60 protein-coding genes (1 of these 60 only partly in view) are annotated in these 55,462 nt (G+C 61.8%); 18 read left to right on the top strand and 42 right to left on the bottom strand.

Annotated elements, in window-relative coordinates; translation table 11 throughout:
- From EOA19_RS18990 to EOA19_RS18975, 4 genes are all read left to right on the top strand, one after another.
- Positions 1-404, top strand: partial view of a protein-L-isoaspartate(D-aspartate) O-methyltransferase gene (locus EOA19_RS18990; protein ID WP_128304465.1) — the final stretch only. The gene continues 1,588 nt to the left of window position 1, outside the view; only the last 404 of its 1,992 coding nucleotides appear in the window; the start codon falls outside the window, past its left edge; the stop codon is at positions 402-404.
- Between the two features lie 101 nt (positions 405-505).
- Complete coding sequence (locus tag EOA19_RS18985; RefSeq protein WP_013531530.1) at positions 506-712, top strand: hypothetical protein; 207 nt, start codon at positions 506-508, stop codon at positions 710-712.
- A 45-nt stretch (positions 713-757) separates the two neighbouring features.
- Entirely contained in the window at positions 758-1,228 is a 471-nt protein-coding gene (locus tag EOA19_RS18980; protein ID WP_128304464.1) for a YbhB/YbcL family Raf kinase inhibitor-like protein, read from the top strand.
- 84 nt (positions 1,229-1,312) lie between these two features.
- Positions 1,313-1,471: a hypothetical protein gene (locus tag EOA19_RS18975; RefSeq protein WP_128304463.1), complete on the top strand. Its 159-nt coding sequence runs from the start codon at positions 1,313-1,315 to the stop codon at positions 1,469-1,471.
- Positions 1,472-1,597: 126 nt separating this feature from the next.
- Here the strand turns inward: EOA19_RS18975 and EOA19_RS18970 are convergent, their stop codons facing one another.
- Positions 1,598-2,026 carry a hypothetical protein gene (locus EOA19_RS18970; RefSeq protein ID WP_128304515.1) on the bottom strand — a complete coding sequence of 143 codons (429 nt, stop codon included), beginning with the start codon at positions 2,024-2,026 and terminating at the stop codon, positions 1,598-1,600.
- 191 nt (positions 2,027-2,217) lie between these two features.
- Between EOA19_RS18970 and EOA19_RS18965 the strand changes: the two genes are divergently transcribed.
- A complete protein-coding gene (locus EOA19_RS18965; RefSeq protein WP_023812001.1) occupies positions 2,218-4,119 on the top strand; it encodes a DUF4396 domain-containing protein in 1,902 nt (633 codons plus the stop codon).
- A 55-nt stretch (positions 4,120-4,174) separates the two neighbouring features.
- Here EOA19_RS18965 and EOA19_RS18960 read toward each other — a convergent pair whose 3' ends face one another.
- Entirely contained in the window at positions 4,175-4,333 is a 159-nt protein-coding gene (locus EOA19_RS18960; protein WP_023812002.1) for a hypothetical protein, read from the bottom strand.
- Positions 4,334-4,483: 150 nt separating this feature from the next.
- Complete coding sequence (locus tag EOA19_RS18955; protein ID WP_023812003.1) at positions 4,484-4,711, bottom strand: hypothetical protein; 228 nt, start codon at positions 4,709-4,711, stop codon at positions 4,484-4,486.
- A 251-nt stretch (positions 4,712-4,962) separates the two neighbouring features.
- On the opposite strand from EOA19_RS18955, the gene EOA19_RS18950 reads away from it, so the two are divergent.
- Complete coding sequence (locus EOA19_RS18950; protein WP_023812004.1) at positions 4,963-5,358, top strand: hypothetical protein; 396 nt, start codon at positions 4,963-4,965, stop codon at positions 5,356-5,358.
- A 453-nt stretch (positions 5,359-5,811) separates the two neighbouring features.
- Complete coding sequence (locus tag EOA19_RS18940) at positions 5,812-5,997, top strand: hypothetical protein (RefSeq protein WP_023812005.1); 186 nt, start codon at positions 5,812-5,814, stop codon at positions 5,995-5,997.
- Between the two features lie 38 nt (positions 5,998-6,035).
- Here the strand turns inward: EOA19_RS18940 and EOA19_RS18935 are convergent, their stop codons facing one another.
- Positions 6,036-6,785: a metallophosphoesterase gene (locus tag EOA19_RS18935; RefSeq protein ID WP_023812006.1), complete on the bottom strand. Its 750-nt coding sequence runs from the start codon at positions 6,783-6,785 to the stop codon at positions 6,036-6,038.
- The gene (locus tag EOA19_RS18930; RefSeq protein WP_023812007.1) at positions 6,778-7,587 is read right to left on the bottom strand and encodes a nucleotidyltransferase family protein; all 810 of its coding nucleotides are present in this window, start codon (positions 7,585-7,587) and stop codon (positions 6,778-6,780) included. The genes EOA19_RS18935 and EOA19_RS18930 overlap by 8 nt, the downstream gene beginning before the upstream one ends.
- Positions 7,588-7,953: 366 nt before the next feature.
- On the opposite strand from EOA19_RS18930, the gene EOA19_RS18925 reads away from it, so the two are divergent.
- Positions 7,954-8,865: an agmatinase gene (locus tag EOA19_RS18925; protein ID WP_128304462.1), complete on the top strand. Its 912-nt coding sequence runs from the start codon at positions 7,954-7,956 to the stop codon at positions 8,863-8,865.
- A gap of 2 nt (positions 8,866-8,867) precedes the next feature.
- On the opposite strand, the gene EOA19_RS18920 is transcribed toward EOA19_RS18925, so the two are convergent.
- From EOA19_RS18920 to EOA19_RS18880, 9 genes are all read right to left on the bottom strand, one after another.
- Positions 8,868-9,524 carry a DUF1629 domain-containing protein gene (locus EOA19_RS18920; RefSeq protein WP_023812009.1) on the bottom strand — a complete coding sequence of 219 codons (657 nt, stop codon included), beginning with the start codon at positions 9,522-9,524 and terminating at the stop codon, positions 8,868-8,870.
- Between the two features lie 64 nt (positions 9,525-9,588).
- The gene (locus EOA19_RS18915; RefSeq protein ID WP_023812010.1) at positions 9,589-10,251 is read right to left on the bottom strand and encodes a glutathione S-transferase family protein; all 663 of its coding nucleotides are present in this window, start codon (positions 10,249-10,251) and stop codon (positions 9,589-9,591) included.
- Positions 10,252-10,291: 40 nt separating this feature from the next.
- Positions 10,292-11,164, bottom strand: coding sequence for an aldose 1-epimerase family protein (locus tag EOA19_RS18910; RefSeq protein WP_023812011.1), 873 nt, complete (start codon positions 11,162-11,164; stop codon positions 10,292-10,294).
- A gap of 175 nt (positions 11,165-11,339) precedes the next feature.
- Positions 11,340-12,056 carry a Bax inhibitor-1/YccA family protein gene (locus EOA19_RS18905; RefSeq protein ID WP_023812012.1) on the bottom strand — a complete coding sequence of 239 codons (717 nt, stop codon included), beginning with the start codon at positions 12,054-12,056 and terminating at the stop codon, positions 11,340-11,342.
- 23 nt (positions 12,057-12,079) lie between these two features.
- The gene (locus EOA19_RS18900) at positions 12,080-12,871 is read right to left on the bottom strand and encodes an anti-sigma factor (protein WP_128304461.1); all 792 of its coding nucleotides are present in this window, start codon (positions 12,869-12,871) and stop codon (positions 12,080-12,082) included.
- Entirely contained in the window at positions 12,868-13,383 is a 516-nt protein-coding gene (locus EOA19_RS18895) for a sigma-70 family RNA polymerase sigma factor (protein WP_245273246.1), read from the bottom strand. The genes EOA19_RS18900 and EOA19_RS18895 overlap by 4 nt, the downstream gene beginning before the upstream one ends.
- Positions 13,384-13,634: 251 nt before the next feature.
- Positions 13,635-14,168 (bottom strand): response regulator transcription factor, encoded by a 534-nt coding sequence (locus EOA19_RS18890; protein WP_023812014.1) that lies wholly within the window; start codon positions 14,166-14,168, stop codon positions 13,635-13,637.
- Positions 14,158-15,480: an ATP-binding protein gene (locus tag EOA19_RS18885; protein WP_081734886.1), complete on the bottom strand. Its 1,323-nt coding sequence runs from the start codon at positions 15,478-15,480 to the stop codon at positions 14,158-14,160. Before EOA19_RS18885 ends, EOA19_RS18890 begins: the two co-directional genes overlap by 11 nt.
- Positions 15,477-16,772 (bottom strand): MFS transporter, encoded by a 1,296-nt coding sequence (locus EOA19_RS18880; protein ID WP_164780145.1) that lies wholly within the window; start codon positions 16,770-16,772, stop codon positions 15,477-15,479. The genes EOA19_RS18885 and EOA19_RS18880 overlap by 4 nt, the downstream gene beginning before the upstream one ends.
- Positions 16,773-16,956: 184 nt before the next feature.
- Between EOA19_RS18880 and cyoA the strand changes: the two genes are divergently transcribed.
- From cyoA to mazG, 7 genes are all read left to right on the top strand, one after another.
- On the top strand, positions 16,957-18,126 hold the full coding sequence (gene cyoA / locus EOA19_RS18875) for a ubiquinol oxidase subunit II (RefSeq protein WP_128304460.1): 1,170 nt from the start codon (positions 16,957-16,959) through the stop codon (positions 18,124-18,126).
- A 15-nt stretch (positions 18,127-18,141) separates the two neighbouring features.
- Complete coding sequence (gene cyoB / locus EOA19_RS18870) at positions 18,142-20,154, top strand: cytochrome o ubiquinol oxidase subunit I (protein ID WP_128304459.1); 2,013 nt, start codon at positions 18,142-18,144, stop codon at positions 20,152-20,154.
- Between the two features lie 5 nt (positions 20,155-20,159).
- Positions 20,160-20,786: a cytochrome o ubiquinol oxidase subunit III gene (gene cyoC / locus EOA19_RS18865; protein ID WP_023812019.1), complete on the top strand. Its 627-nt coding sequence runs from the start codon at positions 20,160-20,162 to the stop codon at positions 20,784-20,786.
- On the top strand, positions 20,783-21,163 hold the full coding sequence (gene cyoD / locus EOA19_RS18860) for a cytochrome o ubiquinol oxidase subunit IV (protein ID WP_128304458.1): 381 nt from the start codon (positions 20,783-20,785) through the stop codon (positions 21,161-21,163). The genes cyoC and cyoD overlap by 4 nt, the downstream gene beginning before the upstream one ends.
- 96 nt (positions 21,164-21,259) lie before the next feature.
- A complete protein-coding gene (locus EOA19_RS18855; protein WP_031213493.1) occupies positions 21,260-21,967 on the top strand; it encodes an SURF1 family protein in 708 nt (235 codons plus the stop codon).
- 258 nt (positions 21,968-22,225) lie between these two features.
- On the top strand, positions 22,226-23,410 hold the full coding sequence (locus EOA19_RS18850; protein WP_023812022.1) for an amino acid aminotransferase: 1,185 nt from the start codon (positions 22,226-22,228) through the stop codon (positions 23,408-23,410).
- A 140-nt stretch (positions 23,411-23,550) separates the two neighbouring features.
- Entirely contained in the window at positions 23,551-24,375 is an 825-nt protein-coding gene (mazG, locus tag EOA19_RS18845; RefSeq protein ID WP_128304457.1) for a nucleoside triphosphate pyrophosphohydrolase, read from the top strand.
- A gap of 6 nt (positions 24,376-24,381) precedes the next feature.
- Here mazG and hflX read toward each other — a convergent pair whose 3' ends face one another.
- The 8 genes from hflX to dusB all read right to left on the bottom strand — a co-directional run bounded on the left by hflX (position 24,382) and on the right by dusB (position 34,518).
- Complete coding sequence (hflX, locus tag EOA19_RS18840) at positions 24,382-25,773, bottom strand: GTPase HflX (RefSeq protein WP_128304456.1); 1,392 nt, start codon at positions 25,771-25,773, stop codon at positions 24,382-24,384.
- The gene (gene hfq / locus EOA19_RS18835; RefSeq protein WP_006202172.1) at positions 25,774-26,019 is read right to left on the bottom strand and encodes an RNA chaperone Hfq; all 246 of its coding nucleotides are present in this window, start codon (positions 26,017-26,019) and stop codon (positions 25,774-25,776) included. It abuts the gene before it with no gap.
- Between the two features lie 145 nt (positions 26,020-26,164).
- Positions 26,165-27,028: a D-amino-acid transaminase gene (locus EOA19_RS18830; protein ID WP_128304455.1), complete on the bottom strand. Its 864-nt coding sequence runs from the start codon at positions 27,026-27,028 to the stop codon at positions 26,165-26,167.
- Between the two features lie 99 nt (positions 27,029-27,127).
- On the bottom strand, positions 27,128-28,489 hold the full coding sequence (locus tag EOA19_RS18825) for a sigma-54 dependent transcriptional regulator (RefSeq protein ID WP_023812026.1): 1,362 nt from the start codon (positions 28,487-28,489) through the stop codon (positions 27,128-27,130).
- Complete coding sequence (locus EOA19_RS18820; protein WP_023812027.1) at positions 28,479-30,764, bottom strand: PAS domain-containing sensor histidine kinase; 2,286 nt, start codon at positions 30,762-30,764, stop codon at positions 28,479-28,481. Before EOA19_RS18820 ends, EOA19_RS18825 begins: the two co-directional genes overlap by 11 nt.
- A 129-nt stretch (positions 30,765-30,893) precedes the next feature.
- Positions 30,894-32,354 carry a nitrogen regulation protein NR(I) gene (ntrC, locus tag EOA19_RS18815; RefSeq protein WP_128304454.1) on the bottom strand — a complete coding sequence of 487 codons (1,461 nt, stop codon included), beginning with the start codon at positions 32,352-32,354 and terminating at the stop codon, positions 30,894-30,896.
- The gene (locus EOA19_RS18810; RefSeq protein WP_023812029.1) at positions 32,351-33,493 is read right to left on the bottom strand and encodes a nitrogen regulation protein NR(II); all 1,143 of its coding nucleotides are present in this window, start codon (positions 33,491-33,493) and stop codon (positions 32,351-32,353) included. Before EOA19_RS18810 ends, ntrC begins: the two co-directional genes overlap by 4 nt.
- Positions 33,490-34,518 (bottom strand): tRNA dihydrouridine synthase DusB, encoded by a 1,029-nt coding sequence (dusB, locus tag EOA19_RS18805; RefSeq protein WP_128304514.1) that lies wholly within the window; start codon positions 34,516-34,518, stop codon positions 33,490-33,492. The genes EOA19_RS18810 and dusB overlap by 4 nt, the downstream gene beginning before the upstream one ends.
- 261 nt (positions 34,519-34,779) lie before the next feature.
- Here dusB and EOA19_RS18800 point away from each other — a divergent pair, with 261 nt between their 5' ends.
- Together EOA19_RS18800 and EOA19_RS18795 are read left to right on the top strand one after the other, a co-directional pair.
- Entirely contained in the window at positions 34,780-36,009 is a 1,230-nt protein-coding gene (locus EOA19_RS18800; RefSeq protein ID WP_128304453.1) for a bifunctional 2-C-methyl-D-erythritol 4-phosphate cytidylyltransferase/2-C-methyl-D-erythritol 2,4-cyclodiphosphate synthase, read from the top strand.
- Positions 36,006-36,488 (top strand): CinA family protein, encoded by a 483-nt coding sequence (locus EOA19_RS18795; protein ID WP_128304452.1) that lies wholly within the window; start codon positions 36,006-36,008, stop codon positions 36,486-36,488. The genes EOA19_RS18800 and EOA19_RS18795 overlap by 4 nt, the downstream gene beginning before the upstream one ends.
- 45 nt (positions 36,489-36,533) lie before the next feature.
- Here the strand turns inward: EOA19_RS18795 and plsY are convergent, their stop codons facing one another.
- From plsY to EOA19_RS36410, 18 genes are all read right to left on the bottom strand, one after another.
- A complete protein-coding gene (gene plsY, locus EOA19_RS18790) occupies positions 36,534-37,223 on the bottom strand; it encodes a glycerol-3-phosphate 1-O-acyltransferase PlsY (RefSeq protein ID WP_128304451.1) in 690 nt (229 codons plus the stop codon).
- A complete protein-coding gene (locus EOA19_RS18785) occupies positions 37,220-37,675 on the bottom strand; it encodes a type II toxin-antitoxin system RatA family toxin (protein ID WP_128304450.1) in 456 nt (151 codons plus the stop codon). The genes plsY and EOA19_RS18785 overlap by 4 nt, the downstream gene beginning before the upstream one ends.
- A 12-nt stretch (positions 37,676-37,687) precedes the next feature.
- A complete protein-coding gene (gene lipA / locus EOA19_RS18780) occupies positions 37,688-38,653 on the bottom strand; it encodes a lipoyl synthase (RefSeq protein ID WP_128304449.1) in 966 nt (321 codons plus the stop codon).
- A 137-nt stretch (positions 38,654-38,790) separates the two neighbouring features.
- Positions 38,791-39,048, bottom strand: a complete 258-nt coding sequence (locus tag EOA19_RS18775) for a GlsB/YeaQ/YmgE family stress response membrane protein (protein WP_023812036.1) — start codon at positions 39,046-39,048, stop codon at positions 38,791-38,793.
- 89 nt (positions 39,049-39,137) lie between these two features.
- On the bottom strand, positions 39,138-40,583 hold the full coding sequence (gene lpdA / locus EOA19_RS18770) for a dihydrolipoyl dehydrogenase (protein ID WP_128304448.1): 1,446 nt from the start codon (positions 40,581-40,583) through the stop codon (positions 39,138-39,140).
- A gap of 12 nt (positions 40,584-40,595) precedes the next feature.
- Entirely contained in the window at positions 40,596-41,231 is a 636-nt protein-coding gene (locus EOA19_RS18765) for an SGNH/GDSL hydrolase family protein (RefSeq protein WP_128304447.1), read from the bottom strand.
- Positions 41,228-41,644 (bottom strand): hypothetical protein, encoded by a 417-nt coding sequence (locus EOA19_RS18760; protein ID WP_023812040.1) that lies wholly within the window; start codon positions 41,642-41,644, stop codon positions 41,228-41,230. Before EOA19_RS18760 ends, EOA19_RS18765 begins: the two co-directional genes overlap by 4 nt.
- Before the next feature lie 13 nt (positions 41,645-41,657).
- On the bottom strand, positions 41,658-43,040 hold the full coding sequence (locus EOA19_RS18755; RefSeq protein WP_128304446.1) for a pyruvate dehydrogenase complex dihydrolipoamide acetyltransferase: 1,383 nt from the start codon (positions 43,038-43,040) through the stop codon (positions 41,658-41,660).
- An 18-nt stretch (positions 43,041-43,058) separates the two neighbouring features.
- A complete protein-coding gene (locus tag EOA19_RS18750; RefSeq protein WP_023812041.1) occupies positions 43,059-44,462 on the bottom strand; it encodes a pyruvate dehydrogenase complex E1 component subunit beta in 1,404 nt (467 codons plus the stop codon).
- Between the two features lie 15 nt (positions 44,463-44,477).
- A complete protein-coding gene (pdhA, locus tag EOA19_RS18745; protein ID WP_023812042.1) occupies positions 44,478-45,515 on the bottom strand; it encodes a pyruvate dehydrogenase (acetyl-transferring) E1 component subunit alpha in 1,038 nt (345 codons plus the stop codon).
- 194 nt (positions 45,516-45,709) lie between these two features.
- The gene (locus tag EOA19_RS18740) at positions 45,710-46,033 is read right to left on the bottom strand and encodes a septum formation initiator family protein (protein WP_023812043.1); all 324 of its coding nucleotides are present in this window, start codon (positions 46,031-46,033) and stop codon (positions 45,710-45,712) included.
- Positions 46,034-46,303: 270 nt separating this feature from the next.
- On the bottom strand, positions 46,304-47,578 hold the full coding sequence (gene eno, locus EOA19_RS18735; RefSeq protein WP_023812044.1) for a phosphopyruvate hydratase: 1,275 nt from the start codon (positions 47,576-47,578) through the stop codon (positions 46,304-46,306).
- A gap of 375 nt (positions 47,579-47,953) precedes the next feature.
- Positions 47,954-48,319: a PRC-barrel domain-containing protein gene (locus EOA19_RS18725; RefSeq protein ID WP_127294419.1), complete on the bottom strand. Its 366-nt coding sequence runs from the start codon at positions 48,317-48,319 to the stop codon at positions 47,954-47,956.
- 86 nt (positions 48,320-48,405) lie between these two features.
- Complete coding sequence (locus tag EOA19_RS18720; RefSeq protein ID WP_127294417.1) at positions 48,406-48,609, bottom strand: dodecin family protein; 204 nt, start codon at positions 48,607-48,609, stop codon at positions 48,406-48,408.
- 96 nt (positions 48,610-48,705) lie between these two features.
- Positions 48,706-49,566, bottom strand: a complete 861-nt coding sequence (kdsA, locus tag EOA19_RS18715) for a 3-deoxy-8-phosphooctulonate synthase (RefSeq protein WP_031213495.1) — start codon at positions 49,564-49,566, stop codon at positions 48,706-48,708.
- Positions 49,563-50,453 carry a VOC family protein gene (locus EOA19_RS18710; protein ID WP_128304445.1) on the bottom strand — a complete coding sequence of 297 codons (891 nt, stop codon included), beginning with the start codon at positions 50,451-50,453 and terminating at the stop codon, positions 49,563-49,565. The genes kdsA and EOA19_RS18710 overlap by 4 nt, the downstream gene beginning before the upstream one ends.
- A gap of 113 nt (positions 50,454-50,566) precedes the next feature.
- Positions 50,567-50,857: a Dabb family protein gene (locus EOA19_RS18705; RefSeq protein ID WP_023812050.1), complete on the bottom strand. Its 291-nt coding sequence runs from the start codon at positions 50,855-50,857 to the stop codon at positions 50,567-50,569.
- Positions 50,858-50,948: 91 nt separating this feature from the next.
- A complete protein-coding gene (locus EOA19_RS36410) occupies positions 50,949-51,083 on the bottom strand; it encodes a hypothetical protein (RefSeq protein WP_023812051.1) in 135 nt (44 codons plus the stop codon).
- 331 nt (positions 51,084-51,414) lie between these two features.
- Here EOA19_RS36410 and EOA19_RS18700 point away from each other — a divergent pair, with 331 nt between their 5' ends.
- On the top strand, positions 51,415-52,671 hold the full coding sequence (locus EOA19_RS18700; RefSeq protein ID WP_128304513.1) for a cyclopropane-fatty-acyl-phospholipid synthase family protein: 1,257 nt from the start codon (positions 51,415-51,417) through the stop codon (positions 52,669-52,671).
- Positions 52,672-52,756: 85 nt separating this feature from the next.
- Here the strand turns inward: EOA19_RS18700 and EOA19_RS18695 are convergent, their stop codons facing one another.
- Together EOA19_RS18695 and EOA19_RS35905 are read right to left on the bottom strand one after the other, a co-directional pair.
- Positions 52,757-54,733: a bifunctional 2',3'-cyclic-nucleotide 2'-phosphodiesterase/3'-nucleotidase gene (locus EOA19_RS18695; protein ID WP_128304444.1), complete on the bottom strand. Its 1,977-nt coding sequence runs from the start codon at positions 54,731-54,733 to the stop codon at positions 52,757-52,759.
- A 145-nt stretch (positions 54,734-54,878) separates the two neighbouring features.
- Positions 54,879-55,462: FAD-dependent oxidoreductase (locus tag EOA19_RS35905; protein ID WP_245486212.1), on the bottom strand; the 584-nt coding region annotated here is incomplete at its 5' end.

The raw sequence follows: 55,462 nt of genomic DNA, 5'->3' as shown, positions 1-55,462 counted from the left end.
GCCGGCAGCGTTTCGGGGATGAGGCAGCGCTGATCGGTGTGGGCACGCATTCCGGCACTGTAGCGGCCGCCAGCAACTGGGATGGCAAAATGGAGGTGAAGCAAATTCGCGCGTCGCACGCCGACAGTTACGAACGGCTTTGCCACGATTCCCTTGTGTCGCGGTTCCTGCTCGACCTCGGGCGCGACACAACGCTGCGTGAGCGGTTGCTGGAACGCAGGCTGGAGCGATTTATCGGCGTGATCTACCGGCCGGAAACCGAGCTGGGCAGCCACTATGCGGACGCTTCCCTGCCCCGGCAGTTCGACGCGTTCCTATGGTTCGACAAAACCGCGGCAGTGACGCCGCTTGGCCCGGAGCATGCAAGAACCGGCGTTCCCGACACCTATCCATTCGGGCTTTAGCCGGCGCGCTGCGAACCAATGAAGAAGCCGAGGCGTGGAACCGGAACGAATTATCCGCTCTGCGATTTCAAAACTGCAATCCCCGTCGAAGGAGTTTTCTCATGACCGGAACCAAACATCCGAAATGGAAAAAACCGAGCGATGCCGACTTGGCGAACAATCCTGGTATCGGGACTTCCAAGGGAACGATCAAGGAAGGCGAAGAGTTCGAGCTTGAAGGCGAGAACACGGTCGAAGGTGACGTCGAAAACGACACGACCGCCGCTGGCGGAATCGATCCAAGACAAAAGATGCGGACCAACAAATAGCTGCCCTGCGCGTCGCTGCGATCAACTTCGCCGGAGGAGTGAACCATGCCACTTGCCCTTAGCAGTGCCGCCTTTGCCGAAGGCGGACAAATTCCCGAAAGATACACACGAGACGGCAAAAACGTATCGCCGCCGCTGAAATGGTCTGGAGTGCCAGATGAAGCAAAGAGCCTTGTTCTCGTCGTTCAGGATCCTGACGCGCCGAGCGGAACGTTTGGTCATTGGGCGGTGTTCAACATCTCCCCGGACACAAGGGAACTTCCCGAGGCCGAAAGCGGCAAGCCGGGTCCGGGCGCCCTCAGGCAAGCAACGAATGATTTTGGCAACGCCTATTACGACGGCCCTGAGCCGCCGGTCGGACATGGCGTTCACCATTACCATTTCCGGCTGGCCGCGCTCGACATCCCGAGCCTTGCCATTCCAGCCAGCGTGGGCATCGAGCGCATCTGGCGGGAGGCGCAGAAACATTCGCTTGAGCAGGCTGAACTCATCGGAACCTACGAGCGCAATTCGTAAGTTAATGACCAGGGGCGACCGAGGTGGCCTGCTGCGCGGAACGGTTCTCCTCCTCGCCGGTTGTCTGGGAAAGGAGATGGCGCCATGTTTGGAGATATCATGTGGTTGGTCGTCGTTGCCGGCGGCCCATTGCTGCTGATCGTGCTGATGGCCTATGCCGTTATCGCACGCCGTCGGCGTGGACCCGCCGAACGAAGGGAGAGCGACCGAGCGACCGACCGGCTATACCAGGACAAGCGTTGATCCGCGTCGGCGAGACCTCCGATTGGCAAGACATCCAATCGGCAAGACATCCAATCGGCAAGACATCCAATCGGCAAGACAGGGGATCGTATGCCGCACCGAAGCGACGACGATCCCCAACTACGGTCAGCGCATTATCCTTTGCCGCAACCACGCAAAGAACCTGCCGCTGATGGCTGAGCGGACCCGCGTCGCAGCCCAGCGCGCTTTCATGGTTGAGCCGACGTGGCAATCGCAGACGATGTCGTGCAACTGCCAGTCGTTCAACTCGAAAAAGCGCTTTGCCTCACCATATGTGTCGTCTTTCAAACCCGATGCGCGCAGCACTGGATCTTCGAAGGCAACCGAAATTGCCGTACCCTCGCCCCGCATCATCGCACGTGCTTCAGGGTGCAAATGTTCAGTGCCTGCAAAGGCCCCAAGGCATCGCTCGGGACTACGCTCCAGCAGTTCAGCCCAGCGCTCTACGCGCTGATTTCGTGTCATTGCGGAATAGGCAGCCGACGATTCAATCTTGGCGACGGCATGCAGTTGGTCGAGTGTTTGATGTTTCATGGCCAGCTCCTGTTGAGGCAGCGAAGCGCCCACGCCTTCAAGGGAATTACCGCGCGTTAATGCTTCGACAAGAGCGCCAGGCTGGAGAATTCGACACAACCGGATTGGGCCGGCGGGATCATAAACACGCCGGCTGCGTTCATCGACGGGGCTGCTTGTGACAAGCCACTGATCCGCGACGGGATGCATCCATGTTCATCCAGCCAATCGACTATTTCCTTGCCGTCTGGTTCGCTCTTGCCGCCGCCTCGACGCTTTATGTCGGCTTCGATCAATACCGCAACAATCCCGAACCGGTGGTGATGAAATGGGGTTTCATCCTGGTGACCCTCTATATGGGTCCATTGGGGCTGCTGCTTTATGTGCTTGCAGACAAGGAGCCACGGCCGGGCGAGCATGAAGACTTTACCAGGCCGCTGTGGAAACAGGGGGTCGGTTCGACCATCCACTGCGTTGCCGGCGATGCGACCGGCATCATTCTCGCCGCAGTCATCACGGCAACGCTTGGCTTGCCGATGTGGCTCGACCTCATCGTCGAATATCTGGCGGGCTTTGCCTTCGGCCTGTTCATCTTCCAATCGCTGTTCATGAAATCGATGATGGGCGGCACCTACTGGGAGAACGTGCGCAAGAGCTTCCTGCCCGAGTTCATCTCGATGAATTTCATGATGGCCGGCATGGCACCCGTCATGAGCTTTCTGATGATGGGGCGCGACATGCGCGCCATGGAGCCGAACGAGCTTTTGTTCTGGGGCGTGATGTCGATCGGCGTCATCGCTGGCTTCACGCTCGCCTATCCGGCCAATGTCTGGCTGGTCGCGCGCGGGCTGAAGCACGGATTGATGACGCAGCGCCCGCAGGCGAACGAAACGAGCAGTGGAGAGCCGACCGCCCACCAACAGCATGCTATGCATCACCCCAACGCCGGCGACGGCCGACGAAGCCGCAACACCTCCCATAAGTCCAAACGCAGCGGCCACCAGATGGAGACGGACGCTACCACGCCGCAGATTGCGGCCCTCGGTATTGTGTCGGTGTTGGCGCTGGCGATCGGCATGGCCGCGCCGGCCAACTGGCTGAACCTGACGCTTTCGGCGCGTGACGTCGGCGGCGCGATCATGCCGCAAGGCATGATCATGGGTCGCGACACGCCGGCGGAGGCCATGCGTGACATGGCTGCAACCGATCCGCGTCGCGTTACCTCGTCCTATGCTCTTGCCGCCAAGGGCGACCAGGAACTGCCATTCCGCCTGGAGAACGGCGTCAAGGTGTTCGAGCTCAGACCATCGGTGGTCCGCTGGCAGATCCTGCCCAACGTCGCGGTCGACGCCTATGCCTACAATGGCCAGATTCCCGGTCCGCGCATCCACATTCGCCAAGGCGATAAGGTTCGCATCGACGTCACCAACGACCTGCCCGAAGAAACCACGGTGCATTGGCACGGCATGATTCTGCCGAACCAGATGGATGGGCCTGCCGAGATCACCCAGCCGCCGATCGAACCTGGACAATCCTATTCCTATGCATTCACCGCGACCCAGCACGGGACCTATTTCTATCATCCGCATGCCAAGCCGGACCGCACCCAGGCGCTGGGGCTTTATGGGGCGCTGATCATCGATCCCGCCAATCCTGCCGACGAGGTTCCGGCTGACCACGACTATGTCATCGAACTTCAGGAATGGCTGGTGCGTGATGGGCTGACCTACCCCTCAATGCCAATGGAAGGCGGCATGCCGAACTTCTTCACCATCAACGGTAAGGCCTATCCCGCAACCGACACCATTCCTATGAAGGTGGGCGAGACGCTGAAGGTGCGTTTCATCGGCACCAACAACGGCTTCGTCCATCCAATGCATATCCATGGCGGACCCTTCGAGGTCGTCGCCCGTGACGGTGAGACGCTTTCTCCCTCGGCACGCTTCCTGGCCGATACCATCAATGTCGGACCGGGACAGCGCTATGACGTCGTGTGGAAGGCGCTGCGTCCCGGCAAGTGGCTCATTCACTGCCACATCCCGCATCACACGACGAACAACAATGTCGAGGAGAAGGGCGGCGGCGGGTTGATGGTCGTCATCGACGTCGGCTAGATCTGCCAACCCCTGTGGATTTACCGATGTTATTCGGAGGCCGCGTTGTTGCGCGCTACTTCTTGATAATGGTTCCGTTGCGCAAGTCGAATGCTTCGGTACCGCGAGCCTGACGGTAGAAATCGTCCTGCAATTCGCCCCACTCGCCGAGAAAGGCGCCGCAATTGCTGCAATGAATTGGCGTCGATTCCTCCGCGTTGTCGGGAATGTCCATTTGGATAGTCCCACAAGCCTTGCAATCGAGTTTGTCGTCCAACCGTCGTCCCATTTCCCAATGATTACGCATTTTCGGCCATGAGCCAATTGTCGATTTCGTACCAAATCGCTTCAACCGCCGGTGAGTCCTCCAGCCATGGCTCATCGGTCAATCGCGAGAGTCAAAAAGGACGGCCAGCCCCAGTTCCCGTGCCAGCTCGACGATCGTCTCCATCAACTCATCGTCTGTGTCCTGCAAATAAGGCGCGTCCCTGCGAGCGGCCTCTATCGCCGCTTTGACCGAAACAATGTCGCCGTATCGCGCACTTCGAAGCTCCTCTGCCAGAAACGCCTTGGCGGTACCGACAGGTCTTATTGCCCATCTGGCGATGCTCATGCGGCTCCCTCCCATGGTCACCTCTGCTTGATTTTGATCCTGTCCAAGGTGCAGATCAATCGATGGTACGATTCCGTACGAAACCGCCCAACCGGTTGGGAGACAGCCGTGTGACGGACGCCCTGGCCAAGGTTTTCGGCGTCTCTCTGGGGTGAGTTGGGACGAAATCGCCCGGCGGGACCAGCCCCGCGGGAACCATCGCTCAGCATGGGGGTTTCTTCAAAATCTCCTCGAGGATGTAAGGAGCGACCATGCGCATGTTGACGATAGCTCTCGCACTTTCCGGGGCGGTCATCATTCAGCCCGTCTACGCCCAAACTGTTGGCCCGCAGCCTCCCCAGGTGACGCCACCGCAGGGCGAAGTGCAACCGGAGCTGGCGCTGCCAGATCCAGGCTCTGCTGATTTGAATTTCACCGGCGTCGCCATTATCGCCGTCGAGGATTTGCCTGACGAAATCAAGGCGCAGGCGGATGCCGTGATCAATCAAACCAGCGCCGAAGATTTGCTTCGCCTGCAAAACTCAGTCGATGCTTCGCCTCAGGCGACATCGGCTTTGAGGGCGAATGGGCTCAATTCCTCGCAGGTTGTCGCTGCAAACATAGATGGCGATGGCACGCTGACCCTGATCATCCAGACGACGACTTGAGGCGCCGAAGCAACCATTCAACTTTGCCGATCTGCAGGCGATGGGCTTTCTGTCTCGAGGTTGCGCACTTGCCCCGCGATAAAGAAGCTCCCCTTCGGCTATGCGTGGACGGGAGGCTCTTCATTCTCGTCGGGATTGGGCAGCGGGGTCTCGTCCGGGAGCCTTTCCGGTTCGGGTTCCTCGATCGGCTGGGGCTTCCATGTTGGAGGCGGCACGGGCACATCGCGATTTGGGTCTGGCTGTCTTGGCTGTGGCATCTAACTATCTCCGTTCAGTCGGAACAACTCGTGCGCCGTGGCATGGTTCCTGGCAGAATCCAGCCATCGAGATCGTTACGCCCTCAGGGCACGCGCATGTTGGTCCGCCCAGGTGCCGGCCCAAAAGTTTGCAGATCGTTCGGAACCGGTCGGATTTTCGAGCCGTTGTCATCGACAGGGATCAAGGAGAAGCGCGATGAAGGACAAGCAAGGAAATATCGACCATACATTGCCGCAGGTCGCCATCGACGATCAGCAGGTGCGACAACTGGCGGCCACGACCGATTTGCCGTCCAGGCAGGCTCGCGAACTGGTGCGCCGTCACGGCAACGATCCCCGGAAGCTGGAAGAGTTGGCGAAGTCGATCAACGCCACCAATTGAGTTCGGGCCAATGGGCACCACGGCGCATGCCGCTGGCGTCAGATTTCGAGCAAGGCGTAGGGGCGGCCGCTTGGCTTGGTCACATGCATGGCGACGTTGTAGACCTTGGCTCCGCCAGGCGTTTGACCTTCGTAAGAACCGCGATGTGCATGACCGTGCACGACAGCACTAACCTGGAATCGATCGATCGTCTCCGCCAGGCGTGAAGAGCCCAAAAATGGAAATATCTCCGGCGGTTCTCCCGCGACTGTGTCGGCAATCGGCGCATAGTGGAGGATCACCAGCGTGCGCTTCGCCCGCACCTGGCGCATCGCGTTTTCAAGTCGCATTGCCTCGTTCACGCTTTCGGCGACCATCGTCTTGATGGCCGGTTCACCGAATGAGCCGAGCATGCGTGACCCGAAGCCGCCTATGAATCCCTTCACGCCGACAAAACCCACCTCTTCGATTTCGACTGCCTGCCCGTCGAGGAGATGAACATGCGCCTGGCGCAGGATGTTCGTGACGTCTTCCACCGCACCAGACTCGTAGTCATGATTGCCGAGCACCGCCACGACCGGGATCGAGCAGTTGCGCAGATCCTCGGCCAGCATCTCCGCTTCACGAGGCTTGCCGAGATTGGTCAGATCTCCCGTGAGAACGAGAATGTCCGCTTCGCTCGAAATTTCGCCGAAGAGGTTTCGATACGAGGTTTGCGCATCTTCCCGCACATGGAGATCCCCGACCGCGGCAACTTTGAGCGCGCGTGCGCCGTCCTTGGGCCCGCTGCTCTTGACGGGATCAGCCATCACGGAATTCTCCCACACCACCGACGCCGGCGAAGCCCCATTCCTTGACGTCGATTTCGTAATCGGTTTGCGAAAGCAGCCGCCCACGGCAGATCTTCATCCTTGGAGACGGCAACTGCCGTTGCTTGGCGAGGCGGTCGAGCAATTCATCGAGCAGCCACGCCGGGATATGATCGCGCTCGCTCGGATAGATCCATCTGAAATTGATAAGCTGCATCAACAGAACCTCCCAATGAACCTCCAGATAAGAAAGCAGCCGGTGCCAATCGATCTGATCGCCCGCCTTGAGAATCGTATGAGCGATATCGGCGCCATCGTGTCGCCCTCTGTCCTGGATAAAGCATTTGGACCAGATGAGTTCGGTCGGGCCGATGATCCGCACCCTGCTGCCCAACAGCTCTGTTTGGCGGGCGTGTTCCAGCCACAGGTCGCCAACAGGCACCGTGCCGTTGGCCGAGCCGAATATGACGTCGAAGAAATGCGTGCCCTTGAACACCTTGCCGAGCCACCGGTCATCCTCGATTTCGACGGCATATCCAAGCTGCTTGAAATGGGCGAGGATCCGCGCGTAATCGCCTGCCTTGCAGAAAATATCGAGGTCCTTGGTCTGGCGGGTGACACCCGTATAAGCGCTTACCGCGTAAGTCCCGGCGACCAGAAAGGGTATGTCGGTGGCGGTAAGCTCGCGGATTGCTTCCGTGTAAAATACCTCCGCCTCGGCATTTTTGAGCGTCGGCGCCGCTTTTGCATCGATCTTGGGAAGCGAGACCAGAACGTTTTCAGGCAATGGACCATTGGTCATGAAACGATGACTCCGAATCCGGCAACCGGTAGTCGCCCGCTGTGGTAACAACGTGAACCTCGCCTGGTTCCGCTACCAGGCGACCAGCCAAGGTTCATTCTCGTCACGCACTGGAAATTTCGGGATCGCGCCTGCCGATCCAAACCGCCAACGTCCTCGTCGGCAGCGCAATGTCGCCTCGAGATCGGCCCATGCCACCGCCAATGTCCCATTGGCCCAAATTTGAAACACCAGGTGGGTGATCGATCTCGATTGTTTTAGAGTTTATTGGGCTTACCCAATCGGCCCACAAAGCTGAAGCCGAGGCGCTTGACTTAGACACAACCGATTGGCGTGCGCTAAGCCATCATCAGGATCCATCAAGCCATGACACCCTCGCCTCTCTTTCTCGGCTTTCCCGATCGCCTGACAGATGGCCACATGCCCCGCGCAGTGATCTTCGGAGCCGGTCACGGCAGCACTTATCCCGGCAAGGACAGCCGCGGCCATGCCTTGGCGGCGGATGCCATCCGAACTGCGAGCCAGGACGATGCCGCGCTCGTCGAGCACTGGGATTTCGATCTCGGCGGCCCGCTGTTCGACGGCAAGCCGGCCTCTTGCATCGACTTCGGCGATATCTTGACCACCATGCATGACAACGCCGGAAACCGGGGCAGGATCGAGGCAAAAACGTGCGAGATCCTGGCATTGCCGGCCGTGCCGATCCTGATCGGTGGCGACTGTTCCATGACCATTCCCTTCCTCGCCGGCTTTGCGGAGCACGGGCCGGTCTGGGTCCTGCAGATCGACGCTCATATCGACTGGCGCGACGAGGTGTATGGCGAGCGCCACGGCTATTCGAGCCCGATGCGCAGGGCGAGCGAGATGCCGCATGTCGCAGGCATGGTGCAAGTCGGCCTGCGCAGCGTCGGCAGCGCACGCATCACCGAGATCGAAGCGGCACGGCGCTATGGCAGCCGCTTCGTGACCGCCCGCGAGGTTCACGCTCAGGGCGTCGAAGCCGCGCTCCGGCATATTCCGGAAGGCGCGCGGGTTGTCGTCACCCTCGACTGCGACAGCCTCGATCCAAGCATCATGCCGGGCGTGGCGGCGCGTACACCCGGCGGCCTCACCTACATGCAGGTGATCGACCTGATCGCCGGCCTCGGCAGACGGACCCGGATCGCAGGGTTCGACCTTGTCGAGTTCTATCCTCCGGCCGACATCGACGGCCTGTCAGCGCTGACCGCCGCGCGCCTTCTCGTCAATGTGGTCGGCACCGTCGTCCGGCAGGTTTGATATCAAAACCCCGCTTTTCGCCGCAGACCGGCCCAAAAGCTCGTGAGCAAGCTTGCGGCTGAAATGCCCTTTTCCACACCTGGGTACTCGATCCTGCCTTGTCCGACCGGCTCGTCGCTCCAGACCAAGTTGAAAGCAATGCCCTTGAGCCCAAGCTCCCCGATCCGGCGTACGATCGTCTCCTGCAGATAGATATCGGATATTCGCACCCCATCGGCACGCTCGGGCAGCTTGAATATCTCGGCACCGCCGATTGCGTCCGCTCGAAGGACGAGGCTTTCGATCACCATTATGCCGCCATCGTCAAAGCGAACGATCTTTGAACGTTCCTCGTCCAGCGCATCGATCACGGTGGTGACATTGAAGAGCGATATTGGCTTGTCAGCACGAAGCGGCAGGAATTCACCGTACGGTTCGAGGGTTGGCCGAAGCAACTTCAACGCCCTCGCCCGCAGGATGAGCGCATGCTCGCCAAGCCATGGAAAATCTGAATATTGCCGGAGCGTACCGTCGTCGTGTTCGCACAGGATCTCCATCCCGGGCGGATGCCATTGTGTCTGCTTCCGGCCGCAGAGCGTCGAAAACAGCTGGTAGTCGTCCGCCTGTCGAGGAAGGACCCATTCCTGTCCTTCGACCACACTCAGGACATAGATATTCATCCGATCCCCCGCACATCATTGCCTTGGTAGACTCGGCCTGCTGCGCGGCTCTTCGCGCGCGTTCTCACCGCTGGTCCGCGACAGCCGTTTGCGGCACCGGCAGCAATTCGGGTGCATCCATCCCCTTGAAAGGGTCACGCCAGGCGTCGATGTCTTCAAGCCGACGGTACCAGCGGCTGACAGAGGAATAATCGTCGAGCGGCAATCTGGCGGCATCGTTGAACGGCAGAAAGGTCGCCATTCGAAAATCGGCATAGGAAACCGAATTCCCGACCAGCCACTGCCGCTCGGCAAGCACGGCGTCGAGTATTGCCGCGGCCGTATGGAATTGGTTTAGGCCCTCCTCCACCCGCTTCTGATCGATCGGGCCGATGCCGTACCGCTGTTTGGTCCCACGTTCGAAATGCACCGTGTCGCAAGCGAGTGCGAAGTGCTCCTTGCCCCAGCTGAGCCAACGGATCATCTCGGGTTCGTCATCGCCGGTGCGCCAGAAATCCGAATGCGCGTCGCGCGAGAGCCTGCAGGCTATGGCGTCTGCCTCCCAGAGGCTCTTTCCCTCATCATCCACAAGGATGGGCAGTGAGAGATTGGGATTTAACGGCCGATATTTCTCCGCCTGCCCCGGAGCGAAGGGCGAGGCGAATTCAAATTCGACTTTCGCGTCGAGATGGAGTGCCGCCGCGACCGCCAATCGAGGGTTGGGATTGCGGCTGAAATACAGCTTCATAGGGCACTCCCGGCGTGACTGGATCTGCCGATCAGGAACGTCATAGCAGCCGTGTCTGATAGCTCATCACGCGCTTTGCCCCCGGCGCGACCAGCATCAGACCTGGTTTGTCGACAAAATCACCATCGAAATCCACCGGGCTTGCAAGGCCGTGCCAAGGTTCGATGCAAAGGAATGGCGCGCCGCCCGGCTTTGACCAGACGCCCAACTCCCGAACCCCTTGCCAGGACATCTCCAGAGCCGGGCCACGCTCAGCGGCATAACGCACGCTGGAGCTGGCGATCTGGTCCATGATCACCGCGTCCTCGTCGAACAACCGCTCAGAGAGCGGGAGTATGTTGCCTTCGACAGGCGTCGGCTGTGGCGTTTTCAGCAGCAGTCCGTCCTTAAGACGGCGGATCGGCGCCGGCTCATCATCGGCAAAGATCAGCCGGTAATCCGCCTTGGCCAAATCCGGCTGCAAGGGCCAATTGAATGCCGGGTGCGCCCCGATCGATGCCGGCAGGAGCTCATCACCGGTGTTGGCGATGTCGAAAGTCACATCAAGCTGCTGGCGGACCAGCGTATAGGTCACTTCAAGCCGAAAGGCGAACGGATAGCGCGCCCAGGTGTCGGCGTCGTCAGTGAGCACCAGCGTGCAGGATCTCGCCCCCTTCTGCGTCCAGGCAAACGGCTTGTCGCGCCCAAACCCGTGCTGCGTCATTGGATAGGTCCGGCCGCGATGGCGCAGATGATCGCCCGCCAGCCGCCCCACGATCGGGAACAGCACCGGCGAGTGCCGCCGCCATTCTGGCCCCGCCTGCCACAGGAATTCAAATCCGTGCGCGTCTTGCAGCGAAATCAGTTCGGCACCCTGCGCGACGATGGTCGCCGAGATGCCGTCGCCATGAAGCGTTTGGCTGTCCTGTGCCACATTTCCTCGCGGGTCGTTGTTGAAGGCCGGCGCGGTCGGCAGACTAGCAAAAGCTCTTGGGGACTCAAGGTGTAGCCTGGTTCTGCAGGAACGAATTGTGGCCGGAGGATCTCCCTCCGGCCACCTCTCCGCATCAAGAGCAATAACCCTCGCTCTTGCCCACAGCGAATAGTCGTTATTCGCGTTCGCCGGTAAAATTCAGCAGCAGCTGGAAGATGTTGATGAAGTTCAGATAGAGCGAGAAGGCGCCGAAGACGGCAAGTTTCTGGCGCGATTCCGCGTCGAAATTCTCGGCATACTGTTCTTTGATCGTCTGCGTATCCCAGGCGGTCAGGCCGATGAACACGGCGATGCCGATCACCGAGATGGCGAACTGCAGCGCGGTCGAGCCGAGGAAGATGTTGACGATGCTGGCGATCACAACGCCGATCAGGCCCATGATCAGGAACGACGAGAACTGGGTCAGGTCGCGCTTTGTCGTGTAGCCGTAGAGACTGGTGGCGCCGAACATGGTGGCGGCGATGAAGAAGGTGCGCGCGATGCTGGTTCCGGTGAAGACCAGGAACACGGAGGCGAGCGACAGGCCCATGACCGCGCAGAAGGCCCAGAACATCGCCTGGGCACTCGCCGCCGACATGGTCTGCATTTTGAACGAGAACAACATGACGAAGGCGAGCGGCGCCAGCATCACCACCCATTTCAGCGGGCTGGAGAAGATCGGCACGTAGAGCGCCGGCGTCGATGAGATCATGAAGGCGACGAGGCCGGTGACCACAAGGCCGACGCCCATGTAGTTGTAGACGCGCAGCATATGCTGGCGCAGGCCCTCGTCGAAGATGGCTCCGGTTTGCGCGCCGGCGCCGACGCGATATCCCAGATTGGGGGTGTTCATTTGCGTTCTCCTTTGTGGATCGATCAGTAAAGCGTCTTGGCAAGCGTCTCGGCGGCGCGGTCGAGGTCGTGAACCTCGCTTCGTCCGACCACCGCATAGGCGACATCGCCGATCTGGAAATAGGCCGACGAAATGTCGCCCGAGGGCGCTATCGTCGGCTTGACGACGTCGAAGGTTCCGGGCCGGATCGCAAACAGCGACACCAGCCCCATGTCTTTCGTCTCGACCGCCATCTCGACGCTCGGCCCAAAGCGCGACGGATAGATCTGCACGTCGCGCACCCTCCAATCCGTCGGCAGCGACGGCATGACGATCGCAGTGGCGGCGCGGATTTCGCCGGCGTTGTAATTGGGCGCTTCCGGCTGCGATGGCATGCTCTCGCGCACCAGCGTCGTCCTGTGGGCCTGCACCGCCTCGTCGACATAGGCGGGCGGCTGCGGCGAGGCGACGACCTTGGTCACCGACATCGGCCCGATGATGCCGTTTGCCAGCCAGCCGGCGGCGACGAAGCCGGCGACCGCCGCCGCGCGCTGCAACACGCCGAAGAGCCGGCCGCGGGCAAGCCCCCTCTCCAGCCGCCGCGCGGCATCGGCGGTCGCGGACCGCGCCATGCCTTTGGAGCCGGCCAAACCTGCGGAACCGGCAAGCGCCACGCGCAGTTCATCGCGGGTCCTGAGATCCGACATCACGCGCGCCGCCGCCTCCGGGCGAGCGGACAAGAATGCTTCGACCTCGATGCGGCGGGTGACGTCGACCTGATCGTCGACATAGGCGTCGAGGTCGATATCGGTCACGGGATCGACAGTTGCGGTCATGACGGGCCTCCAACGATCCTGAGATGGTTTTTTGCCTTCGCCGGCTCCTCCATCTCGCGCAGTGCGGCGCGCGCCCTGCCGATGCGTGACATCAGCGTGCCGAGCGGCACGCCGCTGGCATCGGCGGCCTGTTGATAAGAGAGGCCTTCGATGGCGACGAGGTGCAGCGCTGAACGCTGTTCTTCCGGCAGGCTGAAAAAAGCCTCGCGCACCTGCGCTAGGCGCACCGAATGTTCCTGTGGTGCCGGCGTGCTGCCGTCGGCCAGGTATCCAGCCTGTTCGACGCGCGACGCTTCGGACTTGCGGGACCGCATCTTGTCGATGAAGGTGTTGTGGACGATCGACAGCAGCCACGCGCGCAGGTTTCCGCCGGAGCGGAACGTGCTGCGCCGCTCATAGGCGCGCACCAGCGCGTCATGGACAAGATCCTCGGCGTCGGTGCTGTCGCGCGTCAGCGAGCGCGCATAGCGACGCAGCGAACCGAGCTGTCCTAGGATGTCAAAGCGTGGCATCGACGGTTTCATGTCCTGTTTACGGAGCATGTGGGGATTTTAATCCCTGCCCTGCCAATTTTTTCCCTTTGAGGACATCGTTCGCCTCTACCCTCGCCTCGCAGCATCGAGCGGCTATCCCTGGAACCGCATGATGAAGCCGAGAAATACAAGCTCCCGGAATCGTTGTGCGGGTGATTTCCATCGGTGCATCGACGGCAGGCATGGCGGCAGTGGGCCCAATGTGGCGACTGGAATGCAGTAGATCGTGCCTACTTCACACGCCTCTTCTCCAGCTTCCTCGCCAGCGTCCGGCGGTGCATGCCCAACCGTCGTGCTGTCTCGGAAATGTTGAAGTCGGCCTCCACCAGCATTTCGTGGATGCGCTCCCATTCGAGGTTCTTTATCGAGGTTGGTCGCTCGGCGAGCGGCACCGAAGCATTGCCCTCGACCTGGCCGAAAGCGGCTTCAATGTCGTCGGTGTTGGCGGGCTTGGCAAGATACTGGCAGGCGCCGAGCTTGATCGCCTCGACAGCGGTGGCGATGCTTGCAAAGCCGGTCAACACGACGATCCGCATTTCAGGATCGTGCTCGTGCAGCGCCCTGACGCATTCCAGGCCCGAGCCGCTGGCAAGCTTGAGATCGACGACGGCATATTGGAAGGCAACGGTGCCGATCAGCGCATGCACGCCGTCGACGCTCCGGCAGCTATGCGTTTCGTAGTCACGCCGTTCGAAAGACCGGCGCAGTGCGTTGGCAAAGGCGATGTCGTCCTCGACGATCAACAGCGTGCGTTTAGTCGGCATTGTGCCCTCGCGGAGACAGAGCAGCCAGCGGCAGATGCAACGTAACCGAAGCTCCCCCCTCGGTTCTATTTCTTACGGTGACGCTACCCCCCAGCTTGCGGATGACATTGACGACCAGAAACAGGCCGAGCCCGCTACCTGGCCGGTTTTTGGTCGACGTATAGGGCTTGCCGAATTCAGCAAGCATGGCTTCTTCAAATCCCGGTCCCGCGTCGACAACTTCGACGATAAGATCGTCCGCGTGGCGGCTGACGATCAACCCGACCCATAGAGGCGACGCTTCAAGTGCGTTGTCCAGTACATTGAACATCACCTGTTTGAGCGCAGGATCGGAGACGATCTCCTGGTTGGCGCCGAAACGCCTGGTGTATTCGAAACCTTGCGGCAGCCGTGTCGATTTCCATTCGGCCACCAGCTCCGCCAGGAAGGTGTCGACGGAGGTGCGAACCGTGCCTTCGCCGCGCAATTCGCCCGACGACATCAGGATTCCCGAAACGATCTTCTTGCAACGGTCCAACTGGCCCTGCATCTCCCGGATTTCCTGCGCCAGATCCGGATCGGCCTCGAGAGCCGGCATGCGCTGCCAGTCGTTGAGGATGACCGAAAGCGTGGCCAGCGGCGTGCCGAGCTCATGCGCGGCGCCAGAGGCGAGCAGGCCCATCCTGACGATGTGAGCCTCCTCCGCCGACTGCTGGCGCAAATCCGCAAGATGGGCGTCGCGGGTGCGAATGTTGTTCTGGACCCTGGTGATGAACAGCACCAGAAGCGTTGCCGCCAGGACGAAACAGATGAACATGCCTTGGATGTGCAAGCTGAACAGCCCGGCACCGTGTGCGGCGGGCAGGCTGATCTCACGGTAGAAAGTGGTCAGCGCGATGAAGCACGTGCTTGCAATGAGAACAAGGGCCCAGACCGACCATGTCTCCAGCAGCACCGCGCCCAGGATGACCTGGAGCAGGTAAAGCGAAATGAAGGGATTGGACGCGCCGCCGCTCAGGTAAAGCTGGACCGTCAACGCGGTGACGTCGAGCAGCAGCCCAAGAAACAGCTCGGTGTTGGTGATCGCGTCCTGGCTGCTGTGCCGGCGCAGGCTGGCGACATTGAGAGCGATCAGCAGCAGGATCACCACCGCCATCGGCACCAGCGGCAGGCCGATGCCAAGCGCGTAGCGGACGAACAGGATCGTCACGATCTGACCACCGACCGCGATCCAGCGCAGTTGGATCAGAAGCAGGAAATTCTGTTTGTTGGTCTTGTCGTGCAGAGTCATTGGGCCGGGAGGTCCCCAGCCCTGGCCAAGCAGGTCACTCAAGCGGGCGTCCGATCCAGGCGCTGGTTGAGCCTCAGCGCCAGCAACGTGCACAGCGCTCCCGACAACAGATAGGCGCCTGACGAGATCAGCCCGAAATGGGCGGACAGGAACAGGGCGACTATGGGGGCGAAGCCGGCGCCGAACAGCCAGGCGAGGTCCGAGGTCAGCGCAGCACCTGTATAGCGGTAGGTCTTTGAAAAGTTCGAGGCGAGTGCTCCTGAAGACTGGCCGAACGACAGGCCGAGCAGGACGAAGCCCAATACCATGAAGACGGACTCTCCGACGAAGCCGCCATCGAGCAGCTGTGGCGCGAAACCGCTGAAAACGGCGATGGCCACCGCCGAGCCTCCTAGCAAGGGCCAGCGCCCAACCCGGTCGGCGACGAAGCCCGAGATCGCGATTGCCGCCAGGCCGAAGAAGGCTCCGATCGTCTCGATGACCAGGAACCGGGCCGGTCCCTCGCGCGTGAACAGGAAAATCCAGGACAGAGGAAACACCGTCACCATGTGGAACAGGGCGAAGCTCGCCAGCGGCGCGAAGGCGCCGAGCACGACAGTGCGCCCTTCGGCGCGCAATGTCTCGCGGACGGAAGTCGGCTCCAGTTCCTGGCCTTCGAACAGTTTGGTGTATTCCGGCGTCACCACGATGCGCAGCCGTGCGAACAGGGCGACGACATTGATGGCGAAGGCGACGAAGAACGGGTAGCGCCAACCCCAGCTGAAGAAGTCTTCGGCCGACAGGTTGCCGACGAAATATGCAAACAGGGCGCTGGCAACGATGAGCCCGAGTGGTGCGCCCAGCTGCGGGATCATCGCATACCAGCCGCGGCGCTTTTCGGGCGCATTCAACGCCAGCAGCGAGGCAAGTCCATCCCATGTCCCGCCCAGCGCCAGTCCCTGACCGATCCGGAACATGGCCAGCAGCCAGGCCGAAGCCGGGCCGATCTGGTCGTAGCCGGGCACGAAGGCGATCGACACGGTCGAGGTCCCCAGCAGGAACAGCGCGATGGTGAGTTTGGCGCTGCGTCCGTAGGCGCGGTCGAGCGCGGTGAAGATCGCCGTCCCGATCGGCCGCGCGATGAAGGCAAGCGCGAAGATGGCGAAGGAGTAGAGCGTGCCGGTCAACGGGTCGGCATAAGGAAATACGAGCTTCGGAAAAACGATGACGGAAGCGATCGCGTAGACGAAGAAGTCGAAGAATTCCGACGTCCTGCCGATGATGACGCCAACGGCGATTTCGCCGGGCTTCACCTCATGATGCCGCGCGTTGATCCGTCTTGCGTCGGCTTCCATCTTCGAAGTTGGGCTCACAGCATTCTCCGTCGCCCCGCCGCGGTGTCATACGATCGCTTGCCATGTGCGCGGGCCAGATGCTTTGATGACGCCTGCCGCGTCATTGAGGCATTGGACAAATTGTCCAATGCCTTCATTGCCGCGGTGCGGCTAGCACTGGGGGGAACAACCGACAGGTCATACATTGAGCCGTCTCCGTACCCTTTTCCTGCTGCCCCTGCTGGCATCGCTCGGCTCCTGCAGCATGGTCGTCATGAACCCTGCCGGCGACGTCGCCGCGCAGCAGCGCGACCTGCTGATGGTGTCCACGGCACTGATGCTGATCGTCATCATACCGGTGATGGCTCTCACCATATTCTTTGCCTGGCGATACCGCCAGTCCAACCGCGAGGCGCGCTACGAGCCGGATTGGGACCACTCGACCCATCTCGAGCTCGTCATTTGGGCTGTGCCGCTTCTGATCATCATCTGCCTGGGCGCGGTGACGTGGATGGGGACGCATCTGCTCGACCCCTATCGGCCGATCGGACGTGTATCGGCCGGCAAGCCGCTGCCGCCGGACGTGCGCCCGCTTGAGGTCGAAGTCGTCGCGCTCGACTGGAAATGGCTGTTCATCTATCCGGAGTACGGCGTCGCCATGGTCAACGAACTGGCTGCGCCGGTCGACCGGCCGATCAGCTTTCGCATCACCTCCGCATCGGTGATGAACTCCTTCTACATTCCAGCACTGGCCGGCCAGATCTATGCGATGCCGGGTATGGAAACCAGGCTGCACGCCGTCATAAACAAGTCCGGCGACTATGAAGGGTTCTCCGCCAACTACAGCGGCGCCGGCTTCTCGGGAATGCGCTTCGCGTTCCACGGCCTAGACGATGCCGGTTTCCAGGCATGGATCGCGAAGGCAAAGGACGGCGGCGGCAAACTCGACCGAAACGGCTATCTGGAGCTCGAACAGCCCAGCGAGAACCAACCCGTGCGCCATTATGCGGCGGTGGATGCCCATCTCTACAAGGCGATCCTCAACATGTGCGTCGAGCCCGGCAAGATGTGCATGAGCGAGATGTCGCAGATCGATGCCAAGGGCGGTCTGGGAATGGCCGGCATCCGCAACACCCTGCCGCTGCTGTATGACAAGTTCGCCCGGCGCGGCACGATATTCGGCCCTGCCCCATCCTATGTCGCCAGCATATGCACGACCGAAGAAGCACTGGCCGCTTCGAAGGCTGATCAATCCGCCACGCCGATGACCTCGACGCCGATAGTCGGCGCTGGTCTGCAACGGCCACCGCCCCTGTCGATCCGACTGCCGTCACCTTCCGCAACCGGCACGCTTCGGTCGCCCTTCAACTCCTGAGGCGCCACGCAAGACATGTTCGACAATCCTGCTCTTCTCAAGGCGATCTTCGGCCGGCTCACGCTCGAGTCGCTGCCGCTGCACGAACCCATCGTGGTCGCGACCTTCGTAGTCGTCGCGCTGGGCGGCATCGCCCTCGTCGGCGCGCTGACCTATTTCAAGCTCTGGGGCTATCTGTGGCGCGAATGGTTCACCAGCGTCGACCACAAGCGCATCGGTGTGATGTACATGGTGCTCGGCATCGTCATGCTGCTGCGCGGCTTCAGCGACGCCATCATGATGCGGCTCCAGCAGGCGATGGCCTTCGGCGGTTCGGAAGGCTACCTCAATTCGCATCACTACGACCAGATCTTCACCGCGCACGGCGTGATCATGATCTTCTTCGTGGCGATGCCGCTGGTGACGGGCCTGATGAATTTCGTCGTCCCGCTGCAGATCGGCGCGCGCGACGTGTCGTTTCCGTTCCTCAACAATTTCAGCTTCTGGATGACGGTCGGCGGCGCGGTCATCGTCATGATGTCGCTGTTCGTCGGCGAATTTGCCCGCACCGGCTGGCTTGCCTATCCGCCGCTGTCGGGTATCGGCTACAGTCCCGATGTCGGTGTCGATTATTATATCTGGGCCCTGCAAGTGGCGGGCGTCGGCACGCTGCTGTCGGGCGTGAACCTGGTCTGCACCATCGTCAAGATGCGCGCGCCAGGCATGACCATGATGAGAATGCCGATCTTCACCTGGACCGCGCTCTGCACCAATGTGCTCATCGTCGCCGCCTTCCCGGTGCTGACGGCGGTGCTGGCCCTGCTGGCTCTCGACCGTTATGTCGGCACCAACTTCTTCACGAACGACTTCGGCGGCAATCCGATGATGTACGTGAACCTGATCTGGATCTGGGGCCACCCCGAGGTCTACATCCTGATCCTGCCGGCCTTCGGCATATTTTCCGAAGTGACCTCGGCCTTCTGCGGCAAGCGGCTCTTCGGCTACACATCGATGGTCTATGCAACCATCGTCATCACCATCCTGTCCTACCTGGTCTGGCTGCATCACTTCTTCACCATGGGATCGGGAGCGAGCGTCAACTCGTTCTTCGGCATCACAACGATGATCATTTCGATCCCGACAGGCGCCAAGATATTCAACTGGCTGTTCACCATGTACCGCGGCCGCATCCGCTTCGAACTGCCGATGATGTGGACGGTCGCCTTCATGCTGACCTTCGTGGTCGGCGGCATGACCGGCGTGCTGCTCGCGGTTCCGCCAGCCGACTTCGTGCTCCACAACAGCCTGTTCCTGGTCGCGCATTTCCACAACGTCATCATCGGCGGCGTGCTGTTCGGCCTGTTTGCCGGCATCAGCTACTGGTTCCCCAAGGCATTCGGATTCCGGCTTGATCCGTTCTGGGGAAAGATGTCGTTCTGGTTCTGGGTGGTCGGCTTCTGGTTCGCCTTCATGCCGCTCTACATCCTCGGCTTGATGGGCGTAACGCGCCGGCTGCGCACCTTTGAGGATCCCTCGCTGCAGATCTGGTTCATCATCGCCGCCTTCGGCGCCTTCCTGGCCCTGCTTGGCATCCTGTCCTTCCTCATCCAGATCTTCGTCAGCGTGCGCCGGCGCGAGCAGCTTCGCGACGATACCGGCGATCCGTGGGACGGGCGTACGCTCGAATGGGCGACGTCCTCGCCGCCGCCGGCCTACAATTTCGCCTTCACGCCGGTCGTCCACGATCTCGACGCCTGGACGGACATGAAGAATCGCGGCTACCAGCGTCCGTTGACGGGCTTCCGCGACATCCACATGCCGCGCAACACCGGAGCCGGCGTCGTCCTGGCCGGGTTGAGCGTGGTGCTTGCCATGGCGCTCATCTGGTACATTTGGTGGCTGGCGATCGTCAGCTTCGTCGCCCTGATCGGCTACGCCATCGCGCATACTTTCAACTACGACCGGGACTTCCACATTCCGTCCAGTGACGTCACCCGCGTCGAGGACGAGCGGACACGCCTGCTCGCAGCCACCAGCCAGGCGGGATAAGCACCATGGCACACGCCGACACGGTGATCGACGACACGGTCTTCCACCTGGAAGACGACCACGGCCATGCCGAGAGCGGCAGCAGCACCATGCTCGGCTTCTGGATCTATCTGATGAGCGACTGCCTCATCTTCGCGATGCTGTTCGCGGTCTACGGCGTGCTCGGTGGCAATTACGCGGCCGGACCCGCGCCGAAGGACCTGTTCGATCTTCCGCTGGTCGCGCTGAACACCACCATGCTGCTCCTGTCCTCCATCACTTACGGCTTCGCGATGCTGGAGATGGCGAAGGGACGGGTGAAACCCATGCAGGTGTGGCTGGTGATCACTGGCCTGTTCGGCCTCGCCTTTCTCAGCATCGAACTCTACGAATTCGCCCATTTCATCCACGAGGGGGCGACGCCGCAGCGCAGCGGCTTCCTGTCGTCGTTCTTCACGCTGGTCGGAACGCACGGCCTGCACGTCACCTTCGGCCTGATCTGGCTGGTGGTGCTGATGGTGCAGGTCTCCAGGCACGGGCTGATCGCCGCGAACCAGCGGCGCCTGATGTGCCTGAGCATGTTCTGGCACTTCCTCGACGTCATCTGGATCGGCGTCTTCACTTTCGTTTATCTGATGGGAATGTTGCGATGAGCGCCGGCCACCACACAGACACCAGCGACCAGAGCCACGCGCATCACGGCGTCGATCACGGCTCGCTGCGCGGCTATCTGACAGGCTTCGGCCTGTCGGTCGTGCTGACCGCCATTCCCTTCTGGCTGGTCATGACCAACGCGCTCGGCAATCAGATGGCGTCGGCGATTGCCATCATGGCCTTCGCCGTCGTGCAAATCATCGTCCACATGGTGTTCTTTCTGCATATGAACACCAGGTCGGAGAACGGCTGGACCATGATGGCCCTGATCTTCACCCTCATCCTGGTGGTGATCGCGCTGACGGGCTCACTCTGGGTCATGTACCATCTGAACGTCAACATGATGCCCGGCCATGACATGAGTCAGATACCCTGAGAGAGGGACCTGGCTTTGGACGAACAGGCACGGACGACACCGCATTCGAATACAGGCGACGGCCAAAGGGTTACGCGTTCACCATGGACGCTGTTGGTGCTTTGCCTTTGCGGGGCCATCGGCATCACCGGCCTTTCGGCGCTTGGTGTCTGGCAGCTGGAGCGCCGCGTCTGGAAACTCGACCTGATCGAGCGTGTCGACCAGCGTCTCAAGGCAGTACCTGTGGCCGCCCCGGCGCCTTCGGCCTGGCCAGCGATCAACGCCAGGGATGACGAGTATCGCCGCCTCGTCGTTCCAGGCCGGTTTCTCGGTGATCGCGAGACCCTGGTCCAGGCGGTCACCGATCTCGGCGGTGGCTTCTGGGTAATGGCGCCGTTCCGAGCGGATGATGGCTTCACGATTCTGGTGAACAGGGGCTTCGTGCCGACGGACAAGCGCGATCCGGCAACCCGCCTCGCAGGCAAGCCCTCGGGCGATCACACCGGAATTCACGGCCTGCTGCGCATCAGCGAACCGAAAGGCGGCTTCCTGCGTACCAACGATCCGGCCGCCAACCGCTGGTATTCGCGCGATGTGCAGGCGATCGCCACGACGCAAGGCCTCGGGCAGGTCGCTCCTTATTTCATCGATGCCGATGCCACGCCCAATCCGGGAGGGTGGCCGGTCGGCGGCTTGACGGTGGTTTCGTTCCACAACAACCATCTGGCCTATGCCCTGACATGGTTCGGGCTGGCCTTGATGGTGCTGAGCGCGGTCGCCTATCTGTTGCGGCAGGCTGTGAAAGACAGGCACGGTGGGGGCTGACCACTGGCCGTGGCAAAGCCGAAATTTGCGCACAGAAGCGCTCATGCCGACGCGGACGATGGCGTGGTGGCGCTGTTAATGCCGGCTGGTCATTTTCCCACGCGCATCAATGGGTTCCGCATCAAACCCCGTCCACATCACAGGAGCGTGCAGAGCAGGCTTCCCGGCACCCCCGTCTAGGGCTGGATCACCCAGCTAAAACCGCTGGCGAAACGTGACCGATTTGCGTATCACTCCGCCGCCATTGGAGCCGTATCGATGTTTGAAGCCCTGCAGCCCGCCCCCGCCGACAAGATCCTGGCCCTGATCGGCCTTTATCGCGCCGATCCGCGCCCCGACAAGGTCGACCTCGGCGTCGGCGTCTACAAGGATCGCGACGGCAAGACGCCGGTCATGCGCGCCGTGCGCGAAGCCGAAAAGCGGCTATTGGAGGGTCAGGACACCAAGACCTATCTCGGCCTTGCCGGCGATACCGGCTTCAACACAGTGATGGCCAAGCTCGCCTTCGGTCCAGGCGCCGACATGACGCGCATCCGCGCCGCACAGGCGCCCGGCGGTTCCGGCGCGCTGCGGCTGGTGGCGGAACTGCTGAAGCGGACGCGCTCGGATGCAACCATCTGGCTATCGGATCCGACCTGGCCGAACCACATGCCGGTGATGCGCGCCGCCGGCCTGCAGATCCGTGAATATCCCTATTTCGATGCGGCCTCGGGCGCCGTTCGTTTCGACGACATGCTGGCCGCGTTGCGGACGGCAAAGAGCGGCGACGTCGTGTTGCTGCATGGCTGCTGCCACAACCCGACCGGCGCCAATCTGGATGCGGCACAGTGGGCAGCCGTTACCGATCTGGTCGTCGAGCGCGAGCTGCTGCCGTTTGTCGACATCGCCTATCAGGGCTTTGGCGATGGCCTTGAGGCCGATGCCCTCGGCTTGCGCCTGCTGGCCGCGAAGGTTCCGGAAATGGTCGTCGCCTCAAGCTGCTCGAAGAATTTCGCCGTCTACCGCGACCGCGTCGGCGCGGCGATGATCCTGGCCAGGGACGGCGCACAGGCGGACGTGGCGATGAGCCAGATGCTGTCGGCGGCGCGCGCCATGTATTCGATGCCGCCGGACCATGGTGCGGCCGCGGTGCGCATCGTGCTCGAAGACACCGCCTTGCGCGCCGACTGGGAAGCCGAGCTCGAAGAGATGCGGCTGCGCATGCTCAGGCTTCGGGTCCAGTTCGCCGAGGCGCTGCGCCGGCAGTCCAATTCCGACCGTTTCGATTTCGTCGCCAGCCATCGCGGCATGTTTTCTCGCCTTGGCCTCACCGAAGCGCAGGTCGAGCGGTTGCGCGCCGAGCACGGCATCTACATGGTCGGCGACAGCCGCATCAATGTCGCCGGCCTACCCGAGGACGGCATGGACGAACTCGCCAAGGCGATCGTTTCGGTTCTTGATTGACGCGGCTCATCTGTGGACAAGGCTCCCGCGCCGACTGACAGCGTTGGCCGCGCGGCCGGTCGCGGGATAGCATCCGATAGACTGTTTTGACGCAATTCCGGACAGAAAACCGTTCCACACTTTTCCTGGAATAGCTCTAGATGACGCCATCGAAAGACATTTCGCGCCTGATCGAGATCATGGCGGCGCTGCGGGCGCCGAAGACTGGCTGCCCCTGGGACATCGAACAGGATTTCTCGACCATTGCGCCCTATACGATCGAGGAAGCCTATGAGGTGGCGGACGCCATCGCGCGCGGCGACCTCGACGATCTGCGCGACGAGCTCGGCGATCTTCTGCTGCAGGTCGTCTACCACGCGCAAATGGCCGAGGAAGCCGGTGAATTCGCCTTCTCTGACGTGGTGCAAGCCATCACCACCAAGATGATCCGACGCCATCCGCATGTCTTCGGCGACGAAGAAGCCCGTAGCGCCGGCATGGCCAAGGGCATGTGGGAAAAGATCAAGGCCGAAGAGAAGGCTGAGAAGCGAAGCGCTCGCCTCGCCCGCGGTCTCGATCCCGAAGACAACGGCAAGGGGTTTTTGGACAGCGTGCCGGTCGCCCTGCCCGCGCTGACCCGGGCACTGAAACTTCAGGAGAAAGCCGCCCGCGTCGGCTTCGACTGGAGCGAGGCAGCGCCCATCCTCGACAAGATCGAGGAAGAGATCGGCGAGTTGCGCGAGGCACTGGCCAAAGGCGACACCGCCTCGATCAAAGACGAGTTCGGCGACATGCTGTTTGCCGTCGTCAATCTCGGCCGTCATCTCAAGCTCGATTCCGAAGCAGCGCTGAGCGGCACCAACGAAAAATTCCGCTCGCGTTTCCATTATGTCGAACAGGCACTGGGAAAAGCCGGCAACACGCTGGACAAGGCTGATCTGGCCGAGATGGAAGCGCTCTGGCAGGAAGCAAAGACCGCGAAGTAAGTTACATTAGCCGTTGTTTTTACGACGCAATCTGCTTTCGATCTCTTCGCGGGCGCTTTGCGTGGCCTTGAGCGAGATGGTGGCGCTGCCGTCATCATTGTCGCTTCGCGAAACGACATCGCCATTGCGGTAAAGCCAGTCGACAAGGCCGAACTGTGCCGGCTCGATCGTCACCGTCAGGTCTTCGAGCTCGCCCGCCATCCGCGTTTCGATGATTGCCTTCAGCGCATCGATGCCCTCGCCGGTGACAGCCGACACCGCAATCGGCGGCGCGTTGCTGGCATTGGCGCCGTCTGCAAGCAGCCGGGTCCGGTTGCCCTCGTCGAGCCGGTCGATCTTGTTCCACACTTCGATCACGCGCTTGGCGTCGCCGGCGTCGACACCGAGGTCGGCCAGGATGCGCTCGACATCTTCCGCTTGTGCCGCAGTGTCCGGATCGGAAATGTCGCGCAGATGAAGCACGAGATCGGCCTCGACCACCTCTTCCAGGGTTGCGCGGAAAGCCGCGATCAGATGCGTCGGCAGATCCGAGATGAAACCCACAGTGTCAGATAGGATGATCGGCGTGCCATGTGGCAGGCGCACGCGGCGCAGCGTCGGATCGAGCGTGGCGAACAGCATGTCCTGCGCCAGCACATCCGCCCCGGTCAGCCGGTTGAACAGCGTCGACTTGCCGGCATTGGTGTAGCCGACGATCGCCACCACCGGGAACGGCACCTTCCTGCGCTTGGCGCGGTGCAAGTCGCGCGTGCGCCGCACCGTTTCCAGCTCCTGCTTCAGCTTGATGATCTTTTCCTGCAACTGCCGCCGGTCGGATTCGATCTGTGTTTCGCCGGGCCCCCCGAGGAAGCCGGCGCCACCGCGCTGGCGCTCCAAATGGGTCCAACTGCGCACGAGACGGCCCTTCTGGTAATTGAGATGGGCGAGCTCGACCTGCAGCGTGCCTTCCTTGGTGCGCGCGCGCTCGCCGAAAATCTCGAGGATCAGCCCGGTGCGGTCCAGCACCTTGGCGTTCAGCTCCTTCTCCAGATTGCGTTGCTGCACCGGGGTCAGCGGATGGTCGACGACGACCACCTCCGCGTGTCCCTCTTTGACGATTTCGGCGAATTCGGCGACCTTGCCGCTGCCGAGCAACGTCGCCGGGCGCGGATCGTTGATGGTAACCACCGCAGTGTGGACCAGGTCGAGGTTGATGGCGCGGGCAAGGCCAACTGCCTCGTCATGACGAGCATCAGCCGAACGCATCAACCGAGGACGGTTGGTCTCGTCGTCGTTGCGCTGGTGGCGGGTAAGGACGGGCACAATGACAACAGCCCGGGTCGGGCCCTTGGCTTCCGTCCCGGGATGATGTGTTGGTTTTCCGCGAACGGTGGCGTCCGCGTCTTTCTCACGTGCCAATCAGGCGCCCTGGCTTTCCTCACCATCGAACATCTGAACCGGCTGGCTCGGCATGATCGTGGAAATGGCGTGCTTGTAGACGAGCTGGGAGTGACCGTCGCGGCGCAGCAGGACACAGAAATTGTCGAACGAAGTGACCACGCCGGTCAGCTTCACGCCGTTGATGAGGAAGATGGTGAGCGGGTTCTTGCTCTTGCGAACTGAATTCAGGAACAGGTCCTGAAGGTTTTGCGATCGTTCCGCCATTGTTCTTGTCTTTCGCCGATCCCCTTCGGTTTGCAAGCCAATGCGCCAAATTAACGGGCGCATGTCAAGCTCGCAAACACCGTCTTGTCGTCAGTAACGACAAGCAGAACGAGATATATTGATGTTCATTCCACCTGTGCGGTTATCAGGCTGGACTTTTTTCCGCAATGTCAAAAAAGGCCTGCCGCAACGAAAGTGTTATTGAGCCGGGGTGCCCATTGGCGACCGTATCGCCGTCGATGGCCACCACCGGCATGGCGATTGTCGTTGCGGAGCTGATGAACGCCTCGCGTGCCGCCTTGGCCTCGGCGACGGAAAAGCCGCGCTCCTCGATCTTCAGGCCAAGCTTGGCCGCCACTTCGAACATGGTCGTGCGGGTGATGCCGCGCAAGATGCCGTGCTCGGCCGGCCTGGTGACCAGGACGCCGTCCCGGGTGACGATCCAGGCATTGGACGAGCCGCCTTCTTTTACGTTGCCTTCATCGTCGACGAACCAGGCTTCCTGCGCACCGGCTTCCTTGGCCTTCTGCTTGGCCAATACATTGGGCAGCAGCCCGACGGTCTTGATGTCGACGCGGTCCCAGCGGTTCTCCGGCACGGTGATGACCGCGATGCCGGTCTCGGCTCGCTTCGCTCCAGCCGCTGGGTCGGCCTTCCTGGCGGTGACTACCAGGGCCGGCTTCGTGTCGGCGGAAGGGAAGGCGAAGTCGCGGCTGGCCACGCCGCGCGTCACCTGCACGTAGACCAGGCCATTGGCGACCTGGTTGCGATTGACCACCTCGCGCAGAATGAGTGGCAGCACGCGGGAGGTGACCGGCCAGGCGATCGACAATTCGGTCAGCGAGCGGTTCAGCCGGGACAGATGGCGCGGCATGTCGACGATGAAACCACGCGCCACCTCGCAGACCTCATAGACACCGTCGGCGAACTGATAGCCACGGTCCTCGATATGGACGGCGGCATCGGCGTGCGTGACATAGCGCCCGTTGACATAGGCAATGCGCGGCATGGGCAACCTCTAGATATTCTCGGGGCTTTCTTATGCGATTCCACCGCCGCCGTAACCGGCAAATGCTCGGCCCGGGCGCGGCGGCTGGATATGTCGCGCTCAGACGCCCAGCGACTTCAGCTTGCGATGCAGAGCGGAGCGCTCCATGCCGATGAACTCGGCGGTCTTCGAGATGTTGCCGCCGAACCGGTTGATCTGGGCGATCAGGTAATCCTTCTCGAACTGCTCACGCGCTTCGCGCAACGGCAGCGCCATGATGTGCTGGTCGGATTGATTCGGCGTGCGCGGCATGACATCGCCGATCTCGGCCGGCAACAGGTCGGCGGTGATCGGCGCATCGACGTCGTCGCCGCGCGCAAGGATCATCAGGCGCTCGACATTGTTGCGCAGCTGGCGAACGTTGCCCGGCCAGTTGTGCGCCTGCAGCACGGCCAGCGCGTCGTCGCCGATGCGGCGCGGCTTGATGCCGGCCTGGCGGGCGATCTGCTTCATGAAATTATCGACGAGGTAGGGAATATCCTCGCGCCGCTCGGCCAATCCCGGCACGATGACCGGAACCACCGCGAGGCGATGGTAAAGATCCTCGCGAAAACGCCCGTCGGCAATCATCGCTTCGAGGTTCTGCGAGGTCGAGGAGATGATGCGGACATCGACCTTGACCCGCTTGGTTCCCCCTACCCGCTCGAACTGCTGCTCGACCAGCACGCGCAGGATCTTGTTCTGCGTCTCGCGCGGCATGTCGGCCACCTCGTCGATGTAGAGGATACCGCGATGGGCCTCCTCCAGCGCCCCGACCTTGCGCTCGACGCCATTCGATTCGGTGCCGAACAGCTCGATCTCCATGCGCTCGGGCGTGATGTTGGCGGCGCTCAGCGTCACGAAAGGTGCGCTCTTGCGCGCCGACAGCGTGTGGATGGCGCGCGCGGCCAGTTCCTTGCCCGAGCCAGACGGTCCGATGATCATCACGCGGCTGTTGGTCGGCGCTACGCGTTCGATGGTCTGGCGCAACTGGCTCATCGCCGACGACATGCCGATCAGATCGAAGGTTTCGCCGCTGCGCAGCTTGAGGTCGGAAACCTCGCGCCGCAATTTCGAGGTCTCCAGCGCACGCTCGGCAATAAGGATCAGCCTGTCGGCCTTGAACGGTTTTTCGATGAAGTCATAGGCGCCGCGGCGGATGGCGGAGACCGCCGTTTCGATGTTGCCGTGGCCGGAAATCATCACCACCGGCAAGGTCGGATGCATGGTCTTGATCTCGTCGAGCAGCGCCAGCCCGTCCAGGCGCGAGCCCTGCAGCCAGATATCGAGGAAAATCAGCCGCGGCGCGCGATCAGCTATAGCAGCGAGCGCGCTGTCAGCATCGAATGCCGTGCGGGTTTCGTGACCTTCGTCGCTCAGTATGCCCGCGACGAGCTCACGGATGTCTTCCTCGTCATCGACGATGAGAATATCAGACGCCATTACCGACCTTTTCAGTTTCTCTTTCGTTTTCCGCCCTGCTTTCGCCGCGCGGAGCCGTTGCGGCCGCAGGCGGCAGGATGATGCTGATCATCGCGCCGCGCCCATCGTGGAAGTCCGCTGGAGCATCGTGTAGTTCCAGCCTGCCGCCATGGTCCTCCACGATCTTCTTGACGATAGCGAGGCCAAGTCCGGTGCCCTTCTCGCGTGTGGTCATGTAGGGCTCGAGCAGCCGTTGGCGATTCTCGCGCGGCAGGCCTTTGCCATTGTCGATGACGTCGATTCGAATCGCACCATTCTGGCGCCCGGCTTGAATCCGGATTATGCCGTGCGAACCATCCTTCTGTTCCAATCCGTCGATTGCCTCGGCGGCGTTCTTGATCACATTGCCGAAAGCCTGCGCCATCAGGCGGCTGTCGAACGTGCCCTTGAGCGGCTCGGTGCCAAAGATCCGCTCGAAAGTGATGTCGGCGCGGCTGACCTCGACCAGGAACGAGGCCTCACGCAGCGATTCGCGCAGATCTATCGCCTTCATCTCGGGCTTTGGCATGCGCGCGAACGCCGAGAATTCGTCGACCATACGGCCGATATCCTCAACCTGACGGATGATGGTGTCGGTGCATTGGTCGAAAACCTCGCGGTCCTCGGTAATCACCTTGCCGTAACGGCGCTTGATGCGTTCGGCCGAGAGCTGGATCGGCGTCAGCGGGTTCTTGATCTCGTGGGCGATACGCCGCGCCACGTCCGCCCAGGCCGACGAGCGCTGCGCCTGAACCAGGTCGGTGATGTCGTCGACCGTCACCACATAGGATTTTTCCTCCGAGCCGTCGTCGCCGGCCTCGATGGTGATCTGCACGTTGAAGGTCCGCTCGGCACCGGCGCGGTAAAAGGTCACCTGCTCGCGATAGACGGGTTTGCCGGACTTGCGGCCGATCTCGAAGACGCGGCCGACATGCGGCAGCACGGCGGAAAGATTCTGCCCAAGGGCTGCGCTGGCCGAAATCGCCAGCATCGCCTCGGCCGAGCGGTTGACGATGGTGACGATGCCGTAGGGATCGACGCCGATGACGCCAGCGGTAACGCCGGCAAGCACGGCTTCCGAGAAGCGGCGCCGTTCGTCGATCAGGTCCTTGGCGGACAGGATCTCATTGCGCTGCGATTTCAGTTCGAGAAGCATCTTGTTGAACGTATCGCCGAGCGACGCGACATCGCCGTCCGAAGGCCTGACGGGAACCGCGACGTCGAGATTGCCGGTCGCGACCTCGTCGGCGGCGCCGATGAGCTGGCGAATGGGCCGCACCAGACGGTCGGCGACCGCAATGCCGGTCCAGATCGCGGACAGGATAATGATGAGCGTCAACGACAGATAGGGCAGCGCGAAGGCCACCTGAGAGGTACGGCGGTTATCTTCCAGCCCCCGATATTCGTCGGTGTTGGACCTGACGATCTGCCTTGCCTTGATCACTTCGGGGTCGACGAGCCGAATGGTGTAGAGGTAGAGTCCTTCGATCTCCCGCAGCTTGACGATGGCACCCATGATGTTGCGCGTTTTCGGTTCGATCAGCACCGGCTTGCCGTCGGTAGCGCTGGCCACCGCGCCTTCCGGCGGCTCGGGCATGGCGAAATCCGTATCGGTCTTGGCGCTCATGACGAAAGAGCCGTCCGGCTTGATCAGCGCCGCATGGGCCAGCGAACGGCCCACGGCTTCCTTGTTCATCAGGTCGAGAAAGCCGGTACGATCAAGGCCGTAGAGCGTGCGCGACGCATCGAGATCATAGGCCATGGACAGCGTCGTGCCCTGGAGGTTGCGGGCATTTTCCTGGACATAGGCGTCGGCGATCGACAGCGATGAATTGACGATCGTCTTGGTGCGGATCTCGAACCAGCGGTCGAGGCCGATGTCGAGCGTGATCGACGCGATGATGGCCACCATGATGGCGGGAATGGCGGCAACCAGGGCGAACATGGCGACAATGCGCACATGCAGCCGCGAAGCGGCCTTGCCATGCCGGCGCGCCATCAGGATGCGGTGCACCTCACGCCCGACCAGCGCGATAAGAAACAGGACGAAAGCCGTGTTGAGGGCAATCAACGCCAGCGTAGTCGACTCGTTCGGTGTGATCGGCGTGGCGCCAACGAGGATGGCGAACGAGATCGCCGCCGTCATCAGCGCGCCGACGACCGCGATCACGCCTGGCAGCGCAAGCAGCCGGCGCCCGTCACGAGCGCCGGGTTCACTGAAAAGCGGTTGGTTTGTTGTCGGTGCCTGCGGAGCCATGTCGCCGTCTAGAGCCATGATTGCGTCGGATGTATGCAACGCATTGTGGCGATTATGCAACAAGTGTGACCGAGACGGAAATCTTTCGCGAGCCGATCCCCTGAAAAGAGCGCGGGCTCAGATCAAGGCTCAGCCCTGCCGCGATGATTTGTAGACGTTGACGCCGAGCTCGCGAATCTTCTTGCGCAGCGTGTTGCGGTTCAAGCCCAGCAGTTCCGCAGCCTTGATCTGGTTGCCGCGCGTTGCCGTCATCGAGGCCAGGACAAGCGGAAACTCGACCTCGGACAGGATGCGCTGATAGAGCCCGGCAGGAGGCAAGTCGCCGGCAAACGACGCGAAATAGCGCTGCAGGAAATGCTCGACCGCCTGGCCAATCGACAAATCGTCGGGAATGAGGTTACCGCCTCCCGGCACTACGGGGCGCTCGCCGGTCTTCAGCTCGGCCTCGATGATCTCGGCGGAAATCTCGTCCTGCGAATAGAGCGCGGCGAGCCTCCGAACGAGGTTTTCCAGTTCGCGAACATTGCCTGGCCAAGGATAGCGCTTCATCAGTTCGATGCCGCCGGACGAGATGCGCTTGGTCTGCAGGCCTTCCATCTCGCCGAGCTTGAAGAAGTGGCGGACGAGGTCCGGCACATCCTCGGAGCGCTCACGCAGCGCCGGCAGCCGGAGCGGCACGACGTTGAGGCGATAGAACAGATCCTCGCGAAAAAGCCCCTGGTTGATCAGCGTGCGCAGATCCTTGTTGGTGGCGGCGACGATGCGCACGTCGGTCTTGATCGGCGTGCGTCCGCCAACCGTCGTATATTCACCCTGTTGGAGCACGCGCAGCAGACGCGTCTGCGCCTCCATCGGCATGTCGCCGATTTCGTCGAGGAACAGCGTGCCGCCTTCAGCCTGCTCGAAGCGCCCGGTCGAGCGGTTCTGTGCGCCGGTGAAGGCACCCTTCTCGTGACCGAACAGTTCCGATTCGATCAGGTCGCGCGGGATCGCCGCCATATTGATGGCGACGAAGGGGCCGCCGCGGCGGCGGCCATATTCATGCAGCGCGCGCGCCACCAGCTCCTTGCCGGTACCGGATTCGCCCGAGATCATCACCGTCAGGTCGGTCTGCATCATGCGCGCCAGCATGCGGTAGATGTCCTGCATGGCCGCCGAACGGCCGACCAACGGCATCGCGTCTGGCTGTTCTTCAGGCCGCGGATCGATCTTCGGCCGCCGCGGCTCGGAAAGCGCGCGGTTGACGATGTTGAGCAGCTCGGTCAAGTCGAACGGCTTCGGCAGATATTCATAGGCGCCGGTTTCGGACGCGCGGATGGCCGTCATGAAGGTGTTCTGGGCGCTCATGACGATGACCGGCAGCTCCGGCCGCGCCTTCTTGATGCGCGGCAGCATGTCGAAGGCGTTCTCGTCCGGCATGACCACATCGGTGATGACAAGGTCGCCCTCGCCCGCCGCCACCCAGCGCCACAAAGTCGAAGCATTGGAGGTGACGCGCACCTCGTGGCCGGCGCGCGAAAGCGCCTGGTTGAGGACGGTACGGATCGCCGCGTCGTCGTCGGCGACGAGAATATTGCCGCGAACGGTCATTTGCGGTCTCCTTCACCGTCATCATCGGCGCCGTTTGGCGCTTCTTTCCAGGCCGGCATCAGGATGCGGAATGTGGTGCCGCGCGGCGTCGATTCGCATTCGATGATGCCGCCATGCTCGCCGACGATCTTGGCGACCAGCGCAAGACCCAACCCGGAGCCGTTCGGCTTGGTGGTGATGAACGGGTCGAACAGGATCGGCAAGATGTCTTCGGAGACGCCGGAGCCATTGTCGCGCACGCAGAATTCCAGCGGCAGCGACACGCGGTCCTGCGTGCCCGGAACGGAAACACGGATGCCTGGCCGGAAGGCGGTCGACAGCACGATCTCGCCCTGCGGGTCGCTGCCGATCGCCTCGGCGGCGTTCTTGACCAGGTTGAGGAACACCTGGATCAACTGGTCGCGGTTGGCAAACACCGGAGGCAACGAAGGATCATAATCCTCCAATATCTTGATTCTCTTGGCAAAACCGTTCTTGGCGATCGCCTTCACATGGTCGAGAACGACATGGATGTTGACGGGGTAGCGGTCGATCGGCCGCTCGTCGGAAAACACCTCCATGCGATCGACCAGCGACACGATGCGGTCGGTCTCGTCGGTGATCAGCCGCGTCAGCGCGCGGTCTTCGTCGGAAGCCGACAGTTCGAGCAGCTGGGCAGCGCCGCGGATGCCTGAGAGCGGGTTCTTGATCTCATGGGCAAGCATTGCCGCCAGACCGGTCACCGAACGTGCGGCACCCCGATGCGTCATCTGCCGGTCGATCTTGTCGGCCATCGACCGTTCCTGGAACATAACCACCACCGAGCCCGGAAATTCCGGTACCGGCGCGACGTAGAGATCGACGACCTTCTCGATGCCGAGCCGCGGCGACGACACATCGACGCGGTACTCGTTGACCGGGGCCCGGCGCTCGCGCACCTGGTCCACCAGTGTCAGCAGCGGGCTGCCGAAGGGAATGAGTTTTGACAGCGTGTTGCGGGCGAGCATGGTCGCGCTCGAACGAAAGAAGTCTTCCGCGTCGGCGTTGGCGAAGGTGATGAACCCCTCCTCGCTGATCATGATCACCGGGCGGCGGATGGTGTTGAGCACGATTTGGGCGGCATCCGCCATTTCGGCCCCCTGGCCGGCGGCGGCGTTCATGCGGCGCTCCGCAGGTTCAAGGGTTGCGGATCGCGCGAAAACGCATCGCGCAGCAAGGCAATGACGCGCGCGGGTTCGAATGCGGTCAGTATAGCCTTTCGGCTGTCGTCGGCGACGCCGCCGGCATGCCGATCAAGATACCAGCCAAGATGCTTGCGCGCCTGGCGCAGGCCGCTTTCGGCGCCGTAGAGCGCCAGCATGTCCTCATAGTGGGCCACGATGTAGTCGGCGAGCGCCGTCGAGTCCCGTGGCATGTTTGGCGTCGCCTCGCCGGTCGCCGCGGCCGCAATGCCGCCTGCGATCCAGGGCGCGCCATAATGGGCACGGCCGATCATCACGGCGTCGGCACCCGATTGATCGAGAATGTCGGCCGCTTCCGCCGGCGAAGAGACGTCACCATTGGCGACGACCGGGATGGACACGGCTTCCTTGACGCGGGCGATGGCGCGCCAGTCGGCCTTGCCCTGGTAGAACTGGCAGCGCGTGCGGCCGTGCACGGTCACCATGCTGACACCGGCCTGCTCGGCGCGGCGCGCCAGCATCGGCGCGTTGAGCGCGCCTTCGTCCCAGCCAAGCCGCATCTTGACCGTCACCGGCACCTCGACCGCGCCGACCACCGCGTCGATCAGCGACAGTGCATGGTCGAGATCCAGCATCAATGCCGAGCCGGCATAGCCGCCGGTGACCTTCTTGGCCGGGCAGCCCATGTTGATGTCAATGATGTCAGCGCCCTCGCCGGCGGCTATACGCGCGCCTTCGGCCATGTGCACCGCCTCGCGGCCTGCTAGCTGAACCATATGGACGGGCAGGCCGGAGTGGCGTATGCGCAGGTTGAAACCGGCCCTGCCCTTGGCGAGCTCTCCGCTGGCAACCATTTCGGACACGACCAGGCCCGCTCCATGCGCGTGGGCACGCTGCCGGAACGGCTCGTCCGTAATCCCCGACATCGGTGCGAGGAACACGCGATTGCGGATTCTCACACCACCGACATCGAGCGGCCCTGCCAATTTGGTCAAGTCAGGCAATTTGGTCAAGTTAACCATGCACAAAAACCAAGCATCTTCATTCGTTGCACATTCTCTAGCCAGAACTGGCGCAATGTGCAACGCGGAATGACGCCACATCAAGGCGCAATTGGGAAAATGCTGGCCTTCGGCTTTGGCCGCGACGAAAGCGCCGCACGTCCCTCGGGACGCGCAAGGACGCTTTGGAATTTCATACTTAGCGCACGATCTTTCCGAAAACCGATTACACTTTTCGGGATCGTGCGCTAGGACCAAACGGGCATGACTGACGCAAGTCAAAATCACGTTTCGGATGCGGATGGCAAGGTCGCGGTGGTGATCGTTGCGGCCGGCCGTGGCGCGCGCGCCGGACAGGCCAACGGACCGAAGCAATATCAACACATTGGCGGCTTTGCCGTCATTGCACACACGCTGGACATTTTTCTGGCCCACCCGCGGACCAGCGAGATCGTCGTCGCCATTCATGCCGATGACCACGAGCTGTTCCGGCAGGCGGCGGGCGCCAATGTAGAGCGCGTCACCGCCATCATGGGCGGGGCGACGAGGCAGGAATCCGTCCGGCTCGGCCTGCTTGCCCTTAGAGGCCACGCGCCGGCGCAGGTTCTGATCCACGACGCCGTCCGTCCGTTTGTCGATGCGGACCTGATAGATCGCACCATCGCCGCCATCGGCGAGCGCGAGGGCGCGTTGCCCGCTTTGCCCGTCGCCGACACGCTGAAGCGCGAATCGGCCTCCGGCGTGGTTGGCGAAACCGTTTCGCGCAGCGGTCTTCACGCGGCGCAAACGCCACAGGGCTTTCCGTTCTGGCCCATTCTTGCCGCGCACGAGAAAGCCCATCATCTGGGAAGAATGGATTTTACCGACGATGCCGCGATCGCCGAATGGGCGAATATTCCGGTCAAGATCGTTCCGGGCTCGCCGGACAATGTCAAACTCACCTGGGCACGGGATATTGCGATGGCGGACCAGCGGCTTTCCGGCGAACGCGTGCGCTTTCCCGATATCCGTACCGGCAATGGCTACGACGTCCACGCCTTCGAACCGGGAGACCATGTCACTTTGTGTGGCGTCGCCATTGCACACGACAAGAAGCTGTCCGGCCATTCCGACGCCGATGTCGGTCTGCACGCCTTGACCGATGCGCTGCTGGCGACTTGCGGCGCAGGCGACATCGGCACGCATTTTCCGCCATCCGACCCGCAATGGAAAGGCGCTGCGTCGCGCATATTCGTCGAGCATGCGGCAAGGCTGGTGCGCGCGCGCGGCGGCCGCATCGCCAATGCCGACATCACGCTGATCTGCGAAGCGCCGCGCGTCGGGCCGCATCGCGAGGCCATGACCGCAGCCCTTTCTCAGATGCTGGCGATTACGCCGGATCGCATCTCGATCAAGGCCACAACCAATGAGAAGCTCGGCTTTGTCGGGCGCGAGGAAGGCATCGCGGCGATCGCCACCGCCAGCGTGGTGTTTCCCGGCGAGGTGCCGGAATGAGCAACAGCGATCTGGCAAACGCCCTGCTGCAAGCCTGCCAGAAGCGCGGCATCATGCTGGCGACGGCGGAAAGCTGCACCGGCGGCATGATCATCGCGGCGCTCACCGACATCGCCGGTTCCTCGGCCGTGGTCGATCGCGGCTTCATCACCTACTCCAACGAAGCCAAGATGGACATGCTCGGTGTTTCCGCCGCCACGCTCGAGGCGCATGGCGCGGTTTCGCGCGAGACGGCGATCGAGATGGCAGCAGGCGCGCTTGCCCGTTCGCGCGCCGGATTGACCCTGGCGGTCACCGGCATTGCCGGGCCTGGCGGCGGTTCCACGGAAAAACCGGTCGGCCTGGTCTGGTTCGGGGTTGCGCTGGACGGCCGACCGATTGTCGCCGAGCACCAGCTCTTTGCAGACAAAGGCCGCGATTTCATTCGTCGCGAAGCGGTCCGGCAAGCGCTGGAGCTGGGCCTACAAGCACTCGGATAGGGTTATAAAAACGTTGGGCGGGCGGGCCCGAAAGCTGGATTGCGGTTACGTTTTCGATTCCGGGCTGCTTTGCCCTAAGCGTGGCTCCGTCCCAGCCAGCAGCCGCTGAATGTTGGCACGATGGCGCGCAATCACGTAGATGCTGCCCGCAATCACCAGCAACCGATAGGCCAACGGTTGCTCCAGGCCACAGATGAGGGCGATCGCGGTCAACGCCGCTACCATCGAACTCAGGGAAACTATCCGAGACGTAGCCAGCACAGCACCAAAAGCCGCCGCAGCCCCCACACCTACCGGCCAAGACAGAGCCAGCAACACGCCAAGCCCCGTCGCAGCGGATTTGCCACCTGTAAAATTCAGCCAGATCGAACGGCCATGTCCCAACAACACGGCAATTCCGGCCAGGCAAACAGCCCAAGGCACCCAGGTTTGCAGGTCAAGCGGGGTCGATGGCGTAACCAACGGCAACGTGATGAACCAGGGATAGAACCAGCGGGCAAAAACGATCGCCGCCGCGCCTTTCAGCACATCCAGCAGCAACACCACCAACGCAGGCCATTTTCCCAAGACCCGCAAGACGTTCGTTGCCCCGGTGGATTTGGAGCCATGCTCCCGGATATCGATGCCCTTGAGCAGCTTCCCCGCCAGATAACCCGTGGGCATGGTACCGAAGAGATAGGCGATTGCCAGTCCAACGGTGCTTGCTATCCAGAAAAAGCATGCGCAGGGCCTCAAGACGGTTTTGCACCGTAGATGACGTCGGCGCGCCTCTCAAAGGCTTCGGCGAACATGCGGAAGGCGCGATCGAACATGGTTCCCATGACCGCGCCCAGAATACGGCTCTTGAACTCGTAGTCGATGAAGAAGCGGACGGCGCAACCGGCGCCGTCGGGTTCGAAACGCCAGACATTGCTCAAATATTTGAACGGCCCGTCGATGTATTTCACGTCGATGGCGTTCTCGGCGGGCTTCAGCAGCACCTGCGTCGTGAACGTTTCGCGGATGGCCTTGTAGCCGATGCTCATGTCGGCAAGCAGAACAGTGCGCCCGTCACGCTCCTTGCGCGAGCGAACCGTCAGCGCTTCGCAAAGCGGCAGGAATTGCGGATAGGATTCAACATCGGCGACCAAAGCGAACATCTGCTCGGGTGTATGGGATACGCGTCGGGTGGCTTCGAATTTTGGCATGGAACCAGCGAGTTAAGCTGATTTCTTGAGAATCGCTTCCCGTGCCGCGCGCAGCTTGGCGAAATCGTCGCCGGCGTGATGCGATGAACGCGTCAGCGGACTAGACGCCACCAGCAGGAAACCCTTGGTCCGGCCGATCGTCTCAAAGGATTTGAACTCCTCCGGCGTGACGAAGCGGATCACCGGATGGTGCTTCTTCGACGGCTGCAGGTACTGGCCGATGGTCATGAAATCGACATTGGCGGACCGCAGATCGTCCATCAGCTGCAGGATTTCATTCCGTTCCTCGCCCAGCCCCACCATGATGCCGGACTTGGTGAAGATTGACGGATCAAGCTCCTTGACCCGCTGCAACAGCCGGATCGAATGGAAATAGCGGGCGCCCGGACGAACCGTCAGATAATTCGACGGTACGGTTTCGAGATTGTGGTTGAAGACGTCGGGCTTGGCGGCCACGACGATCTCCAGCGCGCCGTCCTTGCGCAGGAAGTCGGGCGTCAGGATTTCGATCGTCGTCGAAGGCGTCGCGGCCCGGATGGCACGAATGACTTCAGCGAAATGCTGCGCACCGCCATCGGAGAGATCGTCGCGGTCGACCGAGGTGATGACGACATGGGTCAGGCCCATCTGCTTGACGGCGTGCGCGACACGGGCCGGCTCATCGGCATCAAGCGCTGTTGGAATGCCCGTGGCGACGTTGCAGAAGGCGCAGGCGCGGGTGCAGATCTCGCCCATGATCATGAAGGTGGCGTGCTTCTTTTCCCAGCATTCGCCGATGTTGGGGCAGCCGGCCTCTTCGCAGACCGTCACCAGCTTGTGCGATTTGACGATTTCGCGCGTTTCGGCATAGCCCTTCGACACCGGCGCCTTGACGCGGATCCAGTCGGGCTTGCGCAGCACATCCTGATCAGGCTTGTGCTCCTTTTCCGGATGCCGCAAGCGCGGGGCATTGGCGATCGTATCGAGGACAGTGACCATCGGGAAACCTGGTTCATTCGCGACGCCAGTCAGGCGTTCGCTGTCATAACGTCATCTAGGACTTTTCGGCGCAAAGAAAAAGGCCGCTGCGGCGCATGCCGCAACAGCCTTTTTCGCATGGCAGCTCTTCAGTGATGTTAACGGCGCACTAGGCGCCCTGCCCAGATCAGCAGGCAGGCGCCGATAAAGCCGGTGATCAGATAGGCAATCCAGCCGACGCCGAACGGGCCAAAATTGAGAGCCTGCAGAATGGCGTTCAGCACGACCGCGCCGACGATGCCCATGACGATGTTCATGAAGATGCCGGTGTTGCTCTTCATGAACATTTCGGCGAACCAGCCTGCCAGGCCGCCGATGATGATGGCTGCTATCCAGCCGACGCCATTCAGGTGCATATGCCTTCTCCTTGTGGGATACGTGAAAACGCATTCGCAAACGAAGTACCTTGCCGCCGGGTTCCATCTGTAGCAGCGCTTTCAATCTATCAGGCGTTGAGCGCGCGGCCATAGGCGTCGAGCACGCTTTCCTTCATCATCTCCGACAGCGTCGGGTGCGGGAAGATGGTGTGCATCAGCTCTTCCTCGGTCGTCTCCAGGTTCATCGCCACGACAAAACCCTGGATCAGTTCGGTCACTTCGGCACCGACCATGTGGGCGCCGAGCAATTGACCGGTCTTCTTGTCGAAGATGGTCTTGATGAAACCCTGATCCTCACCGAGCGCAATCGCCTTGCCATTGGCGGCGAACTGGAAGCGCCCGACCCGGATGTCCTTGCCCTCGGCCTTGGCCTTGGCTTCCGTCAGCCCAACCGAGGCGACCTGCGGATTGCAGTAGGTGCAGCCCGGAATCTTCAGCTTGTCGGTGGCATGCACGCCAGGAAAATCTGCGATCTTCTCGATGCACACGACCCCCTCATGTTCGGCCTTGTGAGCGAGCATCGGCGGGCCGGCGACATCGCCGATGGCGTAGATGCCCGGCACGTTGGTCTTGCCGTAACCATCGATGACGACGCAGCCACGCTCCGTCTTCACGCCAAGCGCCTCGAGTCCGAGGCCCTCGATGTTGCCCTGGACGCCGACGGCCGAGATCATCCGATCGGCGGTGATCTTCTCGACCTTGCCGTCCTTCATCTCGACATGCGCGGTGACCGAGTTGGCACCCTTCTCGACCTTGGTCACCTTGGCTTCGAGGATGATCTTCATGCCTTGCTTCTCGAACTGCTTCTGCGCGAATTTCGAGACTTCGGCATCCTCGACCGGCATCACCGCCGGCAGCAATTCGACCACCGTCACTTCGGCGCCCATGGTGCGGTAGAAGGAGGCGAATTCGATGCCGATGGCGCCCGACCCCATGACCAGCAGCGACTTCGGCATCTCCTTCGGCACCATGGCTTCAAAATAAGTCCAGATCAGTCTGCCGTCCGGCTCGATGCCGGGCAGCGCGCGCGGCCGGGCGCCGGTCGCCAGGATGATGTGCTTGGCGGTATAGGTGCCCTCGCCCTTGACGCCTTTCGGCACTGGCGGCTGCGGCTCCATCGGCTTCTTGGCCGTCTTCGACACGACGATCTCGCCCGGCTTCGAAAGCTTGGCCTCGCCCCAGATGACGTCGACCTTGTTCTTCTTCATGAGGAAGGCAACGCCGCCATTGAGCCGCAGCGACACCTTGCGCGAGCGGTCGACCACGGCTGACGCATCGACGCTGACCTTGCCGTCGAGCTTCAGCCCGTAATCCTTCAGGTGGTCCGAATAGTGCATGATCTCGGCCGAGCGCAGCAGCGCCTTGGTCGGGATGCAGCCCCAGTTGAGGCAGATACCGCCGAGATGCTCGCGCTCGACGATCGCCGTCTTGAAGCCGAGTTGCGCGGAACGCACCGCGGTGACATAGCCGCCAGGGCCGGAGCCGATGATGATGACGTCGTAGTTCTCAGCCACGGTTTTTCTCCTTCACAATTCCAGCATGACGCGCACGACGGGTGCCAGCGCCTTGCCGATGTTTCGCGTGTTTTCGGCATCGAGATGGACGCCGTCGAGCGGGGTGGTTTGCGCCACGCTGCCGGCGTCGAAGAAGCCGCAGCCGGCCTCATCGGCAAGAGCGGCATAGAGCGGCGCCAACCGCGTCGAAGCCTCGTCACCGCCGGCGAACATCTCCTTGAATTCGGCATTGTCTGTACGGCTGACCACAGGCGGCGAAACGATCAGGATCTGCGGCGCCGGCCAGTCGAACGGATAGTCGTGACCGCGCACGATGTCGATCAGCCGCTGGATGCCCTGCTTGGCCGCGACGGGATTGCCGTGGATCCACGGCTTCATGTCGTTGGCGCCGAGCATGATGACAATCAGGTCGATCGGCGCATGGGTCGTCAGGACGGTTGGTAGCAGTTTTGCACCGTTGCGGTCCGCACCGGCCAGATGATCGTCGAAGGCCGTGGTGCGGCCGTTGAGGCCATCGGCAATCACTTGCACGTCGGCGCCTAACGCTGCCTGCAGCACGCTCGGCCAGCGGTCTTCCAGCGCATGGCGGCCACCTTCGGCATTGTAGCCCCAGGTCAGCGAGTCGCCGTAACAAAGAACCGTCTTCATGCGCCCACCTGTGCGTTAATCGAGCCGCGCCTCAACCGCCAGCGCACGAACAGCCAGTGAACCAGCACAGTGGCCAGGTTCGGCAAAACCAGGCCGGCGACGATCGGCAGGTCACCTTCCCACTGGCGCTTATCGACCGGCTGAGAGAACGTCCAACCGATCAGGCCGAGCCCGATCAGCACGAACAGGACAATTGCGCAGAGGCCCAGCCAGTTGATGATCGACGGTGCGTTCGAAAAAAGCTGCGCGATGAAAAACACGATCGTCGCGACAATGGTGACAAGCACCGACGTCATGAACACCAGAATGTATTCTTCCTGCGCATGGGTTGCGACCGCCAGCTGTTGAGCAACCAAGCCGCCTGCCAATCCTGACAGGAAAAACGCCATAAGGGAGGTGAAGAAGATCCGCACCGCCCTCTCCGTCCTAAACCAGCATGCCCATCGGGTTCTCGATCAGGCGCTTGAAGGCGACCAGCAGTTCGGCACCCAGCGCGCCGTCGACGGCGCGATGGTCGGTCGACAGCGTCACCGACATCACGGTGGCGATTTTGATCTCGCCGTTCTTGACCACCGCCCGCTCCTCGCCGGCACCGACGGCAAGGATCGTCGCATGCGGCGGGTTGATGACGGCGGCAAAGTCCTTGATGCCGAACATGCCGAGGTTGGACACCGCCGTGGTGCCGCCCTGATACTCTTCCGGCTTCAGCTTGCGGCTGCGCGCCCGGCTGGCCAGATCCTTCATCTCGTTGGAGATGGTGGACAGCGTCTTTTCGTCGGCATGCCGAATGATCGGTGTGATCAGGCCGCCCGGGATCGACACGGCGACGCCGACATCGGCATGCTTGTGCTTGACCATGGCGCTTTCGGTCCATGAGGCATTGGCATCCGGCACCGCCTTCAGCGCCATCGCCATCGCCTTGATGACCATGTCGTTGACCGACAGCTTGTAGGCGGGCGCATCGCCTTTGTCGGTCTTCTTTACCGGGGCTGCGGCGTTAATCTGCGTGCGCAATGCGAGGAGTGCATCGAGCTCGCAGTCGAGCGTCAGGTAGAAATGCGGGATGGTGGTCTTGGCCTCGACCAGGCGGCGCGCAATGGTCTTGCGCATATTGTCATGCGGGACGAGATCGTAGGAGCCAGCCTCGAACAGCTTCAGCACCTGATCGTCGGACATCGCCTTCACAGCAGGAGCAGTTGCCGGAGCCCCGGCGGGTGCTGCCTTGGCGGCAGGCTTGGCGCCGCCACCGGCAATCGCGGCGTCGATATCTGCCTTGACGACGCGGCCATGCGGGCCGGTGCCGGTCACGGCAGACACATCGACGCCGGCTTCCCTGGCGATGCGACGTGCGAGCGGCGAGGCGAAGGTGCGCTCGCCGGCCGCATGACCATTGGCAACTGGAGCCGCCTCTGCCTTGGGTGCGGTCGCGACCGGTTCCGCCTTTGATGCTTCCGCCTTTGATGCTTCCGCCTTTGGTGCGTCAGCCTTGGGCTCCTCCGCTTTCGGCGCCTCGGCTTTCGCTGGTGCGGCACCGCCACCGCTTTTCGCGACGGCGCCTGCATCCTCGCCCTCTCCGGCGAGCACGGCGATCAGCGCATTGACCTTGACGCCCTCGGTGCCGGCGGGAACGACGAGCTTTGCAACCGTGCCCTCATCGACAGCTTCGACTTCCATCGTCGCCTTGTCGGTCTCGATCTCGGCAATGACATCGCCCGGCGAAACCTTGTCGCCTTCCTTGACGAGCCACTTGGACAGATTGCCCTCTTCCATCGTGGGCGACAGGGCCGGCATGGTGATGTTGATTGGCATTTTGTCCTCCCGCCCGGTTCAGCGATACGTGACGGCTTTGACCGCCTCGATGACTTCGCCGACATTCGGCAACGCCAGCTTCTCGAGGTTGGCCGCATAAGGCATCGGCACATCCTTGCCGGCGATGGTGATGACCGGCGCGTCCAGAAAGTCGAAGGCGCGCTGCGACACCTGGTTGGCGATATGGTCGCCGACCGAGTTCTGCGGATAACCTTCCTCCACCACCACCAGGCGGTTGGTCTTCTTGACCGAGGCGATGATGGTGTCGAGATCGAGCGGCCGGATCGTGCGCAAGTCGATGATCTCGGCATCGATGCCAAGGCCACGCAGTTCCGCTTCAGCCTTGACCGCATAGGTCATGCCGATGCCGAAGGAGACGATGGTGACATCCTTGCCTGATTTATGGATGCGCGCCTTGCCGATCGGCAACACGAAATCGTCCAGCTTCGGCACGTCGAAGGACTGACCGTAAAGGATTTCATTCTCGAGGAAGATGATTGGGTTCGGATCGCGGATCGCTGCCTTCAGCAAGCCCTTGGCGTCAGCGGCGGTGTAGGGCATCACCACTTTCAGGCCCGGAATGTGGCTGTACCAGGCGGCATAGCACTGCGAGTGCTGGGCAGCGACGCGTGCGGCGGCACCGTTCGGTCCACGGAACACGATCGGCGCGCCCATCTGGCCGCCGGACATATAGAGCGTCTTGGCGGCCGAGTTGATGATCTGGTCGATCGCCTGCATGGCGAAGTTGAAGGTCATGAACTCGACGATCGGCTTCAGGCCGGCCATCGCCGCACCCACGCCAACGCCGGCAAAGCCATGCTCGGTGATCGGCGTATCGACGACGCGCCGCGGCCCGAATTCCTGCAGCAGGCCCTGCGTGATCTTGTAGGCGCCCTGGTATTCGGCAACCTCCTCGCCCATGACGAAGACATCGCCGTCGCGGCGCATTTCCTCGGCCATCGCATCGCGCAGCGCTTCGCGCACCGTGGTGGAGACCATCTCCGTGCCGGCCGGAATGTCCGGATCGGCGGCGATCTCCGTCTTCGGGGCGGCAGCCACCGGTGCGGCGGCCGGCTTTGTGGCCTCCGCCTTGTCCTCTGCTGCGGCCGGAGCCTCTGCCTTTGCAGGTGCTTCCGCCTTGGCGGGCGCCGCAGACTTGCCGATATCCCCGGCACTTTCGCCGTCCTGCAGCAGCACGGCGATCGGTGTGTTGACCTTGACGCCTTCGGTACCGGCGGCGATCAGGATCTTGCCCAGCGTGCCTTCGTCAACAGCTTCGACTTCCATCGTCGCCTTGTCGGTCTCGATCTCGGCGATAACGTCGCCGGCGACGACCTTGTCGCCCTCGTTCTTCAACCACTTGGAAAGATTGCCCTCTTCCATGGTCGGCGAGAGAGCGGGCATGAGAATTTCGATCGGCATGTCCTTGCCCTCCCGTTACAATACGATATCGGTCCAGAGCTCGGACGGATCCGGCTCCGCGTCGTTCTGGGCAAATTCGGCGGCGTCGGCGACGATGTCGCGGACCTCCTTGTCGATGGTCTTGAGCTCGTCCTCGGTCGCCCACTTCTTTTCCATCAGCCGTGCCTTGACCTGCTCGATCGGGTCATGGTCCGAGCGCATCTTCTGCACTTCTTCCTTGGAGCGGTATTTTGCCGGATCGGACATCGAGTGACCGCGGTAGCGGTAGGTCTGCATTTCGAGAATGATCGGCCCGTTGCCGGCGCGGCACCATTCGGTCGCCTGGTCGGCGGCAGCCTTGACAGCGCGCACGTCCATGCCGTCGACCTGGATGCCCGGGATCTTGAACGAGGCACCACGATGCGAAAAGTTGGTTTCCGCCGAAGAGCGCGACACCGAGGTGCCCATCGCATAGCGGTTGTTCTCGATGATGTAGATCACCGGCAGCTTCCACAGCGAGGCCATGTTGAAGCTTTCATAGACCTGGCCCTGGTTGGCCGCGCCGTCGCCGAAATAGGTCAGCGAGACATTGTTGTTGTCGCGGTAGCGGTTGGCAAAGGCGAGACCAGTACCAAGAGACACCTGCGCACCGACGATGCCGTGGCCGCCGTAAAAGTGCTTTTCCTTGGAGAACATGTGCATGGAGCCGCCCTTGCCCCGGGACAAGCCGCCCCGACGCCCGGTCAGCTCGGCCATGACGCCGCGCGGCGACAGCTCCATCGCCAGCATGTGGCCGTGGTCGCGATAGGCGGTGATCATCTGATCGCCGTCGATCAGCGCCATCTTCATGCCGGTGACGACCGCTTCCTGGCCGATATAGAGGTGACAGAAGCCGCCGATGAAACCCATGCCGTAAAGCTGGCCGGCCTTTTCCTCGAAACGACGGATGAGCAGCATGTGCCGGTAGGCGGCAAGCTCTTCATCCTTGGTGAACTCGGCGGGCTTGGGGGCGGAAAGCCCCGATTTGCCGTCGGATTTGGATTTGGCAGGCGCTTTTCTGGCTGCGGTGGCCATGCATCACTCCCTGTTGGCGTCTCTTCGTGGACATTAGAGCAGGATGAAATCTGCTCTGGGGAGATCAGCTCCTCCCCACCGATTTTAGGGAGGCTAACACGCGTCAAAGCGTTGCGCCATGCCGAATTTGCATAGCTGGCATGCGCCTAAGCAATTAAAATCGTTGAAAATATTGGCGATTAACTGGAAATCAGTTATTTCACCGAGGTCGGCAACATAATGGTGATTTCATCGGCTTGGGACAGATTGAGCGCCTTGCGTGCCTGCTCATCGAGCATGTCCTTCTCGAGCGTGCCTTCATGCATCAGCCGAACGCGGCGCTCGAGTTCCATGCGGCGCGCCTTGATCGCATCGAGCTGGCCTTGCAGCGCAACCGTCTGGGCTTCCAGCTGATATTTCGAATAGATGCCGAATTCGCCGTGATAGGCATGAAAGCCGAAATAGGCCAGGAACACCACGCAAAGCGAGGGAATGATCAGCCGGCCGGTGTTTCTCTGCTTGTGCTGACGCGTCCACATCGCCCGGTTCCTCTAGAGCGTGATGCCGAAATGTGTGAAGCGGTTTTCGGACGACAACATGCTCTATCTCTTTGATTTAGAGTCGGATTCAGACTTCAGGTCGAACAGACCTGAAATCATCCGGCTCTAGCCCGCGAACTCAGGCGGCTCACGATCTTTTTCGCCCGATTGTGCTTAACGGACGGTTACAGGTGACCGGTTTGGCGAACCGAAATGAAAAAAGGCGGGAATGCTCCCGCCCTTTCATCCGATATCCGAGTGTTTTCCGGATCAGCCCTTGATCACCGACTTGCCGGCATAGCTTGCCTGCTTGCCGAGTTCTTCCTCGATGCGGATCAGCTGGTTGTACTTGGCCATGCGGTCGGAGCGCGACAGCGAGCCGGTCTTGATCTGTCCGCAATTGGTGGCAACCGCGAGATCGGCGATGGTCGAATCCTCGGTTTCGCCCGAGCGGTGCGACATGACGGCGGTGTAGCCGGCCTTGTGCGCGGTCTCGACGGCGTCGAGCGTTTCCGTCAACGAGCCGATCTGGTTGACCTTGACCAGGATCGAATTGGCAACGCCCATGCGGATGCCGTCGCGTAGCCGCGCCGTGTTGGTGACGAACAAATCGTCGCCGACCAGCTGCGTCTTCTTGCCGATCAGGTCGGTCAGGTACTTCCAGCCTTCCCAATCGTCCTCGGCCAAGCCGTCCTCGATCGAGATGATCGGATAGTCGGCGGCAAGCTTGGCCAGGTATTTGGCCTGGGCCTTGGGATCGCGCGTCTTCTTCTCGCCCTCATAGACGTAGTTGCCGTCCTTGAAGAACTCGGTCGCGGCGCAATCGAGGCCGAGCGCGATCTCGTCGCCCGGCTTGAAGCCGGCCTGCTCGATCGATTCCATGATGAAATCGAGCGCCACCGGGGCGCTTTTCAGGTTCGGGGCAAAGCCGCCCTCGTCGCCGACATTGGTGTTGTGGCCGGCATCCTTCAGCTTCTTGCGCAGCGTATGGAAGATTTCCGAACCCCAGCGTACACCTTCGCGCAGCGTCGGCGCGCCGATCGGCAGGATCATGAATTCCTGGAAATCGATCGGGTTGTCGGCATGCGCGCCACCATTGATGATGTTCATCATCGGTACCGGCAGGAGATGCGCCTTGGTGCCACCGACATAACGGTACAGCGGCAGGCCGGCGGCATCAGCGGCCGCCTTGGCCACCGCCAGCGACACACCGAGAATGGCGTTGGCGCCAAGCCGGCTCTTATTGGGCGTGCCGTCAAGCTCGATCATGGTCTGGTCGATATGGATCTGGTTTTCGGCTTCCATGCCGCCGATCGCCTCGAACAGTTCGCCGTTCACCGCTTCGACGGCCCTGAGCACACCCTTGCCGAGATAGCGGGCACCGCCGTCGCGCAGTTCGACGGCCTCGTGGGCGCCGGTCGAAGCACCCGATGGCACCGCCGCGCGGCCCATCGAGCCATCTTCGAGAATGACATCGACCTCGACGGTCGGATTTCCACGGCTGTCCAGGATTTCACGCCCGACAATGTCGATGATGGCGGTCATTTGCGATGTCCTCGATTGATCTGAAGAATGCCGCACGTCTTAGCCAAAGTGCTGCAAAAGGCAATCGGCCGGCTGGCAATTATTGCCGCGGCTTCAGCCTCCGAACGATTCACGAAGCGCAAATCGCTGTCATCATAAGTCATGTACGGCAGGCCGGCTTGTGGCTATGGTGCGGGGGCGCGGGGCGAAACAGGAGGAGTTTCGCCATGTCCCAGTTGAGTGGTATCGTGAGTCTGTTCCTGATCGCGGCGGCATTCCTGACGTCGTGCGACAATCAGCAGTCGCCGCCCAAGGCGATGGCCCCCTTACACGTCAGCGAATAAGCCGGAATCCAAAGCGGCCCCGTCTCTCGACGGGGCCGCTTTATCGTTGCTGTTAATGCCAGTAAGGCGTGACCTTGTAATAATTGTAGGATTCGTCGCGGGCCGCCTCGCCATCCGCCCCGGTCAATTCGTTGATCGAATAAGCAGGTGCCGCCCTGAGTTGTTCCTTGGAAAACGGCACGACATACCCGCCTTTGTCCTCATCGTAGTCGAGGCTTGCCCACGGAATGGCGTGATATTTCTCGCCGATACCGAGGAAGCCGCCAAAACCGATGACCGCGAACATGATGCCGTTCGTCATCTTGTCAAGCATCACATCCTCGATGCTGCCGATGCTCGTGCCTTCGGTATTGTAGACCGATGTGCCGATGACCCGCGAAGCGGCGATGGCTTGGGTGTGACCTGTCTGGGTTGCCATGATTGTGCTCCTCATTGTGGTTTCGAACCATACTTGGACAATGAGGGGCGCGGGCGAAGGTTCCCGACTTTTTCGGCGTCGACCGTTCACTCCGCGAGGATGAAGGTAACCTTCATATTGACGCGATAAGCAACAATCTTGCCGTCTTGGACGACGATCTTCTGGTCCTGGATCCAGGCGCCCTCGACGTTCTTCAGGGTTTTGGATGCGCGCGCAATTCCCTGTTCGATGGCGTCCTGAAAGCTCTTGTTCGACGAGGATGTGATTTCGGTGACGCGGGCGACGGACATGGCTTCCTCCTGCCAAAACGCTTATTTGCTAGCCAAGCGTATAGCCGGCTCGTGCCTTCCACAAGCGCCGGCAGTCGGCGGAGTATGCGTCCGCCCTTAGAGGCCCTTGGCGATGCGGTCGAATGCCATCAGCCGCTCGAGCAGGGCCGGCATGTCCTTCAACGGGAGCATGTTCGGGCCGTCGGAAGAGGTCGAGTTGTCGGGATCCTGATGGGTCTCGATGAACACGCCGGCAACGCCGACAGCGACTGCAGCGCGCGCCAGCGTCTCGACAAAGCGGCGCTCGCCGCCCGAGGAACCACCCTGCCCGCCCGGTTGCTGCACCGAATGCGTGGCATCGAAGATCACCGGCGCGCCGATCTCGGCCATGATGGGCAGAGCGCGCATGTCGGACACCAGCGTGTTGTAGCCGAAGGACGCGCCGCGCTCGGTGGTCAGCACATTGGCATTGCCGGATCCGGTGATCTTGGCGACGACGTTCTTCATGTCCCAGGGGGCGAGGAACTGCCCCTTCTTCACATTGATAACCTTGCCGGTCCTGGCGGCGGCGACCAGCATGTCCGTCTGGCGCGACAGGAAAGCCGGAATCTGCAGGACATCGACATGCGGCGCGACGATCGCGCACTGCTCCTCGGTATGGACATCGGTCAGCACGGGGAGCGAAAATTCCTTGCGCAACTCGTCGAAGACGGGAAGGGCTGCGTCCATACCGGCACCGCGCGTCGCCGACAGCGAGGTGCGGTTGGCCTTGTCGTAGCTGGTCTTGTAGACGAGCCCTATGCCGAGCCTGCCGGTCAGTTCCTTCAGCGCGCCGGCCATATCGAAGGCGTGCTGGCGTGATTCAAACTGACAAGGGCCGGCGATCAGCGACAGAGCCGCCTTGTTGTCGAAGACGACATTGCCGACGGTTACCGACGAATTGGGCGCCATTGAATTGGACGCTTGCGGCTTGCTCATGGGATCTCCCGGAAGATGAAGGCCGCGCCCTGTCCGGGTGCAGGCCGCACGACGATATCATTGCCCGCTATATCGTGTTGGACGGAATTGGCTGCAAGCAGCCTCGATGTCACATCGGCGTTCCCAACCGAAAAGACCACCGCTGCGAAGCGTAGATCTGTCGGCGCGCCGGCAGGCAGGCCGAAGCGCGCGGTGAAAGCCGGGCCGTCACGCACGCTCAAATCTGCATTCGGCAAGGGAAACCTGCCGCCCTGCCTGTCGGCGGCCGGATCGTCCACCGCCACGGAAATAAGCCCATGCTGCTTTCCGGGCGCATCGCTGATCGCCAAGATCTCGACAATTCCGGTCGCGCCGTTGGCGTGGGCCTGCAAAGCCGTACGGTCAACATCAGGCGCGTTGACGCGCTCGCAGGCAAACAGGAAGGCGTCCGTGGCTTCGGCTCCGGCCGCGAAGGCGAGCTTGAACGATGCGATGTCGCTTTTGCCGGCCGGGTCGGTGAAGGCGCGCGAAAAACCCAGCATGTCTCCCGCCGAGATGCCGGCACCGACATAGCGTGCATGGTCGGCGTCGGCATTGCCCGTGCCTAGAACAATGGCGGAAAATCCCTCGTCGCCGTTGCTGTCGCGATAGGCGCGATCACGCGTGACGAAGACATTGCCGTCTGCGATAGCCTTTGTCGCCACCTGTTCGTCGCCGACCGCGAGCGGTTCGAGATACGTGCCGTCGGCCAGGAAAACACAGCAGTTTTCCGTTCCGAAGGGATGGATGCCGGTCGGGGCCACGACGAAGCCAAGCGCGGTGAGCCGGGCTCGCGCAACCTCAAGGCTCTGCGTCGGCAGCACCAGGTGATCGAGCGGATGAGTGCCTGCGGCTGCGGTTTGGGTCATGCAGGCGCGATGTGCATCATTCCGCAAATCGGTTCAAGACTTGATCGCAATCCCGGCCAGTTCGCCCACGTCAGTTCACCGGACTTCGAAAAAGGCACCACCTGGACAAGGCATCAGCTTCCGGCAACGACATCGGCGGAATAGCGCAGTTCGCGCATCGGTTTGACCTTGCTGGTGGTCTGCGCATAGAGCGGGTGCGCCTTGTAGGCGGCCAGCGCGGCGTCGTCGGCGAACTCCGCATAGACGACCACGTCGACCTCATCGGACAGTGGATCGACCTTGGTGTTCAAGGTGACCTCGAAAAGGCTGGAATGAGGAATGTCGCCGAGCGCCAGCAAGCCGGTGCGCACAGCCTCGACATCCTCTTTTCGCCGCGCGCTGAAGAAAACGATATGCCGGATCAACCCCGCCTCCTCGATCAAAGTGCTGGGGTCTTTTGTGACGGCAGGACGTTGGCGTCAATCGACAAGGATGTCGCGGCTGCAGCCGCCGGAGCTAAACCTTGCCGGTAGCATATCGCACAATGCGGCTAAGTTCTCTCACCGTGGTGTCGAGATACCGGCCCTGATTGTACATGCCGTCCCAGATCAGGAAAAACGCGATGGCGGCAATGACGATTACATAACGCATGGCTAAATCTATCGCACAAGGAATTCTGCGGCCATAGGCGTTTTTTAACGCGCTGCGCCTTGGCTGTGCAAAGGCACAGATGCCCGCCGGCGCGAGCAATCTGCTTGGCACAGCCCCGGTTGCAGCCTGCCCCTTGAAGTTTCCCCGCATGACGTGGAAGATTGTCGCACGGATTCACCGGGAAGCGCTGAAGCTCTGGTAGGGTGCGCGCACTTCATTCGAGCCCGCTCGCCGACGAACCGGTCGCGGCGGCGTTCGAAGCTGGCGAATGATCCAAGAGAACCGTGGCCCGGCAATTTGCGCCGACACCGCGGAAATCCAGGGGCATGAGATGGCGCAAAAGGAACATTTTGGCGTAGCATTGAGCGACGCGGTCAGGCTCGATGAATTCAATTTCGCGGAGATCGTGAAAGGTCTTCCAGCGAAAGCGCGCATGGTGCTGTCGGCGGCGATGAACCTGCCGCGCGGTTCGCTCAAGGTCAGGCTGCCGGACGGCCGTGCCGTCCTCGTCGGCGGCAAGGGACCTGGCCCAGATGCCGAACTGGTGTTGAAGAATTGGCGCTTGCCGGGCCGCGCCTTTTCCGGCGGCACGATCGGCGTTGCCGAATCCTATATGGACGGCGATTGGGAAAGCCCTGATGTGACCAGCTTCCTGGAGCTGTTCGTGGTCAATTCGGTCATCGGCGAGCGTATCGCGGGCGGCACCAGTTGGCTGATCAACACCGTCCAGCGCATCCGCCACTGGTTCAACCAGAACACGCGCACCGGTTCGAAACGCAATATCTCCGCGCATTACGACCTCGGCAACGCCTTCTACAAGGAATGGCTCGATCCGAGCATGACCTATTCTTCGGCGCTCTACACGACCGGTGCCAACGACCTGGAAGGCGCCCAGGCCGCCAAATATCGCGCTCTGGCGAAGGATACAGGGATCGGTCCGAAGGACCATGTGCTGGAAATCGGCTGCGGCTGGGGTGGCTTCGCCGAATTCGCGGCGCGCGAGATCGGCTGCCGCGTGACCGGGCTGACGATCAGCCGCGAGCAGCACGATTTTGCCACGGCTCGCATCGCCAAGGCTGGCCTTGCCGACAAGGTCGACATCAAGCTGCAGGATTATCGCGACGAAACCGGCACCTATGACCGCATCGCCTCGATCGAGATGTTCGAGGCGGTCGGCGAGAAATACTGGCCGGTGTTTTTCGGCAAGATGAAGGCCTGCCTGAGGCCTGGGGGCACTGCCGGCCTGCAGATCATCACCATCAACGAAGCCGCCTACGACACCTATCGCGCAAGGCCGGATTTCATCCAGCGCTACGTCTTCCCGGGCGGCATGCTGCCGACACCGTCGATCCTGAAGGCACTGGGCAAGGATCATGGCCTCGCCCACCTGCGCGAGCGCGTCTTTCCCGACGACTACGCGCGCACGCTCGCCGAATGGCGCCACCGGTTCCGGGCGTCATGGGAGAAGATCGTTCCGCTCGGCTTCGACGACCGCTTCAAGAAGCTCTGGGAGTTCTACCTGCACTATTGCGAAGCCGGCTTCCGCGCCAGCTACATCGACGTGCGCCAGGTGGTCTACAAGGCGTAAATCGACACGCTCTTCGATTTTCATTGCCGCTGACCAAGCGATGTCGAGCACGATCTCGACATGGCCGCGCGGTCGCCGTCACCCTTCAAAGCAGGATGCGGTATTTCGCGAATCCTGCCTCGCCCTCGCCCGCCGGCTCGATCTTCAGCGATTTCACCTGCGCAATGAAATCCTTGGCCTTGGGGCCGGTTTCGAACACGGCGCTGGCTCCAGGCAGCGGTGCGAACGACCAGTTGTCGTCCGCCGACGGATTGATCGTGCCCTCGCTGACGATATAGCGGACGATGACGTCGCGATTGGTGTCCGGTGCTTCGTAGATGATCTTCGAGGCATTGATGTCGGGGAAATTGCCGCCGCCACCAGCCCGGTAATTGTTGGTCGCGATGACGAATTTCTGTTTGGGATCAATTGGTTTTCCATCGAAACTCAGGTCGACGATGCGATTGGCGCCAGCGTTGGCCAGCCCGCCCTTGGCATCGTATTTCGACGGCTGCGACAGATCGATCTTGTAGGTGACGCCGTCGATGACGTCGAAATTGTAGGACGGAAAATCGGTGTTGATGAGGGTCTGGTCGGCCTTATCAGGCTCGATCCGGTTGAAGATGCCGGCCGACATTTCAAGCCATTCCTTGACCTGCGCACCGGTGATTTCGACCGCACGCACGGTGTTGGGATAGAGGTAGAGGTCGGCAACATTCTTGATGGCGATGTCGCCTGCCGGCACGTCGGTATAGTAGTCGGCGCCGTTGCGCCCGCCGGCCTTGAAGGGAGCGGCGGCCGACAGCAGCGGCACGTCCTTCCATTGCGTGTTCTTGAGAATATCCTTGAGGTACCAGGTCTGCGCCTGGCTGACGACCTGCACCGACGGATCGTCGGCGACCAGCGCGAAATAGGAATAGAGCGGCGCGGAGGTCTTGCCGACAGGGCGGCGCACATAGGCCAGTGTCGCCTGGTGGTCCTGTTCGAGGGCCGCGATGATGCGCTTGTCGTCCGGGACAGTCGGCTTGTTCTTGTTGTCGACGCGTTCGAAGATCGGCCGCGCCTCGGAAGTGGCTGAAACGACCTTCCATTTCGACCCGTCACGTTCCAGCATCAGGTCGACCAGCCCCATATGCGAGCCCCAGAAGCCGCCCATGACGGCGGGCTTGCCCTGCAGCGTGCCTTTCTGCGTGTCGACACCATCGAGCGACTGGAAATCCTTCTTGCCGGGGAACACCAGATGCTGGTGACCGGTGAACACCGCATCGATGCCGTCGACACCGGCGACGAAGAACGAGGCGTTCTCCATCATCTCGCCCTGCTTCACATCGATGCCGGAATGCGAGAGCGCAATGACGATGTCGGCGCCCTCCTCCTTCATCTGCGGCACCCAGGCCTTGGCCGCCTCGACGATGTCGCGCGTCTTGACGTTGCCTTCCAGGTTCTTGAGATCCCAAACCATGATCTGCGGCGGCACGAAGCCGATAATGCCGATCCTGATCGGCTGCTCGGCGCCCGCGCCGTCCTTTATCTTCTTGTCGAGGATGACATAGGGCTTGAGATAGAGCTTGTCGTCGCGCGGGTTAGCGGCAAGCTCGGTCCCGCGGATCAAATTGGCGCAGACGAAGGGAAAATTGGCACCGGCCAGCACCTTGTCCAGGAACGACAGGCCGTAGTTGAACTCGTGGTTGCCCAGTGTCGAGCACTCGTAGCCGAGCAGGTTCATGCCTTTCATGACCGGATGCAGGTCGCCGTCCTTCAGCCCCTTCTCATAGGCGATGTAGTCGCCCATCGGATTGCCCTGCAGCAGGTCGCCATTGTCGATCAGCATCGAATTCACGGCTTCCTTGCGCACAGCATCGATGAGAGACGCCGTGCGCGACAGACCCAGCGTGTCGTTCGCTTTGTCGGCGTAGTAATCGTAAGGCAGCACGTTCACATGGATGTCCGTGGTCTCCATGATCCGGAGATGCGCCTGGTTGCCTTGAGCGCGGGCGGAGAACGGATGCAGCATGATCAGTGCCCCTGCGGCGGCGCCCGCAAGGAGATCGCGGCGGGAGACGGGACGGAGCAGTTGCGACATGTTTTCTCCTCGACAACCTGACAAGCCCTGCCCCGAAGCGAACTTCGCTCTGAAACCTGCTTAAGTCCATTCAACAAGTCGCGCGCATGAAGCCGCCAGTCCATCAGCAACAGATGACGTGCGGATGGACGGTCGGGCGAAGAAATCAGCCCTTGTCGTCGTCGCCCTGGGTGATCAGCCGCGCGCTGCGCTGGCCTGTCGCGTAGATCCATAGCCAGCTCAGCGAAACCGCAAGCCGGTTGCGAAAACCGATCAGGAAATAGATGTGGGCCACTCCCCACAGCCACCAGGCGAGCCAGCCGGTGAGCTTGATCCAGCCGAAATCGATGGCGGCGGCGCGTTTGCCGATCGTCGCCAGATCGCCGGCATGCCTGTAGTGGAAAGGACGCGCGGTCGTGTCGCCGCCGAGCCTGGCCTTGATGGTAGCCGCAACATGTCGGCCCTCCTGCTTGGCGGAAGGCGCCACACCGGGAACCGGCCGCCCGTCCGGCCGCAGCACATGAGCGGCGTCGCCGATGACAAAGATCTCCGGGCTGCCGGGCACGCTGAGGTCAGGCTCGACCAGCACCCTGCCCGCGCGGTCCGCCTTCGCTCCCAGCCATTCAGCGGCTGGCGAAGCGGCAACGCCGGCTGCCCACAGGATCGTTCGGGCTGCCAGTTGCTTATCGCCAAACCCAACACCTTCGGCGTCGCAGCGCGTGACGGCCCGGCCGAGCTCGACCGTCACGC

Source organism: Mesorhizobium sp. M7A.F.Ca.US.010.02.1.1, from assembly GCF_004023085.1.
Classification (GTDB): domain Bacteria; phylum Pseudomonadota; class Alphaproteobacteria; order Rhizobiales; family Rhizobiaceae; genus Mesorhizobium.
This window is presented reverse-complemented; position numbering and strand designations above follow the sequence as displayed.

What these genes read in the sequence shown, in the direction of transcription:
- EOA19_RS18795 (WP_128304452.1), top strand. Translation starts at nt 36,006, where the DNA reads ATGAGCAACAGCGATCTGGCAAACGCCCTGCTGCAAGCCTGCCAGAAG.
- EOA19_RS18900 (WP_128304461.1), bottom strand. Translation starts at nt 12,871, where the DNA reads ATGACCGCAACTGTCGATCCCGTGACCGATATCGACCTCGACGCCTAT.
- EOA19_RS18970 (WP_128304515.1), bottom strand. Translation starts at nt 2,026, where the DNA reads ATGAAACATCAAACACTCGACCAACTGCATGCCGTCGCCAAGATTGAA.
- EOA19_RS18930 (WP_023812007.1), bottom strand. Translation starts at nt 7,587, where the DNA reads ATGACCAATGGTCCATTGCCTGAAAACGTTCTGGTCTCGCTTCCCAAG.
- EOA19_RS18800 (WP_128304453.1), top strand. Translation starts at nt 34,780, where the DNA reads ATGACTGACGCAAGTCAAAATCACGTTTCGGATGCGGATGGCAAGGTC.
- EOA19_RS18825 (WP_023812026.1), bottom strand. Translation starts at nt 28,489, where the DNA reads ATGGCGTCTGATATTCTCATCGTCGATGACGAGGAAGACATCCGTGAG.
- EOA19_RS18725 (WP_127294419.1), bottom strand. Translation starts at nt 48,319, where the DNA reads ATGGCAACCCAGACAGGTCACACCCAAGCCATCGCCGCTTCGCGGGTC.
- cyoB (WP_128304459.1), top strand. Translation starts at nt 18,142, where the DNA reads ATGTTCGACAATCCTGCTCTTCTCAAGGCGATCTTCGGCCGGCTCACG.
- hfq (WP_006202172.1), bottom strand. Translation starts at nt 26,019, where the DNA reads ATGGCGGAACGATCGCAAAACCTTCAGGACCTGTTCCTGAATTCAGTT.
- EOA19_RS18720 (WP_127294417.1), bottom strand. Translation starts at nt 48,609, where the DNA reads ATGTCCGTCGCCCGCGTCACCGAAATCACATCCTCGTCGAACAAGAGC.
- lipA (WP_128304449.1), bottom strand. Translation starts at nt 38,653, where the DNA reads ATGGTCACTGTCCTCGATACGATCGCCAATGCCCCGCGCTTGCGGCAT.
- EOA19_RS18940 (WP_023812005.1), top strand. Translation starts at nt 5,812, where the DNA reads ATGAAGGACAAGCAAGGAAATATCGACCATACATTGCCGCAGGTCGCC.
- EOA19_RS18955 (WP_023812003.1), bottom strand. Translation starts at nt 4,711, where the DNA reads ATGAGCATCGCCAGATGGGCAATAAGACCTGTCGGTACCGCCAAGGCG.
- EOA19_RS18700 (WP_128304513.1), top strand. Translation starts at nt 51,415, where the DNA reads ATGGCGCAAAAGGAACATTTTGGCGTAGCATTGAGCGACGCGGTCAGG.
- ntrC (WP_128304454.1), bottom strand. Translation starts at nt 32,354, where the DNA reads ATGACCGTTCGCGGCAATATTCTCGTCGCCGACGACGACGCGGCGATC.
- EOA19_RS18880 (WP_164780145.1), bottom strand. Translation starts at nt 16,772, where the DNA reads ATGGAAGCCGACGCAAGACGGATCAACGCGCGGCATCATGAGGTGAAG.
- EOA19_RS18980 (WP_128304464.1), top strand. Translation starts at nt 758, where the DNA reads ATGCCACTTGCCCTTAGCAGTGCCGCCTTTGCCGAAGGCGGACAAATT.
- pdhA (WP_023812042.1), bottom strand. Translation starts at nt 45,515, where the DNA reads ATGGCCACCGCAGCCAGAAAAGCGCCTGCCAAATCCAAATCCGACGGC.
- EOA19_RS18750 (WP_023812041.1), bottom strand. Translation starts at nt 44,462, where the DNA reads ATGCCGATCGAAATTCTCATGCCCGCTCTCTCGCCGACCATGGAAGAG.
- EOA19_RS18895 (WP_245273246.1), bottom strand. Translation starts at nt 13,383, where the DNA reads ATGCCACGCTTTGACATCCTAGGACAGCTCGGTTCGCTGCGTCGCTAT.
- EOA19_RS18755 (WP_128304446.1), bottom strand. Translation starts at nt 43,040, where the DNA reads ATGCCAATCAACATCACCATGCCGGCCCTGTCGCCCACGATGGAAGAG.
- EOA19_RS18785 (WP_128304450.1), bottom strand. Translation starts at nt 37,675, where the DNA reads ATGCCAAAATTCGAAGCCACCCGACGCGTATCCCATACACCCGAGCAG.
- EOA19_RS18915 (WP_023812010.1), bottom strand. Translation starts at nt 10,251, where the DNA reads ATGAAGCTGTATTTCAGCCGCAATCCCAACCCTCGATTGGCGGTCGCG.
- EOA19_RS18810 (WP_023812029.1), bottom strand. Translation starts at nt 33,493, where the DNA reads ATGAACGCCGCCGCCGGCCAGGGGGCCGAAATGGCGGATGCCGCCCAA.
- EOA19_RS18710 (WP_128304445.1), bottom strand. Translation starts at nt 50,453, where the DNA reads ATGACCCAAACCGCAGCCGCAGGCACTCATCCGCTCGATCACCTGGTG.
- EOA19_RS18935 (WP_023812006.1), bottom strand. Translation starts at nt 6,785, where the DNA reads ATGGCTGATCCCGTCAAGAGCAGCGGGCCCAAGGACGGCGCACGCGCG.
- EOA19_RS18830 (WP_128304455.1), bottom strand. Translation starts at nt 27,028, where the DNA reads ATGCCGCGCATTGCCTATGTCAACGGGCGCTATGTCACGCACGCCGAT.
- EOA19_RS18740 (WP_023812043.1), bottom strand. Translation starts at nt 46,033, where the DNA reads ATGTGGACGCGTCAGCACAAGCAGAGAAACACCGGCCGGCTGATCATT.
- EOA19_RS18975 (WP_128304463.1), top strand. Translation starts at nt 1,313, where the DNA reads ATGTTTGGAGATATCATGTGGTTGGTCGTCGTTGCCGGCGGCCCATTG.
- cyoD (WP_128304458.1), top strand. Translation starts at nt 20,783, where the DNA reads ATGAGCGCCGGCCACCACACAGACACCAGCGACCAGAGCCACGCGCAT.
- EOA19_RS18950 (WP_023812004.1), top strand. Translation starts at nt 4,963, where the DNA reads ATGCGCATGTTGACGATAGCTCTCGCACTTTCCGGGGCGGTCATCATT.
- EOA19_RS18985 (WP_013531530.1), top strand. Translation starts at nt 506, where the DNA reads ATGACCGGAACCAAACATCCGAAATGGAAAAAACCGAGCGATGCCGAC.
- eno (WP_023812044.1), bottom strand. Translation starts at nt 47,578, where the DNA reads ATGACCGCCATCATCGACATTGTCGGGCGTGAAATCCTGGACAGCCGT.
- EOA19_RS18960 (WP_023812002.1), bottom strand. Translation starts at nt 4,333, where the DNA reads ATGGACATTCCCGACAACGCGGAGGAATCGACGCCAATTCATTGCAGC.
- mazG (WP_128304457.1), top strand. Translation starts at nt 23,551, where the DNA reads ATGACGCCATCGAAAGACATTTCGCGCCTGATCGAGATCATGGCGGCG.
- EOA19_RS18905 (WP_023812012.1), bottom strand. Translation starts at nt 12,056, where the DNA reads ATGAACACCCCCAATCTGGGATATCGCGTCGGCGCCGGCGCGCAAACC.
- EOA19_RS18920 (WP_023812009.1), bottom strand. Translation starts at nt 9,524, where the DNA reads ATGAATATCTATGTCCTGAGTGTGGTCGAAGGACAGGAATGGGTCCTT.
- EOA19_RS18695 (WP_128304444.1), bottom strand. Translation starts at nt 54,733, where the DNA reads ATGTCGCAACTGCTCCGTCCCGTCTCCCGCCGCGATCTCCTTGCGGGC.
- EOA19_RS18965 (WP_023812001.1), top strand. Translation starts at nt 2,218, where the DNA reads ATGTTCATCCAGCCAATCGACTATTTCCTTGCCGTCTGGTTCGCTCTT.
- EOA19_RS18925 (WP_128304462.1), top strand. Translation starts at nt 7,954, where the DNA reads ATGACACCCTCGCCTCTCTTTCTCGGCTTTCCCGATCGCCTGACAGAT.
- EOA19_RS18890 (WP_023812014.1), bottom strand. Translation starts at nt 14,168, where the DNA reads ATGCCGACTAAACGCACGCTGTTGATCGTCGAGGACGACATCGCCTTT.
- EOA19_RS18820 (WP_023812027.1), bottom strand. Translation starts at nt 30,764, where the DNA reads ATGGCTCCGCAGGCACCGACAACAAACCAACCGCTTTTCAGTGAACCC.
- EOA19_RS18775 (WP_023812036.1), bottom strand. Translation starts at nt 39,048, where the DNA reads ATGCACCTGAATGGCGTCGGCTGGATAGCAGCCATCATCATCGGCGGC.
- cyoC (WP_023812019.1), top strand. Translation starts at nt 20,160, where the DNA reads ATGGCACACGCCGACACGGTGATCGACGACACGGTCTTCCACCTGGAA.
- EOA19_RS36410 (WP_023812051.1), bottom strand. Translation starts at nt 51,083, where the DNA reads ATGCGTTATGTAATCGTCATTGCCGCCATCGCGTTTTTCCTGATCTGG.
- EOA19_RS18765 (WP_128304447.1), bottom strand. Translation starts at nt 41,231, where the DNA reads ATGAAGACGGTTCTTTGTTACGGCGACTCGCTGACCTGGGGCTACAAT.
- EOA19_RS18850 (WP_023812022.1), top strand. Translation starts at nt 22,226, where the DNA reads ATGTTTGAAGCCCTGCAGCCCGCCCCCGCCGACAAGATCCTGGCCCTG.
- kdsA (WP_031213495.1), bottom strand. Translation starts at nt 49,566, where the DNA reads ATGAGCAAGCCGCAAGCGTCCAATTCAATGGCGCCCAATTCGTCGGTA.